This window comes from Pseudomonas petroselini, assembly GCF_045037875.1.
In the GTDB taxonomy this organism is placed as follows: domain Bacteria; phylum Pseudomonadota; class Gammaproteobacteria; order Pseudomonadales; family Pseudomonadaceae; genus Aquipseudomonas; species Aquipseudomonas petroselini.
Window position 1 is genome coordinate 685016 of the sequence record NZ_CP173614.1, and the last position, 54862, is coordinate 739877.

Below are 54862 nucleotides of genomic sequence, written 5' to 3' on the forward strand. Positions count from 1 at the left end.
CTTGGGAATCGTGTAGGGGTCGTGGGGGTGGGTCATCGACACGGTGAGGCAGAACGGCTGGTCGCCGTCCTCGCGGATATGGTCGAACAGGTATTGCTGGGCCTTGAACACCACCTCTTCGTCGAAATCCAGCTGGTTGGTGCGCACGCACGGCCCGGCTTGCAGCACCGACGACATGTTGTGGTACCAGGTGGGGCGCACGTCCGGCTCGTCCCAGTTGACGGCCCAGCCATAGTCGGCGGGATAGATGTCGCTGGTCAGGCGCTCTTCATAACCATGCAGTTGGTCTGGCCCGCAGAAATGCATCTTGCCCGATAACGCCGTGCGGTAACCGAGGCGGCGCAGGTAGTGGGCGTAGGTCGGCACATCGGCGGGGAAATCGGCGGCGTTGTCGTAGGCGCCGATCTTGCTCGGCAATTGCCCGCTCACCAGCGTAAAGCGCGAGGGTGCGCACAACGGGCTGTTGCAGTAGGCAGCCTCGAACACCACGCCCTGGGCGGCGAGGCGGCTCAGGTTCGGCAACTGGATCGGGGAAGGTCCGTAGAACGGCAGCATCGGCGCGGCCATTTGATCGGCCATGATGAAAAGAATGTTCTTGCGCTTCATGATCTATCGGCATTCCATAGGCGGTGTTTATGCGAATGAGCATGCAGCCCATGGAAAATGGGGTAAAGCCCACCCAAAGCAATGTCTAGGATAAGCACAGCTTATGTATGAAGCCCTCGGTGACCTGTCCCTCGATTTGCTGCGCGCGTTCGAAGCGGCAGCGCGTCACCGCAGTTTCACCGCCGCCGCGATGGAGCTGGGCACCACCCAGCCCGCGATCAGCCAGCAGATCAAGCGCCTGGAAGAACAGCTGGCGATCCGTCTGTTTGATCGCATCTACCGGGGCATCGAGCTGACCGATGCCGGCGCCCTGTTGTTTGAGCATGTGCAGGGCGGTTTGCAGGCCATCAACGCGGGCCTCAGCGCGATCACCCAGCAGGATCAGCACGAAGTGCTGCAAGTGGCCACCGACTTCGCGTTCGCCGCCTATTGGCTGATGCCGCGTTTGCATCGCTTTCACGCGGCCAACCCTCAGGTGGATGTGAGCCTGGTGACCAGCGAACGCAACCACGCCACGTTGCGCAGCGACATTGACGTGGCAGTGCTGTTTGGCGACGGGCGTTTCAAGCAGGGCGACAGCCTGTGGTTGTTCAACGAGGAAGTGTTCCCGGTGTGCAGCCCGCAGTGGCTGAAGGACCAAGCCACACCGCTGACTGTACAAAATTTGCACGATTTCCCCTTGCTGCACCTGCGCCAGGAAAATAACAGCCAGTGGTTCGACTGGAGCGGCGTGTTTCGCGAACTGGGCATCGCCACGGCGCCCACGCCCGGCCAACTGCGCTTCGACAACTACACTCTGCTGATCCAGGCCGCGATTGCCGGCCAGGGGGTGGCCATCGGCTGGCGCCATCTGGTGGATAACCTGTTGGAGCAGAACTGGCTGTGCCGACCGCTCAGCGACACCGTCATCTCGCGTTTCGGCTATTACGTGGTGCAGCCGCAGCGCAAACGCCGAGGGCAGCTGGTGGAGCGCTTTGTCGACTGGCTGGTGGCCGAGCAGGCCAGCAGCGCGCAGTCGCTGACCGGGCTGGCCCTGCCGTCGATTGCGGTCTAGCATCTGGCGCCTATTGGATTCGGAGTCCGTCATGCAACGTATCAAGGGTTACCACGCCCATATCTACTTCGACGCGAACACTATCGAACAGGCGCGCACCTTGTGCGAAGACGCCGCCAAGCTTTTCCCGCTGCGCATGGGGCGCGTGCACCAACGGCCGGTAGGCCCGCACCCGGACTGGAGCTGCCAGTTGGCGTTCGATGCCGAATACATCGGCGTGGTGCTGCCGTGGCTGGTCATCCATCGCAATGGGCTGGTGGTGTTCCTGCACCCGGATACCGGCGATGACCTGAAGGATCACACCGACTATGCCATCTGGATGGGCGCCATGCGGGAACTGAACTTGTCAGCCTTTTCCTAAACTGCATCCCTAAATATGGGATTGATATTTATATATTGAGACTTCCTCGCGCGTAGGTTTATATTCGCTGCATCCGCTCAGAACTCAGGTGAAGCGATGCAGGCGCAATTGATCGCGCTCGATTGGGGGACCAGCTCCCTTCGTGCTTATAAACTCGGCCCCGCAGGCGTGGTGCTGGAACAGCGCTCGCTGGCGTGGGGCATCATGCATTTGCCCAGCGAGCCGCGGGTTATCGCCGGCGTTCACTGCAGCGATGGCTTCGAGTTGGCGTTCGATGCAGCCTGCGGCGATTGGCTCGACGCCGCGCCCACCCTGCCGGTGATCGCCTGTGGCATGGTCGGCAGCGCCCAGGGCTGGAGCGAAGCGGCCTACCGCAACACCCCGGTCGACGTGGCGAGCCTGGGCCAGGCCCTGCACCGGGTACGCAGCTTGCGTGGGGTCGACGTGCATATCGTCCCAGGTGTGATCGAGCAGGTTGGCTTGCCCAACGTGATGCGCGGCGAAGAAACCCAGGTATTAGGCGTGCTGCAAGGGCTGGGCGTCGATGGGTTGATCGGCCTGCCCGGCAGCCATTCCAAATGGGTCGAAGTGGTCGAAGGCTGCATCACCCACTTCGACACCTTCATGACCGGCGAGCTGTTCGCGGTGCTGAGCAAGCACAGCATCCTCGGGCGCACCCAGCAACCTTGCGAGCATTTCCAGGCCGAAGCCTTTGACCGAGGCGTGCACGTGGCGCTGTCGACGGACGGCGAGCGCGGTGTGCTGTCGACCCTGTTCAGTGCGCGCACCCTCGGGCTCACTGGCGCACTCGCCCCCGACCAGCAGCCCGACTACCTCTCCGGGCTGCTGATTGGCCATGAACTCGCCGGCTTGCCCGGCAGCGCAAAACACACGCCGATCGTCCTGGTCGGCGCCGCTCCTCTCTGCGCCCGTTATCAACGCGCCCTTGCCCTTTGCGGCTTTGCCCACGTCAGCCTGGCGCAGGAAGCCACCGAGCGTGGCCTGTGGCAACTGGCCGTGGCGGCCGGGCTCACTCAACCTGTATCGGAGGCCTGACATGCTCAAGCAAGCACTCGCGCAAAACGGTTTGATCGCCATCCTGCGCGGCATCCGCCCGGACGAAGCCGAGGCCGTTGGCCAGGTGCTGTACCAGGCCGGGTTTCGCGTGATCGAAGTTCCGCTGAATTCGCCTGACCCTTACACCAGCATCCGCACCCTGCGCGACAGCCTGCCCGCCGATTGCCTGATCGGTGCCGGTACGGTGTTGCTGCCTGAGCAGGTCGAGCAGGTGAAGGCGGCCGGTGGCCAGGTGATCGTAATGCCTCACAGCGATGCCAAGGTGTTGCGTGCCGCGAAAGCGGCGGGGCTGTTCCTGTCGCCGGGCGTGGCGACGCCGACCGAAGCCTTCGCCGCATTGGCCGAAGGCGCCGACGTATTGAAGCTGTTCCCGGCTGAGCAAATGGGCCCGGCGGTGATCAAGGCGTGGCTGGCGGTATTGCCGGCCGGCACCTTGCTGCTGCCGGTGGGTGGCATCACCCCGGGCAACATGCAGGTGTTCATCGACGCCGGCGCCAAAGGCTTCGGGCTGGGTTCCGGGTTGTTCAAACCGGGTATGACAGTGGATCAGGTAGCGAGCCGCGCCCATGCTTATGTCGCCGCCTGGAAAGCCCTGAGCTGACTTCAAGTTCCGCGCCCACAGGCGCCGCATCTATAAGAGAGATAACAGATGAAAATCACCAAACTGACGACCTTCATCGTCCCGCCGCGCTGGTGCTTCCTCAAGGTCGAGACCGATCAGGGCGTGACCGGCTGGGGTGAGCCCGTGGTCGAGGGCCGCGCCCACACCGTGGCAGCTGCCGTCGAAGAGCTGTCCGACTACCTGATCGGCAAAGACCCCCGAAATATCGAAGACATCTGGACCGTACTCTATCGTGGCGGCTTCTACCGGGGCGGTGCCGTGCACATGAGCGCCCTCGCCGGTATCGACCAGGCGCTGTGGGACATCAAGGGCAAGGCCCTCGGCGTTTCCGTCAGCGACCTGCTCGGTGGCCAGGTGCGCGACAAGATTCGCGTGTACTCGTGGATCGGCGGCGACCGCCCGGCCGACACCGCCCGCGCCGCCCAAGAGGCCGTGGCCCGTGGCTTCACGGCGGTAAAAATGAACGGCACCGAAGAACTGCAGTTCGTCGACAGCTTCGAAAAAGTCGACCTGGCCCTGGCCAACGTGGCCGCCGTGCGTGATGCCGTCGGCCCCAACGTCGGTATCGGCGTCGACTTCCATGGCCGGGTGCACAAACCCATGGCCAAGGTGCTGATGAAGGAACTGGACCCGTACAAGCTGATGTTTATCGAAGAGCCGGTGCTCAGCGAAAACTACGAAGCGTTGAAAGAACTGGCACCGCTGACCAGCACGCCGATTGCCCTGGGCGAACGCCTGTTTTCGCGCTGGGACTTCAAGCGCGTGCTCAGCGAAGGTTACGTCGACATCATTCAGCCGGATGCGTCCCACGCCGGTGGCATCACCGAAACCCGCAAGATCGCCAACATGGCCGAAGCCTACGACGTGGCCCTGGCCCTCCACTGCCCGCTGGGCCCGATTGCCTTGGCAGCCTGCCTGCAACTGGACGCGGTCTGCTACAACGCGTTTATCCAGGAGCAAAGCCTGGGCATTCACTACAACGAGAGCAATGACCTGCTCGACTATGTGAAAGATCCGCGAGTCTTCGACTACGACAAAGGCTTCGTGAAGATCCCTAACGGGCCGGGCCTGGGCATTGAGAATCAACGAGGAATACGTGATCGAACGCGCGGCCATCGGCCACCGCTGGCGCAACCCGATCTGGCGCCACGCCGACGGCAGCTTCGCCGAGTGGTGATATTTCCCTGAAGAAACCCGGTCAAGATGTGGGAGCAGGCAAGCCAGCTCCCACAGTGACCGAGTTCCGTCAGCAAGATCTGTCCTCAATAAACATAAGAAGAGGCATCCCCCATGCACCCTGAGTCCTTCACCGGGCAGGCTTCTCTCGTCACGCCTACCAGAAAGCGTTTTTTCATCATGGTGCTGCTGTTTATCACCGTGGTGATCAACTACCTCGACCGCAGCAACCTGTCGATCGCAGCGCCCGCGCTGACCAGTGAACTCGGCATCGACCCGGTGCACGTCGGGCTGATTTTCTCCGCGTTCGGCTGGACCTACGCCGCCATGCAAATCCCCGGCGGCTGGCTGGTGGACCGCGTGCCGCCGCGCATTCTCTACACCGCTGCGCTGCTGTTGTGGTCCATTGCCACCGTGATGCTCGGCTTCGCTGCCAGCTTTATCGCGCTGTTCGTGCTGCGTATGGCGGTGGGGGCGTTGGAAGCCCCGGCTTACCCGATCAACAGCCGTGTGGTCACCACGTGGTTTCCCGAGCGCGAGCGCGCCACGGCGATTGGCGTGTACACCTCCGGGCAGTTTGTCGGGCTGGCGTTTCTCACGCCGGTATTGGCTTGGCTGCAGCACGCATTTGGCTGGCACATGGTGTTTGTCGCCACGGGCGGCGTGGGCATCTTGTGGGCGGTGATCTGGTACGCGGTGTATCGCGAGCCCAAGGATTTCAAAGGCGCCAACGCCGCGGAGATCGGGCTGATCCGTGAAGGGGGCGGGCTGGTGGATATGCAGGCGAAAACGGTCAAGGCGCCGTTCAGCTGGGTCGACCTGGGCATCGTGTTGAGCAAGCGCAAACTCTGGGGCATCTACCTGGGCCAGTTCTGCCTGAACTCCACGCTCTGGTTCTTCCTGACCTGGTTCCCGACCTACCTGGTGAAATATCGCGGCATGGACTTCATCAAGTCCGGCCTGCTGGCGTCGTTGCCGTTTCTCGCGGCGTTTGTCGGCGTGCTGTGTTCCGGGGTGTTTTCCGACTGGCTGATTCGTCGCGGCGCGTCGGTGGGGTTTGCGCGCAAGTTGCCGATCATTGGCGGGTTGCTGATTTCCACGGCGATCATCGGCGCCAACTACGTGGACTCGACGGCGTGGGTGATTGCGTTCCTGGCGGTGGCGTTCTTCGGCAATGGCCTGGCCTCGATTACCTGGTCGCTGGTGTCGACACTGGCCCCCGCGCGCTTGCTGGGATTGACCGGGGGCGTGTTCAACTTTATCGGCAACTTGGCGGCGATTACCACGCCGATTGTGATTGGCTTCCTGGCCAGTGGCGATTCGTTTGCGCCGGCGATCACTTATATCGCGGTGCTGGCGTTGCTGGGCGCGCTTTCCTATGTGTTGCTGGTCGGTAAGGTGGAGCGAATCGAGTTGTAGGAAAACGGGCGACCTTAGGGTCGCCCGTTGTGTGGGCTCAAGGCACTGACATCTCGTTACGGAACACATTCAGCGGGTCCCAGCGTTGCTTGGTGCGTCGCAGGCGGCTTTCGATAATGGTGTTGGGGAAGAAGATCCCATACCAGTTCGGGTTCTTGCCGTTGGCGGGGTTGCCACGGACGTAGGTCATGTCCAGGTCCGGATAGTTGATGTAACAGCCCTCGAACTCGGGGGCGTCCGGCGCTCCGGTGGCGAAGGCGTCGTAAAACAGCCCCCTTATCCAGTTGGCATTGGCCTGATCGGCTGCAGCGCTAGGGTGGCGCCAGTAGCACTGCGGTTGCCACTTGAGGTACGAGGAGCGCTGTCCCGCCGACGTTTGCGCCAGTGTCGGGCCATCCATCGCGTTGATGCGTCCACCGAAGGACTGTATCTGGATCAGGCTTTGAGTCAGGTGACGGTCGGGATCGTCCCGCGTCAGGGTTTTCCAGATCGCCTCCAACACCTGCGGTGTGAAGCCGCCCTTCTGATAGGCGGACTTATAACGTCCCCGCTGATTGTCGCCGGAGCCGTTCAGCGACTGGGTTGCGTACAGCCAGTCGAGGCGTCGGGCCGCTTCATGGGCGGAGTGCAGCGAGTCGACCGGGCGCCCCTGCTGCGTGTCTCGCGGCTGATGCACCACGTAGAACGGCAAGAGAGACTCCGTCGGCTCTACGCCCGCCGCTGCCAGCATACGGTTGACGAAGTCATCGAAGGGCGCAAGGTCATCGAGCCCTCCGTCTTCGTCGACATAATGGATGCCCAGCGTCACATTGCCGGTATTCAGATGGCGCATCTCCAGCTTCGTCGCCAGGCCCCAGGTCGATGGGTCGGCCTGATTGACCGCAAACCACGCCTGATAAGCGTGCAGCAGGCGTTCGAGCGCGGGTCGAGTGAGGGTCGACCAATCCCACTCCAGCGCCAGCCAGAGGACTTCCTTTGGCGCTTGGGGCAGTGTTTTGAAATAGTAGCTGGTGATGATGCCGAACTGCCCGCCACCGGCGCCGCAACACGCTGCGAACAGGTCAAGCTCGGCCGGGTCGGTGCTGTCCCGGGAGACATGCCTCGGTTCGAGGCCTGAACCCGTTGCGTTGGCGACCAATATATCCACGCCATCCAGCCAGTCACAGACCAGGCCGTACTTGCGTGACAGCAATCCGTAGCCGCCGCCGCATATGTGCCCGCCCAGGCCAACTGAATAACAGGAGCCGCTGGGCAGCGCCATCTCGGCCATTTTGTACAAGGCGACGGTGGTCTCCCAGTTCTGGCAGCCAGCCTCCAAGCGGAACCTATAGCCGTACGGCAACCCTGGCACCAGCACAGAACCGATTTTTCCGGCGGCGTCGTAGGCTATTTGGTTCATTTGCCCGATATCGAGAATCGACAACTGCTCATCGGGGCTGTCGGGCATCTTGTTGGAGACAAATCCTTCGTAGCAATGGCCTCCGCTGCGCACCGTTATCCGGGCATTGGGGGCAGCCAGGGCTTGGGCGGCGGCATCGATAATGTCCTGGGGGCTGTAACACAGGTAAATCAGGTTGGCGCCGTTGGGCGATGATTCACCCTGCACATTGTCCAGTGGCCAGCGTAGGTTGAAGCCTTTTTGCAAGGTTGAGTGACGGCGGTCCAGATTGTTGACGAGGTCAAATGCCATGATGTGCTCCTGGGAGACAAAAATGGCTTCTGATGCAGCTAACTTAACGACCGATAGGCAGGTAATGCGTGGCTTTCAGGTGGTTAGACGGCAATAGGCACGAAGCGCTGAGGGATGAACGTCATGTTCATCCCTCAGCCTAGCTGAGAAAACGGCGGCGTTAATTTAATACGCCGTCGAGAATCTCGTAGACGATGCCGGTGCCCACCGCGATCAACACCACGTCCGGCCCGGAACGGCGCCATTCATAACCTGGATACACCGGGAGGCGCGCCAGGGCACGGTTGTCCAGGCGCTCGCCGTAATAACCACGAGGCAACGGCTGGCCACGCACCAGGCGTACATTCGGCGGCGGCGGCGCGCCACGGGAGAACTGGCCGTGGTTGTCGTGGATGATCTGCCGAACCGGGCCAAAGTCCTGGGGTGGGCCGCCGCGACGGTTATCCGGCGGGCCGCGATGGTCGTCGCCACGTTGTTCGTGCTGGCCTTGCGGGCCGCCACGGTCTGGGCCGCCTTGGTCATAAGGCGCGGCCTGCACCAGGGCGCTGGCGCCAAGCACCAGCACGCCAAGGCCCGCAATCACGGATTTGGGCATTTTCATCGGGTATTCCTCAGGGCACACCTACAAAAAAGGGATCTCGAACACGGTTCGAAATCCCTTGGTCTTGCTGTTTAGGCCGTGCCCGAGCGGGTTGATTCCTCTGTATCAGGAACTTTACCTACTGGTTACGGAGCCTTTACTTACGAGCGTTACGAACGCCTTCCGACAGCGCCGCACACAGGCTCAACACGCCGTCGATGGCTTGCTGGTCGTTGCTGGCGTTGGCGATGTGATCGATCAGCGCCGAACCCACCACCACTCCGTCGGCCAGACGGGCGATGGCCGCCGCTTGTTCCGGCGTACGGATACCGAAGCCGATGCTGATCGGCAGGTCGGTATGACGACGCAGACGGGTTACGGCTTCCTCGACGTGTTCCAGGGTCGCGGCGCCGGCTCCGGTCACGCCGGCCACCGACACGTAGTACACAAAGCCGGAGCTGCCGTTCAGGACTGTCGGCAAGCGCACATCGTCAGTGGTCGGCGTGGTCAGGCGGATAAAGTCGATGCCGGCCGCCTGGGCCGGGTCGCACAGCTCGCCGTTATGCTCAGGTGGCATGTCGACCACGATCAGGCCGTCGACCCCGGCTTCCTTGGCGTCAGCGATGAACTTAGGCACACCGTATTTATGGATCGGGTTGAAGTAGCCCATCAACACCAGCGGCGTGTCGTTGTTGTCCTTGCGGAACTCGCGAACCATTTGCAGGGTTTTCACCAGGTTCTGCTTGGCTTCCAGCGCGCGGATGTTGGCCAGCTGGATCGCCGGGCCGTCGGCCATTGGGTCGGTGAACGGCATGCCCAGTTCGATCACATCGGCGCCGGCGGCCGGCAAACCTTTGAGGATCGCCAGGGAGGTGTCATAGCCAGGATCGCCAGCAGTGACGAAGGTCACCAGGGCGGCGCGATTCTGTTCTTTCAGCTGCGCAAAGCGGGTTTGCAGGCGGCTCATCAGTGTTTCTCCTGCTTAGCGGTTTCCATATGGTGCATCACCGTCTGCATGTCTTTGTCGCCACGGCCCGAGAGGTTGACCACCATCAGGTGATCCTTCGGCAAGGTCGGTGCACGCTTGAACACTTCGGCCAGGGCGTGGGCGCTTTCCAGTGCAGGAATGATCCCTTCCAGGCGGCAGCATTTGTGGAACGCGTCCAGGGCTTCGTCGTCGGTCACCGAGGTGTACTGGACGCGGCCGATGTCATGCAACCAGGCGTGTTCAGGGCCGATGCCGGGGTAGTCCAGGCCTGCGGAAATAGAGTGGGCGTCGATGATCTGGCCGTCGTCGTCCTGCAACAGGAAGGTGCGGTTGCCGTGCAGCACGCCCGGTACGCCGCCGTTGAGGCTGGCGGCGTGCTTGCCGGTCTCGATGCCGTAGCCGGCCGCTTCAACGCCGATGATCTCGACGCTGGTGTCATCCAGGAACGGGTGGAACAGGCCCATGGCATTGGAACCGCCGCCGATGCACGCCACCAGGCTGTCCGGCAGGCGGCCTTCCTGGGCTTGCAACTGGTCGCGGGTTTCCTTGCCGATTACGGCCTGGAAGTCACGCACCATGGCGGGGTACGGGTGCGGGCCGGCCACGGTGCCGATCAGGTAGAACGTGTCGTCGACGTTGGTCACCCAGTCACGCAGGGCTTCGTTCATCGCATCTTTGAGGGTGCCGGTGCCGGCCACCACCGGGATCACTTCGGCGCCCAACAGCTTCATGCGGAACACGTTGGCTTGCTGGCGCTCGATGTCGGTGGTGCCCATGTAGATCACGCATTGCAGGCCAAAGCGAGCAGCCACGGTGGCAGTGGCCACGCCGTGCATGCCGGCGCCGGTCTCGGCGATGATGCGTTTTTTGCCCATGCGCCGTGCCAAAAGGATTTGGCCGATGCAGTTGTTGATCTTGTGCGCGCCGGTGTGGTTCAGCTCTTCGCGCTTGAGGTAGATCTTGGCGCCGCCGCAGAACTCGGTCAGCCGCTCGGCGAAATACAGCGGGCTTGGACGGCCGACGTAGTCGCGCTGGAAGTAGGCCAATTCTTCTTTGAATGCCGGATCGTCCTTGGCCGCTTCGTATTCGCGGGCCAGGTCGAGGATCAACGGCATCAGGGTTTCAGCGACGTAACGGCCGCCGAACGCGCCAAACAGGCCGTTGGCGTCTGGGCCGTTGCGTAGATCGGTCTGGGACTGAGTCATGGGAGGCTCCAGGTAAGCATTCGTGTGAAAAGCAATGACGGCCACTCTACCTCTGACATTCCACGCTGAAAACCGATAAGATCGCCGCAACCTGTCAGGAAAACTCACAAATGAGCCGAGACCTTCCGCCCCTTAACGCCTTGCGTGCCTTTGAAGCGACAGCGCGGCTCAATAGCGTCAGCCAGGCCGCCGAGCAATTGCACGTGACCCATGGCGCCGTCAGCCGTCAGTTGAAGGTGTTGGAAGAGCACTTGGGTATCAGCCTGTTCGTCAAGGATGGGCGTGGCCTTAAACTCACAGATTCCGGCGTGCGTTTGCGTGATGCCAGCGCCGAGGCGTTCGACCGGCTGCGGGATGTGTGCGCCGAGCTCACCCAAAGCAGCGCCGATGCACCGTTCGTGCTGGGTTGCTCGGGTAGCTTGCTGGCACGCTGGTTGATCCCGCGCCTGGGGCGCTTGAACGCCGACCTGCCGGATTTGCGCCTGCACCTATCGGCGGGTGACGGTGATCTCGACCCCAGGCGGCCGGGTCTGGATGCCTTGCTGGTATTCGCCGAGCCACCTTGGCCGGCGGATATGCAGGTGTATGAACTGGCCAGCGAGCGCATCGGGCCTGTGATGAGCCCACGGTATGCCGGCTACGAGCACTTGCGCCAGGCTCCCGCCCAGGCCTTGTGTGATGAAGCGTTATTGCACACCACCTCCCGCCCGCAAGCCTGGCCCAGTTGGGCGCAGCAACACGGCATCGTGCCCGGCGCACTGAAGCATGGCCAGGGGTTCGAGCATTTGTATTATTTGCTGGAGGCGGCGGTGGCGGGATTGGGGGTGGCGATTGCACCCGAGCCATTGGTGGCAGAGGACCTGCGAGCAGGTCGCCTAGTGGCGCCGTGGGGGTTCAGTGAAACCCCGGCGCACTTGGCGTTGTGGCTACCCAAGCGCGCCGCAGACGGGCGCGCTGGGCAACTGGCGCAGTGGCTCAAGGCTGAGCTGTTGCGCGAGCCGGTTTAGCCGGTAAACAATCAGTCACCACGTTTGCACAGCAGATAAGCAGCCAGCAGACCCAGTGCACCGACAGCGACGCCGGCTGTGGTCCATGGGTGCTCTTGTGCGTAATCCCGGGTGGCAACACCGGTTTCGCGGATTTTGACTTTGCTTTCTTCGTAGGCATCGCTGATCAGGTGACGCGAGTGCTTGAGGGCATTCTCGGCGTTGCTTTTCAGGGCCTTCAACGTTTTGCGCGACTCATCGGACGCATCGTCCTTGAGGCTCTCCAGAGACTTGAGCAGGCTCGAAATCTCGGCTTCCATGCTTTCCAGCGATGCTTTGCGTAAAGAAGTGTTAGCCATTTGGACTCTCCTGAAGTGATTGAGTGGCGTGTGTAGATACCGACTGCGGCCGTTTCAGAAAGTGCAGTAAATCTGAACTTTCAGGTAGGAACCGTCGCCTGAAGCAGTACGAACATTGACTGCTACGCTCACTAGAGACCCCAGGAGAAACGCCATGTCTGATCATCACACGTACAAGAAAGTCGAACTGGTGGGTTCATCGACGACCAGCATCGAGGACGCCATCAACAACGCAATCGCCGAAGCCAACAAGAGCATCAAGCACTTGGAGTGGTTTGAGGTGGCTGAAACCCGTGGCCACATCAAAGACGGCAAGGTCGCGCACTATCAGGTCACCCTCAAGGTGGGATTCCGAATTGCCAGTAGTTGATCGCATCGGTTGAACTTGCCGACTGGCCGATTGCCATAACCTGCGCTACAACCAATGGGTGCCGATGCCACGAGCGTCGGCACGCTCTTTTTGATCAGCGCAAGGAAAGTAACGGATGAAGAAGTTCCTGTTAGCGGTAGGTTTGTTGAGCATTGCCGGCACAGCCCTGGCGGCGGGCAAGCCTTGTGAAGAGCTGAAAAGCGAGATTGCAGCGAAAATCGACGCCAAGGGCGCTTCGGGTTATTCGCTGGAAGTGGTGGACAAAGGCGCTGCAGCCGATGGCTACACCGTAGTCGGCAGCTGCGAAGCCGGCACCAAGGAAATCGCCTACAAGCGCGGTTAACCTCGTGCTCCAGATATAAAACCGACGTACTTGTGGCGAGGGAGCTTGCTCCCGCTGGAGTGCGCAGCACTCCCGTTTTTTGGGGCCGCTACGCAGCCCAGCGGGAGCAAGCTCCCTCGCCACAAGTGCGTCGGTTTTTTCGCCTGGGATTTAGCCTTTCATTACTTGCGCAAGCAGCTCGTAGGAATGAATCCGGTCAGCATGCTCGTACAGGTCGCTGGTAAAAATCAGCTCGTCGGCGCCGGTTTGCTCGATCAACACTTCCAGTTTGGCGCGGATCTTCGCTGGGCCACCGACCATCGCCAGGCCGAGGAAGCTGCCGACCGCCTCTTTTTCATGGGGTAACCACAGGCCATCCATGCTGTCGACCGGAGGGCGCTGCACCAGGCTCTGCCCGCGCATGAGCGCGAGAATGCGTTGGTACACGGAGGTCGCCAAGTAGTTCGCCTGTTCATCGGTGTCCGCCGCAACCAACGGAATGCCGAGCATCACGTAGGGCTTGTCCAGTACGGCCGAAGGCTTGAAGTGGTTGCGGTACACGCGGATCGCTTCATGCATCAGGCGCGGTGCGAAATGCGAGGCGAAGGCGTAAGGCAAACCGCGCTCACCGGCGAGCTGCGCACTGAATAGGCTGGAGCCCAGCAGCCACACCGGTACGTTGGTTCCGGTGCCCGGTACGGCGATCACCCGTTGGTCAGGCGTGCGTGGGCCGAGGTAGGCCATCAATTCGGCTACGTCGTCCGGGAAGTCATCGGCGCTGCCGGAGCGTTCACGGCGCAGGGCGCGGGCGGTCATCTGGTCGGAGCCGGGCGCGCGGCCCAGGCCCAGGTCGATACGGCCGGGGTAGAGACTTTCCAGGGTACCGAACTGTTCGGCAATCACCAGAGGCGCGTGGTTGGGCAGCATCACACCGCCGGAACCGACGCGAATGGTCGAAGTGCCACCGGCCAGGTAACCCAGCAACACCGAGGTGGCCGAGCTGGCGATGCCGTCCATGTTGTGGTGTTCAGCCACCCAGAAACGGTTGTAGCCGAACTTTTCCACGTGCTGGGCCAGGTCCAGTGAATTGCGCAGCGACTGCGCCGGACTGCCGTTGGCCCGCACGGGCACCAGGTCGAGGGTCGAGAACTTTACGTCGGACAGCGATTTCATAAGCCTGCTTCTCCAATGGGGGCGCAGGCTTCTTAGACGAACCAAAACCTGCCGCTTCATGTGCATGTTCTATGCAATGAGGGCATATACCCGAGATTCAATAGCGAGCGTAGAAATTTCCTACTAAATCGCTAGGTTTCTCCGACAAGATGAACTTTGCCGGGCCGTCTATCCTCAGAACCCTTACTGACGCAAAACCACCGTTCGAGGAGACCGCTATGAGTATCGTTAAAAAAGCATCCGCGCATTGGGAAGGTGACCTGAAGACTGGCCTGGGTTCCATTTCCACGGAAACCGGCGTGCTGCGTGAAGCGCCCTACGGCTTCAAGGCCCGTTTCGAGGGCGGTAAGGGCACCAACCCGGAAGAATTGATCGGCGCAGCCCATGCCGGCTGTTTCTCCATGGCGTTTTCCATGATTCTTGGCGATGCCGGGCTCAAGGCTGACAGCATCGACACCCAGGCTGAAGTGACCCTGGACCAGGTTGAAGGTGGTTTTGCGATCACCGCCGTGCATTTGATCCTTAAGGCCAAGATTCCCGGCGCGAGCCAGGCGCAGTTCGATGAACTGAGCAAGAAGGCCAAGGAAGGGTGCCCGGTGTCGAAAGTGCTGAACGCGAAAATCAGCCTGGATGCCACCTTGGTTGGCTAACGCAGCAGGTCCAATGTGGGAGGGGCGGTGCGACGATTCGACTTGCCCCCGATAGCGGTGAAGCAGTCAACATCTCTGTTGCTGATCGACCGCCATCGGGGGCAAGTCGAATCGTCGCACCGCCCCTCCCACATTTAGTTCTGCGTTGGATCAGAACTCGTGTTTTGTAAGTGTGGTCCTATTAACATGCAGCCTTAGCCGCACACTCGTGCGCAATGCATTCAGGGAGCTTCAAACATGAAACGTTTTGCCTTGGCAATCATCTGCGGTGTATTGGCCACCTCGGCTGTGGCCGCACCCAAAGACTGCGAAGAGCTCAGGAAAGAGATCGAGGTCAAGATCCAGGCTAACGCGGTTCCGTCCTACACCCTGGAGATCGTCAGCAAGGAAGAAGCCGACAAGCACGACAGCGCCATGGTTGTCGGCAGCTGTGAGAACGGCACCAAGGCCATCGTCTACCAGAAGAACAACGACTGATCAGAGGCAGTTGACGCTGCGTTCTTCCGCGAGCAACTGACGCGCCGAGTCATACAACCGGATATTGGGTGTGAAGGCCAGCGAGCGCCCTTCCAGCACATAGCGCTGGCCGGCCTGGAAGTGATCGTATTCCAGGGTCATGAAGCAGGTGCGGTACATCATCTGGCTCAGCCCACCCAAACCGCCGCCCGCGGGGACTTCAAAGTCGAAACGCACCATCAGTTCATGATGGCCGGGCGGGAACTGGAAGAAACGCCCGTCATCCAGGTTCTTGCCGTCCAGACGCTGCGCCATCACCAGCTTGGACCCCGGCGTCGGCGTGGTGAAATCGACCCAGGCTTGCTGCGGGTCCACCGGCGGTACGGGCGTGGTGGTGCAGGCACTGAGGAACAGGGCGGCGACGGGAAACAAGAGCTGACGCATGGCAGGCACTCGACGCAAAGAGAGAATTGAGCCCGGCGCCGACGGCAGCAGACTCCCTATGAGTATAAACACGTCATGCGATGGAAAAATTCCGTGCGGGCGCGATAGTCTGGCGAGCAAATTACCCAGGAGCGGTCGGGGCATGGTCAGGCGTTTTCTTCCAGGGTTGATGGTTGTGTTGCTCAGCGGCTGCTCCAGTGTCAGTTATTACGGCCAGTTGGCCAGTGGTCAGTGGCAATTGCTACGCGCCCGGGAGCCGGTGGCGCAGGTGATTGCCGACCCTTCCCGCCCAGCGTTATTGCGCGAGCATCTGGCGCAATCGCAAAAGGCGCGTACGTTCGCCAGTGAACACCTGCACCTGCCCGACAACCAGAGTTACAGGTTGTATGCCGACATCGGCCGGCCCTATGTGGTCTGGAACGTCTTCGCCACGCAGGAGTTTTCCCTGTCACCCGAAACCCATTGCTTCCCCATCGCCGGCTGTGTGGCCTATCGCGGTTACTACAACCAGGGCGCGGCGCGTGGCGAAGCCGCGTTGTTGAAGCAGCAGGGCATGGATGTGTCGATCGGTGGCGTCGAGGCCTATTCCACCTTGGGCTGGTTCAACGACCCGATCATGAATTCAATGATGAACTGGGGCGATGAGCGCCTGGCCACGCTGATCTTCCATGAGCTGGCGCACCAGCGTTTCTATGTGAAGGACGACACCGAGTTCAACGAGTCGTTTGCCAATTTTGTCGAGCAGGAGGGTACGCGCCAGTGGCGTGCTGCGCGCGGTTTGGCAGCGGATAGCCTATCGACGTCGAAGCAGCGTGATCAATTTATCCAGTTAGTCCTCGATACCCGTCAACGTTTGGAAAAACTCTACGCCCAACCGTTGGCAGCTGATGCGATGCGTCAGGCCAAGGCGGATCAGTTCGAGCGTTTGCGCGCCGAATATCGGCACATGCGCGATCACCAGTGGGGCGGGGATAAGCGTTATGACACTTGGATCAACCAGCCCATGAACAATGCGCGGCTGTTGCCGTTTGGGCTGTATGACCAGTGGGTGCCGGCGTTTGCGGCGTTGTTTGCGCGGGAAGGTGGGGATTGGGTGAGGTTTTATGCGGCGGTGGAGAAGCTGGGTGGGTTGCCGGTGGGGCAGCGCAAGGCGGCGTTGAGGCAGTTGGAAGGGGGTGGCCTCTAGGGCCTCATCGGGGGCAAGCCCCCTCCCACATTTGAACGGCGTATACAGATCAACTGTGGGAGGGGGCTTGCCCCCGATGGCAGTCTCAAGACCGCTGCAAAAACGCCTGATGCATCTGTGCCAGCGTCTCGAAATGCCAAGTCGGCGCCTCGGCATTCAACTCTTCAAAACTGCCAAACCCATACCCCACCGCCGCCGAATCCAGCCCATTGCTGCGCGCACCGATCAGGTCATGCTTGCGGTCACCAATCATCAGGGTGGTGCTCGGGTCCAGGCCTTCTTCGCTGATCAAATGCGCGATCAGCTCGACCTTATTGGTACGCGTGCCGTCCAATTCGCTGCCGTAGATCACCTTGAAGTGCTTGGCGAAATCGAAATGCCGGGCGATCTCGCGGGCAAATATCCACGGCTTGGACGTCGCCACATAGAGCTGGCGGCCCTGGCTGCCCAGGTCTTCCAACAGCGGCATCACGCCGTCGAATACCCGGTTTTCATACAGGCCGGTGACCTTGAAGCGCTCGCGATAGAAATTCACCGCTTCCCAGGCCTTGGCCTCGTCGAAGTCGTAGAACTGCATGAAGGCTTGCAGCAACGGCGGGCCGATGAAGTGTTCCAGTTTGCTCAGGTCCGGCTCGTCGATACCCAGCTTGCCGAGGGCGTACTGGATCGAGCGGGTGATGCCCTCGCGCGGGTCGGTGAGGGTGCCGTCCAGGTCGAACAGCACGGTTTGGTAAGGCAGGCTCATCGGTCGAATCCTTCAGCCAGGTGCAAGTCTTTGAGCTTCACGTAGTTCGCGGCGCTGTAGGTGAAAAAGGCGCGTTCCTTGTCAGTCAGTGGGCGGACCTGTTTAACCGGGCTGCCGACATACAAAAAACCGCTTTCGAGTTGCTTGCCCGGCGGCACCAGGCTGCCGGCGCCGATGATCACGTCGTCCTCAACCACGGCGCCGTCCATCACGATGCTGCCCATGCCGATCAGGATGCGGCTGCCCACGGTGCAGCCATGCAGCATGACTTTGTGGGCGATAGTCACGTCGTCGCCGATCAACAGCGGGAAACCGTCCGGGTTGAAGGGGCCTGCATGGGTGATGTGCAGCACGCAGCCGTCCTGCACGCTGGTACGCGCACCGATGCGGATGCGGTGCATGTCGCCACGGATCACGGTCAGTGGCCAGACCGAGCTGTCGGCGCCGATTTCGACATCGCCGATCACCACCGCCGAAATATCGACAAAAGCCCCGGCGCCCAGGGCCGGCGTGTGGTTCTGATAGGTGCGAAGGGTCACGATAGCCTCTCTCTCTTCTGCTGATAGCTGCGGTGGACGTTGATTGTAATTAAGATGGCCCCATCTTTGTTCTTACCTGTTTCTTCAGCCAAGGTGCCAACCGTGAGCGCGAACAACCCTCTTCTGCAGTCCTACGACCTGCCGCCGTTCTCGGCGATCCGTGCCGAGCACGTCCAGCCGGCCATCGAACAGATCCTCGCCGACAACCGCGTTGCCATCGAAGGCATCCTGCAAAGCCAGGGTAAAAACCCGACGTGGGCCGGCCTGGTCCTGGCCATGGATGAACTGAACGACCGCCTGGGCGCCGCCTGGAGCCCGGTCAGCCACCTTAATGCCGTGTGCAACAGTGCCGAACTGCGCGAAGCCTATGAAGGCTGCCTGCCGGCGTTGAGCGCCTACTCCACCGAGATGGGCCAGAACCGTGCGCTGTTCCAGGCCTTTGAAGCCCTGGCCAACAGCCCGGAAGCCGCCGGTTTCGACGTGGCGCAAAAAACCATCCTGGAACATTCTCTGCGCGACTTCCGCTTGTCGGGTATCGATTTGCCGCCCGAGCAGCAAAAACGCTACGCCGAAGTGCAAAGCAGACTGTCCGAGCTGGGCAGTAAGTTTTCCAACCAGTTGCTGGACGCCACCCAGGCCTGGACCAAACACGTGACCGATGAGGCCACCCTCGCCGGCCTGACCGACTCAGCCAAGGCGCAGATGGCTGCTGCTGCCCAGGCCAAAGGCCTCGACGGCTGGCTGATCACCCTGGAGTTCCCGAGCTACTACGCGGTGATGACCTACGCCCAGGACCGCGCCCTGCGTGAAGAAGTCTACGCGGCCTACTGCACCCGTGCGTCGGACCAGGGCCCGAATGCCGGTCAGCATGATAACGGCCCGGTGATGGAACAGATCCTCGACCTGCGTCAGGAGCTGGCTCAGTTGCTGGGTTACGCGTCGTTCTCGGAACTGAGCCTGGCCACCAAAATGGCTGAGTCCAGCGACCAGGTGCTGAGTTTCCTGCGTGACCTGGCCAAGCGCAGCAAGCCGTTTGCCGCCCAGGACTTGCAACAGCTCAAGGCTTACGCCGCCGAACAAGGCTGCGCCGACCTGCAAAGCTGGGACAGCGGTTTCTACGGCGAAAAACTCCGTGAACAACGCTACAGCGTGTCTCAGGAAGCCCTGCGCGCTTACTTCCCGATCGACAAAGTGCTCGGCGGCCTGTTTGCCATCGTGCAGCGTCTGTACGGCATTGAGATCGCCGAGCAGAAAGGCTTCGACACCTGGCACCCGGATGTCCGCCTGTTTGAAATCAAGGAAAACGGCCAGCACGTCGGCCGCTTCTTCTTCGACCTGTACGCCCGCGCCAACAAGCGCGGCGGTGCCTGGATGGACGGCGCCCGCGACCGTCGCCGCACGATTGACGGCGTGCTGCAAAGCCCGGTGGCCAACCTGGTGTGCAACTTCACCCCGGCCGACAGCGGCAAGCCAGCCCTGCTGACCCACGATGAAGTCACCACGCTGTTCCACGAGTTCGGCCACGGCCTGCATCACCTGTTGACCCGTGTTGAACACGCTGGCGTGTCCGGCATCAACGGTGTGGCCTGGGATGCGGTGGAGTTGCCGAGCCAGTTCATGGAGAACTGGTGTTGGGAGCCGGAGGGCCTGGCGCTGATCTCCGGTCACTATGAAACCGGTGAGCCACTGCCCCAGGACCTGCTGGAAAAAATGCTCGCAGCCAAGAACTTCCAGTCCGGCCTGATGATGGTGCGCCAGCTGGAATTCTCGCTGTTCGACTTCGAACTGCATGCCACCCACGGTGATGGCCGCAGCGTGGCGCAAGTGCTCGAAGGCGTGCGCGATGAGGTGTCGGTGATGCGTCCGCCGGCCTACAACCGCTTCCCTAACAGCTTTGCGCACATCTTTGCCGGGGGGTACGCCGCGGGTTACTACAGCTACAAGTGGGCCGAAGTGCTGTCGGCGGATGCCTTCTCCAAGTTCGAGGAAGACGGCGTGCTCAATGCCGAGACCGGCCGTGCGTTCCGCGAAGCCATCCTGGCACGTGGCGGTTCCCAGGCACCAATGGTGCTGTTCGTCGACTTCCGCGGACGGGCGCCATCGATTGACGCACTCTTGCGCCACAGCGGCCTGAGTGAGGACGCGGCAGCATGAGCGAAGGGCCTGTGATTACCAAAAAGCAATTTATCGCCGGGGCGGTCTGCCCGGCGTGCAGTGAGCCGGACAAGCTGAAGATGTGGACTGAGGACAACGTACCGCATCGCGAGTGTGTGGCCTGCGGGTATACAGACACCCTCAATGACCAGGGGCTGTCGGTGCCCAAGGAGTTGGGGACGCGGGTGAATACCTCGGCGCTGAAAGCGCCTGCGGACCCTAAGGTGCAGGCGGTGCAGTTTTTCCCCAACCCGAAGCTCAAGAAAGAGTAACGTCGGGTGCCCGCTCCCTGTGGGAGCGGGCTTGCCTGCACCGCGGGCACGTCCGGCGCTCACAGCACGTGCACTACGGTACTTTTTCGTCCTTGCCCGTTGTCGTGATCCAATCTTTCATCGAACACAGCGCAAACGCACTGGTGCTGCAATCGCCACTCGCCAACGCCGTGCGCAACTTGTCGACATCGGCGCGCATCATGTAGCGAACGCCGTACTTGAAGCCATTACTGGTGCCGAAACCGCCCAAGGTCATTTCGTTCAAGGCATCTTCCTTGCTCCATCCCTGGATCACCACCCGATACATCGCCGCCATCAGGCCGGTACGGTCAGAGCCGTGCTTGCAATGCATCAGCACAGGGCCGTTGGCCTCGGCTTCCCGGATAGCTCTCAGTGCCGCCAGCACGTCGGAGTCATCTACGTGGTTGGTGCGATAACTCAGCTGTACCTGTCGGATGTTGGGGGACTTGAGCCAGTCGGCATCGGATTCTGGTAGGAAATTGATCACGGTGCCAATCTTCAGTTTTTCCAGCAGAGGCGCCGCGTTGCCGTCCGGTAGCGCGCTGCGGTAGAGCGTGGGCGTCATCTGGTGAAGGTTGTATTGGTTGCCCACAGGCTGCGCCCATTCGGCTGAACGGATGGACGTGGGCTCGTCGGCGTGGGCGTAAGCGCTGGTGAAGAGTGCCATGAGCGCGAGGCCCACACCCGACAACCATTGATTCTTGAGCATCTGTGACATGACCGGGCAGAAGGGTGGAGAGAGTGCTCAGCTTCGTCTGCCGGGGGTCAATGAGGCGTGAGGGGCCCGTCAAAGAATCGTGAATCCCTCAGTCTTTAGTCGCTGAAACGATTCTCTACATCCTTAGCCTGCTATCATTTGTAACTATTGATTGCCGCTGCGTTCTATCTCTTTGGATCTTTTGGATCCAACTCGCTGCTCAAAAACACCAAGCCACTCTCAGAAGCGGCTGATAAACCCGTGACCACATGATGAGGTGCCACCATGTCTGATCAAGATCAAGACAACCCCCGGCGTGACTTTTTGCGCAAATCCTTGACCTTGATCCCGGTGGTCACGGTTGCCAGCACCGGCCTTGGCGGTTCGATGCTGATGGCGACGCCTGAACCCGTCCAGGCTGCGCCTGCCAAGCCTGTGGCTGACGAAAAAGCCTACGAGCCCACTTACTTTACGGCCGAGGAATGGGCGTTTATCAACGCCGCCGTCGAGCGTTTGATCCCCGCTGACGCCCAAGGCCCAGGTGCCCTGGAAGCCGGTGCGCCGGAATACATCGACCGCCAGATGAATACGCCGTATGCCAGCGGAGCCCTGTGGTTCATGCAAGGCCCTTTCAACGCCGATGCGCCGCCGGAAATGGGTTGGCAGAGCAAATTGGTCCCCAAGGAGATCTACCGCTTGGGTATTGCCGCGACGGATGCCTGGTCGAAGGCGTTCAACGGTAAGGTTTTTGCTGCGCAAGACAGCGCTACCCGAGACGATATGTTGCGCCGCCTGGAGGCTGGCGGTGGCGAAGTTGCTGCGCATTTCGAGGCGGTGCCGCCGAAGATATTCTTCAATCTGTTGCTGCAAAACACCAAGGAAGGGTTCTTCTGCGACCCGATTCACGGCGGCAACAAAGGCATGGTCGGCTGGACCATGATCGGCTTCCCCGGCGCCCGCGCCGATTTCATGGACTGGGTGGAACGCAACGAGCAGTACCCCTTCCCGGCCGTTTCAATCCGTGGCGAGAGGGCATAAGCGTGGCGACCATCATGAAGAAAGTGGATGCAGTGATCGTAGGCTTCGGCTGGACCGGCGCGATCATGGCCAAGGAACTGACGGAAGCAGGCCTCAACGTGGTCGCGCTGGAACGCGGCCCGATGCAGGACACTTACCCGGACGGCAACTATCCCCAGGTCATCGACGAATTGACCTACAGCGTGCGTAAGAAACTCTTCCAGGACATCTCCAAAGAGACGGTGACCATTCGCCACAGCGTGAATGACGTTGCCCTGCCTAACCGTCAGTTAGGTGCGTTTTTGCCGGGCAATGGCGTGGGGGGCGCGGGCCTGCACTGGTCGGGCGTGCATTTCCGGGTCGACCCGATCGAGCTGCGTATGCGCAGCCATTACGAAGAGCGCTACGGCAAACAGTTCATTCCCAAGGACATGACCATCCAGGACTTCGGCGTCAGCTATGAAGAGCTGGAGCCGTTTTTCGACTACGCGGAAAAAGTCTTCGGCACCTCCGGCCAAGCCTGGACCGTGAAAGGTCAGCGAGTAGGCGAAGGCCGTGGCGGCAACCCGTATGCACCGGATCGCTCCAACCCGTTCCCACTGGAAGCGCAGAAGAACACCGTCTCCGCACAGCTGTTTCAGAAAGCGGCCGCCAGCGTGGGTTACAAACCCTACAACCTGCCGTCAGCTAATACATCGGGGCCTTACACCAACCCCTACGGCGCGCAGATGGGCCCGTGCAACTTCTGTGGCTTCTGCAGTGGCTACGTGTGCTACATGTATTCCAAGGCCTCGCCGAACGTGAACATCCTGCCGGCGCTGCGCCAGGTGCCGAACTTTGAGCTGCGGCCCAATTCCCACGTGCTCAAGGTCAACCTCGACAGCACCAAGAGCAAGGCCACCGGCGTGACGTATATCGACGCCCAGGGCCGCGAATGCGAGCAGCCGGCCGATCTGGTGATTCTCGGTGCCTTCCAGTTTCACAACGTACGCTTGATGCTGTTGTCGGGCATCGGCAAGCCCTACGACCCGATTACCAATGAGGGCGTGGTGGGCAGGAACTTCGCCTACCAGAACATGGCGACCATCAAGGCGTTCTTCGACAAGGACACCCACACCAACAACTTCATCGGTGCGGGCGGTAATGGCGTGGCCATCGATGACTTCAACGCCGATAACTTCGACCACGGGCCTCACGGCTTCGTGGGCGGTTCGCCGATGTGGGTCAACCAGGCCGGCAGCCGACCGATTGCCGGCACCTCCAACCCGCCGGGTACCCCGGCCTGGGGCAGCGCGTGGAAGCGCGCCACCGCCGATTACTACACCCACCAAGTGTCGATGGATGCCCATGGCGCCCATCAATCCTACCGGGGCAACTACTTGGATCTGGACCCGGTTTACCGCGATGCCTACGGCCTGCCGCTGCTGCGGATGACGTTCGACTGGCAGGAAAACGACATCAAGATGAACCGCTTCATGGTCGAGAAAATGGGCAAGGTCGCCGAGGCGATGAACCCCAAGGCGATTGCCGTGCTTGGCAAAAAGGTTGGTGAACACTTCAACACCGCGTCCTACCAGACCACCCACCTCAATGGCGGTGCGATCATGGGCACCGACCCGAACACCAGTGCGTTGAATCGTTACCTGCAGTGCTGGGATGTACACAACGTGTTTGTCCCAGGCGCCTCCGCGTTCCCACAAGGCTTGGGCTACAACCCCACCGGCCTGGTGGCGGCGCTGACCTATTGGTCGGCCCGGGCGATCCGCGAGCAGTACCTGAAAAACCCCGGCCCACTGGTTCAGGCATAAGGAGCGATGACCATGAAAGCACTTGTTATCGCGACCTTCGCCCTGTTCAGCAGCTGCTCGGTGAGCGCCGCTGACACTGACTTGATCAAGCAAGGGGAATACCTGGCCCGCGCCGGTGACTGCGTGGCCTGCCACACCGCCAAGGGCGGCAAACCCTTTGCCGGCGGGCTGCCGATGGAAACCCCCATCGGTGTGATCTATTCCACCAATATCACCCCGCACAAGACCGGCCTGGGCGACTACAGCTTCGAAGACTTCGACAAGGCCGTGCGCCATGGCGTCGCCAAGAGCGGTAGTACGCTTTACCCGGCAATGCCCTACCCGTCTTACGCACGCGTCAGTGACAGCGATATGCAGGCGTTGTATGCCTATTTCATGAAGGGTGTTGAGCCCGTCGCCCAGGAGAACAAGGACAGCGATATTCCCTGGCCCTTGAGCATGCGTTGGCCGCTGGCGGCGTGGCGATGGATGTTTGCCCCGTCTGTCGAAGAGCATCCGGTGCAGGCCGCTGCCGATCCGGTGATCAGCCGTGGCGCTTACCTGGTGGAAGGCCTCGGCCACTGCGGCGCGTGCCATACGCCACGGGCGTTGACCATGCAGGAAAAAGCCCTGAGCGCCACTGACGGCAACGCCTTCCTGTCCGGCAGCGCGCCACTGGAAGGCTGGGTTGCCAAGAGTCTGCGCGGTGACCACAAGGACGGCCTCGGCAGTTGGAGCGAGGAGCAACTGGCGCAATTTCTCAAGACCGGTCGCAGTGATCGCAGTGCGGTGTTTGGTGGCATGAGCGATGTTGTCGTCCACAGCATGCAGTACATGTCGGAAAATGACCTGACCGCTATCGCCCGTTACCTCAAGAGCCTGCCGGCGGTGGACCCCAAGGATCAGCCGCACCCTTACGACAAGCAGGTAGCGGATGCCCTCTGGAAAGGCGATGACAGCCAGCGCGGCGCCTCGGTGTATATCGACAACTGCGCCGCCTGCCACCGTACCGATGGCCATGGTTATACACGCGTGTTCCCGGCGTTGGCGGGCAACCCGGTGTTGCAGACGGCGGATGCCACATCGTTGATCAACCTCGTGTTGAACGGCGGTACTCTGCCGGCTACCCATGCGGCGCCGTCGACGTTCACCATGCCGGCGTTCGCCTGGCGCCTGTCTGACCAGGAGGTGGCCGACGTGGTCAGTTTCATCCGGGGTAGCTGGGGCAATAAAGGCGCGCCGGTGACCGCCAGCGACGTGGAGAACCTGCGCCAGAACGACATGCGTACCACCTCCGGTGATGACCTGGGACAAGTGACGCAAAAGCACTGATCCCTCCCTGGCCGCCAAACGGCACTGGTCAGAAACCTCGCGCCTCGATACTGTATATAAAAACAGTATCGAGGCGCTTTCATGTCTACTCCGCTGCCACCCCGAGGCCGGGGCACGGCCACCAACCTGCACAACCGCTTTGCGCCGACTGTCAGCGTGGCCGAAGACGACGGCTGGTTCCAGGAAGTGCCGCCGACCCAGGGCACCGAAGTGCGCATCGAAACGGCCAAGACCATCATCACCCGCAACAACTCGCCGGACTTGCCGTTTGATCGGTCGATCAACCCCTACCGTGGCTGCGAGCACGGCTGCATCTACTGCTATGCACGGCCCAGCCATGCCTATTGGGACATGTCGCCGGGGTTGGATTTCGAAACCAAACTGATCGCCAAGACCAACGCTGCCGAGGTGCTGGAGCAGCAACTGTCAAAGCCGGGCTACGTGTGTGCGCCGATCAACCTCGGTTCCAATACCGACCCGTACCAGCCGATCGAGCGCGAGTACACAATCACCCGGCAAACCCTGGAAGTGCTGCTGCGTTATCGTCACCCGGTGACCATCATCACTAAGGGTTCACTGATTTTGCGCGACCTGGACCTGCTCACCGAGCTGGCCCGCCAGCGACTGGTGGCCGTGATGATCAGCCTCACCAGCCTGGATGATGAACTCAAGCGCATCCTCGAGCCACGCACGGCGGCGCCCAAGGCGCGGTTGCGGGCGATTCGGGTGATGCGTGACGCCGGGATCCCGGTGGGCGTGCTGTGCTCGCCGATGATCCCGATGATCAACGACAGTGAATTGGAAAGCCTGTTAACCGAAGCCCATGCCGCTGGCGCGCAAAGTGCCGCATACATGATGCTGCGGTTGCCGCTGGAGGTGGCGCCGTTGTTCGAGGAGTGGCTGGCGGCGCATTACCCGCAACGCGCAGCCCACGTGATGAGCCTGGTGCGTCAGGTGCGCGGCGGTGAGGTTTACGACAGCCGCTTCGGCGTGCGCATGCGTGGCGAAGGGCCGTTTGCCGATTTGCTGGCGCAGCGCTTCAGCAAGGCGATCAAGCGCCTGGGGCTCAACCGGCGGGAAGGCTTCAACCTCGATTGCAGCGCCTTTTGTCCACCGGGCAGGCAAATGGCTTTGTTGTAGACTGAAGAGGTAAAAGGCGACATCCCTGTGGGAATGGTCGCGTTTTGATATCACTGAAAGCCGCGAGATAGAGCGGTTCATTCAGTTTGAGTTAAGTTTCGACGGTTACCTTGTTCAGCGAGTGACTGATGAGTCGGCGGCCCGGTTTGTAGCGTTTACAACTATTGCCTTGGCCTGACGTCGAACTGAGCTGAAAACTCCCCCTGCATTAATCAAGAGGATGAATCATGAGTGACAAGGATAAACAGCCGTTGGCTGCGTCGGCTTCTGCCTCTCCGGTGGCTGAAACCGCCGATGCAGCGCTGCAGCATATCGTTGACGGCTTTTTGCATTTCCATCACGACGTCTTCCCACAGCAGGAAGAACTCTTCAAGAAACTCGCCACGGCGCAGAGCCCACGGGCGATGTTTATCACCTGCGCGGACTCGCGCATCGTGCCTGAGCTGATTACCCAAAGCTCACCGGGCGACCTGTTCGTAACGCGTAACGTCGGCAACGTTGTGCCGCCATACGGCCAGATGAACGGCGGTGTTTCCACGGCCATCGAGTACGCGGTTCTCGCCTTGGGCGTGCAGCACATCATCGTCTGCGGGCACTCCGATTGCGGCGCTATGCGGGCGGTCCTCAATCCCGCCAGCCTGGAGAAGATGCCGACGGTAAGGGCCTGGCTGCGACACGCCGAGGTCGCCAAGTCCATGGTCGAGGACAACTGCGACTGCGCCAATGAAGGCGAAAGCATGAAGGTGCTGACCGAAGAAAACGTCATCGCCCAACTGCAGCATTTGCGTACCCACCCTTCCGTGGCCTCGCGCATGGCCAATGGTCAACTGTTTATCCACGGTTGGATCTACAACATCGAGACCAGCGAAATCCGCGCCTACGATGCCGACCAGTCGGCGTTCCGACCGTTGGGCGGCGAAGGGCCAATTCCTTCCGCGACGCCTAAAGCGCGCTTCTAAAACACTTCCCTGCCGGGTAAAGCGGTGGCTGCCATGGACGCAGCCAGGCTTTACCGCGCCCGGTAAATGCCTCGGGAGAGTCATCATGCGTGCTGCTCAATTGAAAGCTGTAATACCTCGAGAGCTACTCGCCTCGGTGGTCGTGTTTCTGGTCGCCCTGCCCCTGTGCATGGGCATCGCAATCGCTTCCGGCATGCCGCCGGCCAAGGGCCTGATCACTGGGATCATCGGGGGCCTGGTGGTGGGTTGGCTGGCCGGCTCGCCGTTGCAGGTCAGCGGCCCGGCGGCGGGTCTGGCGGTGTTGGTGTTCGAGCTGGTGCGCCAGCATGGGATGATGATGCTTGGGCCGATCCTGCTGCTGGCAGGCTTCCTGCAGCTGGTGGCCGGGCGTCTGCGCCTGGGTTGCTGGTTCCGCGTCACGGCCCCGGCAGTGGTGTATGGCATGCTGGCGGGCATTGGCGTGCTGATCGTGTTATCGCAGATACACGTGATGCTCGATGGCGCGCCCAAGCCTTCGGGTCTGGATAACCTGGCGGGTTTCCCCGCGGCGTTGGCTGAGGCGATCCCGACCTTGGGTGGCGGATTGGGTTGGCAGGCAGGATTGCTCGGTTTGTCGACGATGCTGGTGATGTACGTCTGGGATAAATTCCGCCCGCAGAAGCTGCGCTTTGTGCCCGGCGCCTTGCTGGGTGTGGGCCTGACCACCGTCGTCAGCCTGGTGCTGGCGTTGCAGGTCAAGCGTGTGGAAGTCCCGGAGAACCTTGCCGATGCCATCGATTGGCTGCGCCCCAGTGATCTGCTGAACCTTGCCGATCCGCAGTTGCTGATTGCGGCCTTCGCCGTGGCGTTTATCGCGAGTGCCGAGACGTTGCTTTCCGCCGCCGCGGTAGACCGCATGCACAGCGGGCAGCGTTCCGATTTCGATAAGGAATTGTCTGCTCAAGGTGTAGGCAACATGCTGTGCGGCCTGGTAGGTGCGCTGCCGATGACCGGTGTGATCGTGCGCAGCTCGGCCAACGTACAGGCCGGTGCTACCACCCGCCTGTCGGCGATGTTCCACGGTGTGTGGCTGTTGGGCTTTGTATTGCTGCTGTCGAGTGTGTTGCAAAGCATTCCGGTGGCGAGCCTGGCCGGCGTGCTGGTGTACACCGGGATCAAGCTGGTCGACATCAAGGCGTTCAAAGCCCTCGGGCGCTATGGGCGCATGCCGATGTTTACGTACGCGGCGACGGCCTTGGCGATCATCTTTACCGACCTGCTGACCGGCGTTCTGGTGGGCTTCGGGTTGACGCTGGTCAAGCTGGCGCTCAAGGCTTCACGGCTTAAGGTCAGCTTGATCGACTTGCCCCAGGACGGTGAGATGGAGCTGCGTCTGATCGGTGCGGCAACCTTTCTGAAAGTGCCGGCGTTGACCCAGGTATTGTCGACGGTGCCTGCGGGAAGCACTGTGCATGTGCCGCTCAATAACTTGAGCTATATCGACCATTCCTGCCTGGAGTTGCTGGAGGAGTGGGGACGGGCGAATGCGGCGAAGGGTTCAAGGCTGGTGATCGAGGCGCGTGGGTTGAAGCGCCGGTTGGAAGGTCGGGTGAGGACGACGACAGGAATGGGTTCGGCGGCTTCTACTGGCTGACTAAAGCGGATCAAAATGTGGGAGGGGGCAAATCCCCTCCCACATTTGGTCGTGTCAGACTGAAAGTTTAAGCCGGCTGATCCAACGCCAACTCAACCCCCAACTGCCGCGACAGGCACGGCCAGCGCTTCCACGCCGCTTCCGTGTCCGGGCTCTTCAGTTGTTCGCGATAGGCCTCGACCGACTCCAGCGCAAAGCTGTCTTCGTTGAGCATTTCATCCACCGCGTGGTGCACCGCTTCATCCAGCTGGTTGGCAAACGCTTCGCCGATCAGTTGATGGGCGATGACATTGGCCACGGTGGTATCCGCCGGAATCAACGGCTGACCGAAATGCTTGATATACAGATCGTTTACTTCTTCCACCAGGCGATGAGCCAGGTAAGCCTCGTCCAGCAGGCCATCGAGCCCTACATGGCCAGCCAGGATAGCGGGTGGTTGCAGGAAAAAATGCTCGGCGATCTTCAGCACCGGCTTGATCTGGCTTTCGATACCGGCCTCGCGGGCCACATCGTTGGCGGCGTCCAGCAACTCCGGGACGAGGTCGATGTAGGCGGTCACAAAGCGGGACATGACAATGTTGCGATCACCGTCAGCCAGGGCGATGGCCGAATGCAGGTGCGGCAATTGTTTTTCCAGCTGCTGGGCCAACTGGCCCGTGCTGGCTTCGTGTTGATGGGCACGGGAAATCTGCTCGCGCAATGCGGCGGTGTTCATGAAGGCTCCAGTCATGCAGGCGTAGGAATAGGGAGAGGATAAGGTAGCTCGTTTATACGAGCGCCTCAGACGCATTTGTCATAATTATTTCATGGTTATGCGCGGGCGTTATATCGAATCGCGATAGATAACGGGATAAACGATTCCGCCGCCTATTTCATTAGCCTGAAACACCTCATTTTTGCTCATTTACCCCTACACATTGCGGGGTTGCAGAGCGTGTCTATACTCGGGTTTGTACGCGATTAGCTGATGACGCCAGACTGCATAAGCAGGCAAGGCTAAGCGGTTGTAAGCAGTATGGAAGCCGCTCCCTTCGACGCAGGTGCATACCGGCGGGATAACAAGAACGATAAGGGGAACCCGCAATGATGCGACATCCACACGTTTGGATGGGCCTCCTGTTGTGGTCGGTATTCGGCCAGGCGCACGCCGCCTGGACAACGAATATGGCGCCAGGGGCGACAGAAGTCAGTCACGCTGTGTTCGACCTGCACATGACCATTTTCTGGATCTGTGTGGTGATCGGCATCATCGTGTTTGGCGCGATGTTCTGGTCGATGATTGTTCATCGCCGGTCCACAGGGCAGGTTGCGGCCAAGTTCCACGAGAGCACCACCGTGGAGATCCTCTGGACCGTCGTGCCGTTGTTGATCCTGATCGCGATGGCCATTCCGGCGACCAAGACCCTGATCAATATCTACGACAGCAGTGAGTCGGATATCGATATCCAGGTCACCGGCTATCAGTGGAAGTGGCATTACAAATACCTGGGCCAGGATGTGGAGTTCTTCAGCAACCTGGCCACGCCCGCCGAGCAGATCCACAACCAGGCCACCAAGGGCGAACATTACCTGCTGGAAGTCGACCAGCCGCTGGTGTTGCCGGTGGGGGCCAAGGTGCGCTTTCTGGTGACCGCCGCCGACGTGATCCACTCCTGGTGGGTGCCGGCGTTTGCGGTCAAGCGCGACGCCATCCCAGGCTTCGTCAACGAGGCGTGGACCCGCGTAGAGAAGCCTGGCATCTACCGTGGCCAGTGCGCCGAATTGTGCGGCAAGGACCACGGTTTCATGCCCATCGTGGTCGAGGTCAAGTCCAAGGCCGACTACGAAACCTGGCTGGGCGAGCGCAAGGAAGAGGCCGCCAAGCTCAAGGAGCTGACCTCTAAAGAGTGGACGCTGGAAGAGCTGGTAGCCCGTGGCGACAAGGTCTACCACACCACGTGCGTGGCCTGTCACCAGGCCGAAGGCCAGGGCCTGCCACCGATGTTCCCGGCACTCAAGGGCTCGAAAATTGCCACCGGACCAAAGGAAGGCCACCTGAGCCTCGTGTACCACGGCAAGCCCGGCACCGCGATGGCGGCCTTCGGCAAGCAGCTTTCGGAAGTGGATATCGCCGCCGTAGTGACCTACGAGCGCAATGCCTGGGGCAACAACAAAGGCGACATGGTCACGCCTAAAGACGTGCTGGCCATCAAGCAGGCGGAAAGCAAATGACCTACTCCAAGGCGTTTACCTCGACCCGCCCCGCCCACTTGCTTGCAGGAGAACGGCCATGAGCGCTGTGATCGATGACCATGGTCACGCCGACCATGCCCACGGCCCCGCGAAGGGCTTGATGCGCTGGGTGCTGACCACCAACCACAAAGACATCGGCACCCTGTACCTCTGGTTTGCCTTCTCCATGTTCCTGCTCGGCGGCTCGTTCGCCATGGTGATCCGGGCCGAGCTGTTCCAGCCCGGCCTGCAGATTGTCGAGCCGGCGTTTTTCAACCAGATGACCACGATGCACGGCCTGATCATGGTGTTCGGCGCGGTGATGCCGGCGTTCGTCGGCCTGGCCAACTGGATGATCCCATTGATGATCGGCGCGCCCGACATGGCCCTGCCGCGCATGAACAACTTCAGCTTCTGGCTGCTGCCGGCGGCGTTCCTGCTGCTGGTCTCGACGCTTTTCACGCCGGGCGGCGGGCCTAACTTCGGCTGGACGTTCTACGCCCCGCTCTCCACTACCTACGCGCCGGAAAGCGTGACGTTCTTCATCTTTGCCATCCACCTGATGGGCATCAGTTCGATCATGGGCGCGATCAACGTGGTCGCGACCATCCTCAACCTGCGCGCACCCGGCATGACATTGATGAAAATGCCGCTGTTCGTCTGGACCTGGCTGATCACTGCGTTCCTGCTGATCGCGGTGATGCCGGTGCTGGCCGGTTGCGTAACCATGATGCTGATGGACATCCACTTCGGCACCAGCTTCTTCAGCGCGGCCGGCGGCGGTGACCCGGTGCTGTTCCAGCATGTGTTCTGGTTCTTCGGCCACCCCGAGGTGTACATCATGATCCTGCCGGCCTTCGGCGCCGTCAGCTCGATCATCCCGACCTTTTCGCGCAAGCCGCTGTTTGGCTACACCTCGATGGTCTACGCCACGGCGAGCATCGCGTTCCTCTCGTTTATCGTGTGGGCGCACCATATGTTCGTGGTCGGTATTCCGTTGGTGGGCGAGTTGTTCTTCATGTACGCCACCCTGCTGATCGCCGTCCCGACCGGGGTGAAGGTCTTCAACTGGGTCAGTACCATGTGGCAGGGCTCGCTGACCTTCGAGACGCCGATGCTGTTCGCCGTGGCCTTCGTGATTCTGTTCACCATCGGCGGGTTTTCCGGGCTGATGCTGGCGATTGCGCCAGCGGACTTCCAGTATCACGACACCTACTTCGTGGTGGCGCACTTCCATTACGTACTGGTGCCCGGCGCGATCTTCGGCATCTTCGCCTCGGCCTACTACTGGCTGCCGAAATGGACCGGCCACATGTACGACGAAACCCTGGGCAAGCTGCACTTCTGGCTGTCTTTCGTGGGCATGAACATGGCGTTTTTCCCGATGCACTTCGTCGGGCTGGCGGGCATGCCGCGGCGGGTGCCGGACTACAACCTGCAATTCGCCGACTTCAACATGGTTTCGTCGATTGGCGCCTTCATGTTTGGCGCTACGCAGATCTTCTTCCTGTTCATCGTGATCAAGTGCATCCGTGGCGGCGCGCCGGCGCCGGCCAAACCGTGGGATGGCGCCGAAGGCCTGGAGTGGAGCATCCCCTCGCCGGCTCCATACCACACCTTCACCACGCCGCCGGAGGTCAAATGAACACGCCTTGGCACTGCGTACACGGCCAATGTGGGAGGGGGCTTGCCCCCGATGGCGGTGTGTCAGCCGACATCATTATTGGCTGTAAAACAGCTATCGGGGGCAAGCCCCCTCCCACAATGGCCTCATTCACATTGGGTGGGCGTCATGGCTGAGTCCGTACCGATCAAGCGCCTGGTCACCCGCCTGCTGATCCTGGTGGTGGCAATGTTCGCCTTCGGCTTTGCGCTTGTGCCGATCTACGACGTGATGTGCAAGGCGTTCGGCATCAACGGCAAGACGGCCGGGCAATACGAGGGGTCGCAGGTGGTGGACCCAACGCGCCAGGTGCGTGTGCAATTTTTGTCCACCAACGCCATCGACATGGTCTGGGATTTCTACGCCAAGGCTGACGAAGTGGTGGTCAACCCAGGCGCGGTGACCGAGATGTTGTTCGTGGCCTACAACCCCACCGACAAACCCATGACCGCCCAAGCCGTACCGAGTATTTCCCCGGCCGAAGCGGCGATGTATTTCCACAAGACCGAGTGCTTTTGCTTCACCCAGCAAGTGCTGCAGCCAGGCCAGCGTATCGAGATGCCAGTGCGCTTCATTGTCGACCGTGACATGCCCAAGGATGTGAAGCATTTGACCCTGGCATACACGCTGTTTGATATCACTGCGCGCCAACCGCCGGTGGCTGTGCACACCGGGGGCTAGCTACTGTTTGCCCGCTCAATCAGGAGAGCGAATACATGTCGACTCATGATACGTACTACGTACCAGCGCAAAGCAAATGGCCGATAATTGCCACGATTGGCATGCTGGTCACCGTGTACGGCCTGGCCGTGTGGTTCAACGACCTGAAGGCGGCGCGCCCGGAATCCCACGGCCCGTGGATCTTTTTCATCGGTGGCCTGCTGGTGGCTTACATGATGTTTGGCTGGTTCGGCGCGGTGATCAAGGAAAGCCGCGCCGGTTTGTACAGTTCGCAGATGGACCGCTCGTTCCGCTGGGGCATGACGTGGTTCATCTTTTCCGAAGTGATGTTCTTTATCGCATTCTTTGGTGCGCTGTTTTATGTACGGCACCTGTCCGGCCCTTGGCTGGGCGGCGAAGGGCATAAGGGCATTGCGCACATGCTGTGGCCGAATTTCGAATTTGCGTGGCCGTTGCTGAACAACCCCGATCCGAAAATGTACCCCGCGCCGGAAGGCACCATCAGCCCTTGGGGCCTGCCGCTGGTCAATACCATCCTGCTGGTGAGTTCCAGCGTGACCATCACCATCGCCCACCATGCGCTGCGCAAAGGCCATCGCGGTGCGCTGAAGATCTGGCTGGCGATCACGGTGCTGCTGGGCCTGGCATTCCTGGGGTTCCAGGCTGAGGAATACATCCACGCTTATAAAGAGCTGGGCCTGACCTTGGGCTCGGGCGTATACGGCGCGACCTTCTTCATGCTCACCGGATTTCACGGCGCCCACGTCACCATCGGCACGATCATTCTGTTCGTGATGCTGATGCGCATCCTCAAGGGGCATTTCAATGCCGAGCACCAGTTCGGCTTCGAGGCGGCCAGTTGGTATTGGCACTTTGTGGACGTGGTGTGGATCGGGCTGTTTTTCTTCGTCTATGTGCTGTGAGGCGGTTTACCACGGCGCATGAGAAACCAGTTGGCCGCTGAAAAAGCCCCAGGTGATCAACGCCAGGGTAATCACGGCCAGTACGACACGCACGGTCAGGGCGGTGACGAGGCGATTGGAGTTGCCCTCGTCCTTGACCAGAAAGAACAAGCCACTGAACAGACTCACAACGGTCGCGATCAGCATCAGGGCAATGGTGGCTTTGAGCATGGTCGGGCTCCAATGGGATGGGCGGGCAATGAAAACAAGTATAGCCAGCGCCGCAAAACGCTTTCGTCCAGGGATCGCACCCACCTTAGTGGTGCTGGTGTTGCTGCCGTTGATGGTGGGGCTGGGGTTCTGGCAGCTGTCTCGCGGCCATGAAAAGCAGCTGCTGGTGGACAGTTACACCGAGCGCCGCGCGGCGGATCCGATCAGCAGTGCGCAACTCAACGATATGCCTGACCCGGCCTTTCGCCGTGTGCGGCTGCGCGGACAATTCGATGCCGAACACAGCGTTTTTCTCGATAACCGCATGCGCGACGGCAAGGCCGGCGTTGAGCTGCTGCAACCCTTCCACGACCAGGCCAGCGGCCTGTGGCTGTTGCTCAATCGTGGTTGGCTGCCCTGGCCGGATCGGCGCACGCCACCGGTCTTCAGCACCCCTGAGCAACCTGTGAACCTGGATGCCTGGGTCTACGTCGCACCCGGCGAAACCTTCCAGCTGCACGCCGACCCGGCGGGCGCGCAATGGCCGCGCCTGCTGACGGCGCTGCACCCGGCCGCGTTGTGGGCGGAGCTGGGACGCAGCGGTTTCGCCTACGAGCTGCGGGCCGAAGCCGGCCCCGGCACCTACGAAACCACTTGGCCGATCGTGGCCATGGGGCCGGAAAAACACCTGGCGTACGCCGTGCAGTGGTTCGCCATGTCGCTGGCCCTGCTGGCGCTTTACCTCTACCTCGGATGGCACAACAAAAAGGAGAAGCCCCATGGGAGCGGCCATGAATCCACTCAACATGTCTGAAGTGCCTGATCGGCGCAAAGGCCGTTGGCAGTTGATCCTGATCCTGATGATGGTGATCGGTCCGATGGCGCTGGCGACCTTCATGTACAAGCTGCAGTTCTGGGTGCCGGACAGTCGCAGTTACCATGGCGAAATGATCGGCAACGGCCAGACCCGCGCCGACATCGGCGTGCAGGCTGATGAACAGCGTTGGCAACTGCTGGTGACCGCGCCCGCCGCTTGCGCCGCGGATTGCCAGCAACTGGTGTACCTCGCGCGGCAATTGCAGATTGGCCTGGGGCGCGATGCTTCCCGCGCCAGCCATGCCTTGGCCAGTGCTCAGCCCCTGGGCAGCGACTATGACGCCAAGCTCAAGGCCGAGTACCCGCAACTGCAGCGTTACCCGCTGGACCTCACGACCTTCAGCAAAAATGCCGGTGCGCCGGGTGATGCGCAGCTATGGATCGTCGATCCCCACGGCAACCTGGTGTTGCGCTACGACGCCAAGGTCAAGGGCAAGGACTTGCTCAACGACCTGCGCCACCTGCTGAAACTGTCCAACATCGGATAAGGGCATCGTCATGGCCAAACCTGGATTTCGCCTCGCGCTGTTTGCCACCTTGCTGGCGCTGATTGTCGTGCTGCTCGGCGCCTATACCCGCCTGACTCACGCCGGACTTGGCTGCCCGGACTGGCCCGGCTGCTACGGCTTTATCAGCGTGCCCAAGACCGAAGCCCAATTGGCCCATGCCGAGCTGCACTTCCCTGATACGCCGGTGGAAGCGGACAAGGGCTGGGCCGAGATGACGCATCGCTACTTTGCCGGCACCTTGGGCTTGCTGATCGTATTGCTGGCCGCGCGCTCGTGGGGCCATCGGCGCGATCCGGGGCAGCCGGTGAAATTGCCGCTGTTCGTGCTGGCGGTGGTGTTCGCGCAGGCGGCGTTTGGCATGTGGACGGTGACGCTGAAGCTGTGGCCGCAGGTGGTGACGGGGCATTTACTCGGCGGCTTTGCGACCTTGAGCCTGCTGTTCCTGCTGACCCTGCGCCTGTCCGGGGTGTTGCCCGCCTTGATCGTGCCCAAGCGCCTGCAGTATTGGGCAACCGCCGGCCTGGTGCTGGTGATCGGCCAGATTGCGTTGGGCGGCTGGGTCAGTTCGAACTACGCGGCGGTGGCCTGTATCGATTTGCCGACCTGTCATGGCGAATGGTGGCCGGCAGCGGATTTTGCCAATGGCTTTCATCTCACCCAGCACATCGGCCCCAACTACCTGGGCGGGCAGCTGGACAGCGAGGCGCGCACCGCCATCCACCTCACCCACCGCATGGGCGCCGTCATCGTCAGCCTGGTGCTGTTCGGCCTGGCCTGGCAATTGCGCGCGGTCGGTATGACGCGATTGGCCGGCTTGCTGCTGATCGCCTTGGCGGCGCAAATCTGCCTGGGCCTGAGCAACGTGTACTTCCATCTGCCGCTGCCGGTTGCGGTGGGGCACAACGCCGGCGGTGCGGCTTTGCTGCTGACGCTGGTACTGGTCAACTACCACGCCCGCACCAGCCTGGTCCGGGTGCGCAACCAGCTGCCGTTCGGCTGGCGCTTTATCCCGCGCAAACACGTATCGGGCCTCATCACCCTTAAAGGAGAGATGCCATGGCGACCTTGATCGGCGCGCGCCACCGCCAGGCGATCTGGCGTGACTATTTGGAGCTAACCAAGCCGAAGGTGGTGGTGCTGATGCTCATCACTTCGCTGGTGGGGATGTTCCTGGCGACCCGCGCCGGCGTGCCGTGGACGGTGCTGGTGTTTGGCAACCTGGGGATCGCCCTGTGTGCGGGTGGTGCGGCGGCGGTCAACCATGTGGTGGATCGGCGCATCGACGCGGTGATGGCGCGCACCCACAAGCGGCCGTTGGCGGAGGGCCGGGTGTCGCCGCTGGCGGCATTGGCGTTTGCATTGTTTCTGGCGGTTGCAGGATTGGCGCTGCTGCTGGCGTTCACCAACCCGCTGGCGGCCTGGTTGACGCTGGCCTCATTGCTGGGTTATGCGGTGATCTACACCGGCTTTCTCAAGCGTGCCACGCCGCAAAACATCGTGATCGGTGGGCTGGCCGGAGCCGCGCCGCCGCTGTTGGGCTGGGTTGCCGTCACCGGCCACATCAGCGCCGAACCCTTGCTGCTGGTGCTGATCATCTTCGCCTGGACCCCGCCGCACTTCTGGGCCCTGGCCATTCACCGCAAGGAGGAATACGCCAAGGCCGATATCCCGATGCTGCCGGTCACCCATGGCGAGCATTACACCAAGGTGCATATCCTGCTTTATACCTTCGTCCTGCTGGCGGTGAGCCTGATGCCCTATGTCATTCATATGAGCGGCCTGCTGTACCTCGCGTGTGCGCTGGTATTGGGCGGGCGCTTTCTGCAATGGGCCTGGGTGCTGTACCGTGGCGCTCAGCCGCACGCGGCGATCAACACCTTCAAGTACTCTATCTGGTACTTGCTGCTGCTGTTCATCGCCCTGCTCGTAGACCACTACCTACTGTTGAACCTATGACTCGAACTCAAAAAACTGTCTTTATCCTGGTGGCCATTGTCGCGTTGATCATGGGCCTGACCGTCAACAAAGTGCTGAGTGGCAAAGGCCAGGGCGATCCCACCGCCTTGATCGACGCCGGCATCATCCTGCTGCCGCAAAGTCGCCAGCTGCCGCCGGTAACCATGACCAATCAGGAAGGGCAGCCGGTGGTGGTCAATGAGTTGAAAGGCAAGTGGAGCTTGTTGTTCTTCGGCTACACCTTCTGCCCGGACATCTGCCCGACCACCCTCGCCCAACTGCGCCAGATCAAGAGCGAACTGCCCAAGGACGTTGTGGATAAGTTGCAGGTGATCCTGGTCAGCGTCGACCCGAACCGCGATACGCCGACCCAGCTCAAGCAGTACCTGGGCTACTTCGACCCGCAGTTCCAGGGCCTGACTGGCGCGAATGTGGAGGATGTGCAGAAGGTCTCGAATGCCGTGAGCATTCCGTTCATACCTGCCGATACCAGCAAGCCGAACTACACCGTCGACCACAGCGGCAACCTGGCGCTGATCGGGCCGGATGGGACGCAGCGCGGGTTTATTCGTGCGCCGTTGAATAACCAGAAGCTGGTGGCGCAGTTGCCTGGGTTGTTGAAGCGCAACTAACAGGCGACACATAACAAATGTGGGAGGGGGCTTGCCCCCGATTGCTGAGTGTCAGGCATTGCTTTGGTGGCTGACCCACTGCTATCGGGGCAAGCCCCCTCCCACGTTTTTTGATCTCCAGTGCTTGGGAGATCGGGTTACATCAGAACGCCGGCAGGATCGCGCCTTTGTACTTCTCGAGGATGAAGGCTTTCACTTCAGGGGTGTGCAGGGCTGCTACCAGCTTCTTCACCGCGTCGGAATCCTTGTTGTCTTCGCGGGTCACCAGAATGTTCACGTAAGGCGAGTCGTTGCCTTCGATCACCAGGGCGTCCTTGGACGGATCCAACTTGGCTTCCAGGGCGTAGTTGGTGTTGATCAGCGCGAGGTCGACCTGGGTCAGCACGCGCGGCAGGGTGGCGGCTTCCAGTTCACGGAATTTCAGGTTTTTGCTGTTACCGGTGATGTCCTTGATGGTCGACAGGATATTGGTCGGGTCCTTCAGGGTGATCAGGCCGTTCTTGGCCAGCAGCAGCAGCGCGCGGCCGCCGTTGGTGGCGTCGTTCGGGATCACCACGTTGGCACCGTCAGGCAGGTCGGCCAGCTTCTTGTACTTGCTGGAGTAGGCGCCCAGGGGTTCCAGGTGCACAGCGCCGACGCTCACCAGGTGAGTGCCCTTGGCTTTGTTGAACTCATCCAGGTACGGCTGGTGCTGGAAGAAGTTGGCGTCCAGGCGTTTTTCCGCGACTTGTACGTTGGGCTGCACGTAGTCGGTGAAGACTTTGACCTGCAGATCTACGCCTTCTTTGGCGAGGGCAGGTTTCACGAACTCCAGGATTTCCGCGTGAGGAACCGGCGAAGCGGCGACCGTGATGGTCTCAGCGTGGGCGGAAAACGCGGCAACGGCGGCGAAAGCAACCAGTAGTTTTTTCATCCAACAAGCTCCTTGTTCGGGCATGGGCCGGCGGGGGCCGGCCATGGCCGTTATTTTCGAGAAAAGTGCACCACCAGCTTGTCGCCGACGGTTTGCAGAATTTGCACCAGGATCAACAGCATCACCACCGTGACCACCATTACATCGGTCTGGAAGCGCTGGTAACCGAAACGGATTGCCAAGTCGCCCAGGCCACCGGCACCGACCACACCGGCCATGGCCGTGTAGGACACCAGTGTAATCGCCGTCACCGTAATCGCTGCGAAAATGCCCGGACGGGCTTCGGGCAGCAAGGCATTGGTGATGATCTGGCGGGTGCTGGCGCCCATGGATTGGGTGGCTTCGATGATGCCGCGGTCCACTTCACGCAAGGCGGTTTCCACCAACCGCGCAAAGAACGGCGTCGCGCCCACGACCAGCGGCGGAATCGCACCCGCCACACCCAGCGAAGTGCCGGTGAGCAGTACGGTGAACGGGATCATCACGATCAACAGAATGATGAACGGCAGCGAGCGCAGAATGTTCACAATCAGCGACAGCAGCGCGTACAGGCCCTTCTGCTCGAACAGTTGGCGCGGGCTGGTCAGGAACAGCAGCACACCCAGCGGCAGGCCGAGCACCACGGTGAAGAACAGCGAGCCGAACAGCATGGTCATGGTGTCGCCCGTGGCCAGCCAGATTTCAGACCAGTCGATATTGGCGAAGAAACTCATCAGGACTTCCATTAGCGCAGGACCTCCATGTGGACGTCGGCGGCGGTGAAACGTGCAAACGCGGCTTCCATGTCACCACCGGTGACGGCAAGGGTCAGTTGCCCGTAAGGGATGTCTTTGATGCGGTCGATACGACCGGCCAGGATGCTGTAGTCCACCCCCGTTTCCCGGGCGACGGTACCCAGCAATGGTGCGTAGGTCGCTTCGCCCTGGAATGTCAGGCGCACGATGCGGCCCGGCACGTGGGCGAAGTCATCGTGTTGCTCGCCTTCGTCGACCTGCTCGGCTTCTTGCACGAAGCGTTTGGTTGTCGGGTGCTTGGGGTGCAGGAACACATCGGCCACCGAGCCTTGCTCGACGATCACGCCGGCGTCCATCACGGCCACTTGGTCGCAGACGCGGCGGATCACGTCCATTTCATGGGTGATCAGCACGATGGTCAGCTTCAACTCGCGGTTGATCTCGGCCAGCAGTTGCAGCACCGAAGCGGTGGTCTGCGGGTCAAGGGCACTGGTCGCTTCGTCGCACAGCAAAATCTTTGGCTTGGTCGCCAGGGCGCGGGCGATGCCGACGCGTTGCTTCTGGCCACCGGACAACTGCGCCGGGTATTTCTTGGCGTGGTCGGACAGGCCGACGCGGGCGAGCAATTCGGCCACTCGCAGGTCGATGTCCTTGCGCGACAATTCGCCGGCCAGGGTAAGCGGCAGCGCCACGTTGTCGGCGACGGTCTTGGAGGCCAGCAGGTTGAAGTGCTGGAAGATCATCCCGACCTGCTGGCGGAAACGGCGCAGGCCGTTGGCATCCAGGGCGGTGACTTCTTCGCCATCCACCGTGATCTTGCCGCCGCTCGGTTCTTCGAGGCGGTTGATCAGGCGCAGCAGGGTGCTTTTACCCGCACCAGAGTGGCCGATCAGGCCGAATACCTGGCCGTTTTCGACACTCAAGCTGGTGGAGTGCAGCGCGGGAATATCCTTACCGGCGACGCGGTAGGTTTTATGGACGTTTTGAAACTCGATCACGTAGCGAACCTTGTGGGGCGCATGGAAAAGGGATCAGCGGTTAGCCGGGCGCGCATTTTAGCCTGTCCGTATAGCGTTTCTTAGCATTTATTTCGCATTCAACCTTTGATTTGGCAATAACGCGATCAAAGGTCATAAAAAAGGAACGGCCCAAAACCCCATCAGTCACTACTTAAGCAACTCGATTTCCCAGGTGCCGTGCCTGGGGTTTTGCTCAAACGAGCCGGGGACCGCTCTGGCCACTTTGAATAAGGAGTTTTGTCTGATGAGTACCAAGAAGCCAGCCACCCCGCCGAAGAGTGAACTCGCGGGCACCGATACCCTGGACCGTGGCAACACCAACGCCAAGCTGCAGGCCCTGGAGGAATTCCGTTCCGATGCGACCGGCCAGGCCCTGCGTACCAACCAAGGCGTCAAGATTTCCGACAACCAGAACACGTTGAAAGTCGGCTCCCGTGGCCCATCGCTGCTGGAAGACTTCATCATGCGTGAAAAAATCACGCACTTTGACCATGAACGCATCCCGGAGCGCATCGTGCATGCCCGTGGTACGGGTGCCCATGGCTATTTCCAGACGTATGAGAACCATTCGGCGCTGACCAAGGCCGGGTTCCTGCGTGACCCTGGGCATAAAACGCCGGTATTCACACGCTTTTCCACCGTGCAGGGCCCGCGTGGCTCGGGTGATACGGTGCGCGACGTACGGGGCTTTGCCGTGAAGTTTTTCACCGAAGAAGGCAACTTCGACCTGGTGGGCAACAACATGCCGGTGTTTTTCATTCAGGACGCGATCAAGTTTCCTGACTTCGTGCACGCCGTTAAGCCTGAACCGCACAACGAAATTCCTACCGGCGGATCTGCACACGATACGTTCTGGGACTTCGTTTCGTTGCAGCCCGAATCTGCCCACATGGTGATCTGGGCAATGTCTGACCGCGCCATTCCAAAAAGCCTGCGCAGCATGCAGGGCTTTGGCGTGCACACCTTCCGCCTGGTGAATGCCGAGGGTCAATCCAACTTCGTCAAATTCCACTGGCGCCCTACGGCGGGTACTTGCTCGCTGGTGTGGGACGAGGCGCAGAAGCTGGCCGGTAAAGACACGGACTACCATCGCCGCGATCTGTGGGAAGCCATTGAGATGGGCGACTACCCTGAGTGGGAATTGGGCGTGCAGGTTATTCCTGAGGACAAGGAGCATGCCTTCGACTTCGACATTCTCGACCCGACCAAGCTGATTCCCGAAGAGCTGGTGCCCATCACCCCATTGGGCAAGATGGTGCTCAACCGCAACCCGGATAACTTCTTTGCTGAAGTCGAACAGGTGGCATTCTGCCCAGGGCATATCGTGCCGGGTATCGACTTCTCCAATGACCCACTGCTGCAAGGTCGACTGTTTTCCTACACCGATACGCAGATCAGCCGACTGGGTGGCCCGAACTTTCACCAGCTGCCGATTAACCAGCCTGTGACGCCGCTGCATAACAACCAGCGCGACGCCATGCACCGCAGCACCATCGACAAAGGACGTGCGGCTTACGAGCCAAACTCCATCGATGGCGGCTGGCCGAAAGAAACCCCGCCGGCGGCGCAGGATGGCGGTTTTGAGTCTTACCCTGAGCGTATCGATGCGCACAAGATCCGTGAGCGCAGCGAGTCGTTCGGCGATCACTTCTCCCAAGCGCGCCTGTTCTTCCGCAGCATGAGCAAGCACGAGCAAGAGCACATCATCGCGGCTTATAGCTTTGAGTTGGGCAAGGTGGAGCGTGAGTTCATTCGCGCGCGCCAGGTCAACGAGATCCTGGCCAATATCGACCTCGAACTGGCCAAGCGCGTGGCGCACAACCTGGGGCTGCCAGCACCGACCAAACGCACTGTACCGGAGCGCAAAACCCAGCCGGATCGCTCGCCAGCATTGAGCCAGGCGAACCTGCTGCCGGGCGATATCAAGACGCGAAAAGTGGCGATACTGGCGGCCAATGGTGTGGACGGCGTGGCGATTGCCGCGTTGAAGAAGGCGCTGGAAGCGGAAGGTGCTCACGCCAAACTGCTGGGGCCGACCTCGGCACCGGTGAAGACGGCCGATGGCAAGAGCCTGCCGGTGGATGCGTCGATGGAAGGCATGCCGTCCATTGCGTTTGATGCGGTGTTCGTGCCGGGCGGGAAAGAGTCGATCAAGGCGTTGAGCGGTGACGGTGTGGCGCTGCATTTCGTGCTGGAGGCGTACAAGCACCTGAAGGCGATTACCGTCGCCAATGATGCGAAGCCATTGCTGGAACTGTTGAAGCTTGAGGCGGATGCAGGGCTGATCGTCGGGTCGGATGCCAAGGCGTTCAAGGCGTTTTTTGCCGCGATTGGACAGCATCGGGTGTGGGATCGTGAGGCGAAGGCCAAGGCGATTCCGGCTTAAGTCTTTGGTGGTTTGTTAGATCGTCATCGGGGGCAAGCCCCCTCCCACATTTGAGCGGTGAATACGTTCAACGTGTGGGAGGGGGCTTGCCCCCGATGTTTTTACTCCGCCTTGCGCGGAATCAGCACAACCTGCGCCGGAATATTCTTCAGAATCTGCCGGTGAATCTTCAGGTCATACCCCGAATCGATATGCTTCACCCGTTTGGTCAGCAAGGTGGCCAGCCACGGGTAATCCTCTGTGCGCGGTGCCTGGATGCTCACATCGCACTGGTAATTCACCACATCGGTGGCAATTGCATCCAGCTGGTGGCGCAGTTCTTCGATATTGGTGAGGTTCAGCGCCACGGTCGTGCTGGGTGCCGCCGGGTCGATGACCTTGGCGGCGGGCTTGGCTTCGGCGGCTTTCAAGGCGGCCTCGGCTTTGTCCAGCTCGGCTTTGCGGGCGTGGGTGATGGCGCTGTTTACGCCGCCGGTGAGTGCGGGTGCCTTGGGCATCAGGGCGCGGGCACGGCTGAGGGCGGTGGCGGCGGCGTTTACGTCACCTTTTTGCAGCACGATCTGACTGCGCTGCAGATAGGCTTCGGCCAATTGACGCTGGTAGGTTTCCAGCGCCGGGTCGTTGGGCGACTGGGCCTGTAGCGCGGCTAACTGGTCTTCGGCGGTGGCCAACTCGCTGCTGGCCAGGTTTTGCTCCAGCTGTGCAATGGCCACAGCGCGTGCGTCCGGGGCCTCGGGGGCAGCGGGCGGTGTGCTTTGACAGGCGCCCAGCAGCAGGGAAAATGCGGCAAGGAGCAGATAACGGGAGGTGAACGGCTTCATTCCTGCGACTCTCTATTTGCGCAAAAAGCGAGCAAGTCTACACCCCTCGACGGGGCAGGACAAAACTCAGCAAAAACAGGGCGGCGGCCGTGACCACAATCGATGGCCCGGCGGGCGTATCCTTGAACCAGGACAGCGCCAAACCCCCGCACACTGCGAGCATCCCCAACAGGCTGGCGCCGATCGCCATTTGCTCCGGCGAACGGGCATGGCGCTGGGCAGCGGCTGCAGGAATGATCAACAGCGACGTGATCAACAATACGCCCACTATCTTCATCGCGACAGCAATCACCACGGCGATCAGCAACATCAGGGCCATGCGCAGGCTCGGCACCGGCAAGCCCTCGACCGTGGCCAGCTCTTCGTGCACGGTAATCGCCAGCAATGGGCGCCACAGGGCGACCAGCAATACCAGGACGGCCGCGCTGCCGCCGAGGATCCACGCAAGGTCGGTGGGGCTGATCGCCAACAAATCGCCGAACAGGTAGGCCATCAAGTCGATGCGCACTTCGTGCATGAAGCTCAGCACCACCAGGCCCAACGACAGGGTGCTCGGCGCCAGGATGCCGAGCAAGGTGTCGGAAGCCAGCGGCTGGCGCTGCTGCAGAGTCACCAGCAGCACCGCCAGGAGCAGGCAGCCCACGGTCACGGCGATGGTGGGGCTGACATCCAGCAAGAAGCCCATGGCCACACCCAGCAGCGCAGCGTGGGACAACGTGTCGCCGAAGTAAGCCATGCGCCGCCAGACCACGAACGAGCCCAGTGGGCCCGCCACCAGCGCCAAAGCCAAGCCTGCCAGCAGGGCGTAGAGCAGAAAATCAGCCATGCTTGCAGCTATCTCCATGAACGTGGGTGTGAGGGGCGACGGGATCGTCGACCACGGCGCCATGCAGATCGTGGGCGTGGTCGTGATGGTGGTGGTAGATCGCCAGGCTTTGGGCATTCTTGCCGAACAGCTCGACGAAGGCCGGGTCGCCGCTGACCTGTTCCGGATGACCGGAGCAGCACACGTGGCGGTTGAGGCACACCACTTGGTCGGTGGTGCTCATCACCAAGTGCAGATCGTGGGACACCATCAGCACGCCGCAGCCATGACGGTCGCGCAGCCGGGTGATCAGGCTGTATAGCTCGGCCTGGCCGGCGACGTCGACGCCTTGCACAGGCTCATCCAGCACCAACAGTTCCGGCTCGCGCAACAGGGCGCGGGCCAGTAGCACGCGCTGCATTTCGCCGCCGGAGATGCTTTGCACCGGGCTGTCGATCACCTGTTCAGCGCCGACTTCCTTGAGCGCAGCCTGGGCGCGGGCGCGATCCACGCCTGGCACCAGGCGCAGGAAGCGCAACACGGAGAGTGGCAGTGTGGGGTCGACGTGCAGCTTCTGCGGCATATAACCGACGCGCAGCTTGGGTTTGCGCCACACGCTGCCGGTGTCGGGCTTGAGCAGTCCGAGCACGGCGCGTACCAGGGTGGTCTTGCCGGCGCCGTTGGGGCCGATCAGGGTGACGATCTGCCCAGGCTCAACGCTGAGTGCGATGTTATCCAGCACGGTTTGCCCGGCGAACGTGACCCCGACCTGCTCCAGGCGGATTAACGCGTTGCTCATCAAGCCCCCTGGCAGCCCGAGCACAGGCCGACCACTTCGACCGTTTGCCCTTCGACCCGGAAGCCGACATCGGCGGAGCTTTTGATGATGGCGTCGCTGATGCTTTTTTGTTCAAGCTCGATGGCGGCGTGGCACTCGCGGCAGATCAGGAACTGGCCCTGGTGCGCGTGTTCCGGGTGGCTGCAGCCGACGAAGGCGTTGAGCGAGGCGATGCGGTGCACCAGGCCGTTTTCCAGCAGGAAGTCCAGCGCGCGGTACACGGTCGGCGGTGCGGCGCGGCGGCCATCCTGCTCGCTGAGCACGCCGAGAATGTCGTAGGCGCCCAGCGGCTTGTGGCTCTGCCACACCAGTTCCAGCACGCGGCGCCGCAAGGCGGTCAGGCGCAACCCCTTCTGTGTGCACAGGGTGTCGGCCTCCGACAGCGCAGTATGCACGCAGTGAGAGTGGTCGTGGGGACGGCTGGCAAGCGGTGTTTTAGGCATGAGCGGCGACAGATATTTGATAGAGACGTTATTATGTTACCCGTTCCTACGCCATTGAGTGGTCATCGTGTCCCGACTTTTTCCCGTTTTTGTCGTGTTTGTCACCAGTTTGTTCATTACTGGCGCCGCTCAGGCCGAGGTCAAGGTGCTGACCAGCATCAAGCCATTGCAGTTGATTGCCGCTGCTGTGCAGGACGGCGTAGCGGTTCCCGAGGTGTTGTTGCCGCCGGGTGCATCGCCTCATAACTACGCATTGCGACCATCCGACGTACGGCGCGTGCAGTCGGTGGACCTGTTGTACTGGATCGGTCCGGATATGGAGAGTTTCCTACCACGCGTGCTTAAAGGTCGTACGGCCGCAACGGTGGCGGTGCAGGACCTTCCGGGAATGAAGCTGCGTCGATTCGCCGAAGATAGCCACTCCCACGCCGACGATGCCGACGAGCACGACCACGATCACCGACCAGGCAGCCTGGATGCGCACTTGTGGCTATCGACCGTAAACGCTCGGGTGATTGCCGCGCGTATGGCGACTGACCTGGCGACAGCCGACCCGGCCAATGCCACGCGTTACCAGAGCAACGTGAAGGCCTTCGATGAGCGCCTGGATGCCCTGGACGCGCGCTTGAAAGCCCGCTTGGCGCCAATTGATGGCAAACCTTACTTCGTGTTCCACGAAGCCTTCGATTACTTCGAAGACGCTTATGGGCTCAAGCATGCCGGTGTGTTCAGCGTTGCCGCAGAGGTACAGCCTGGCGCCCAGCACGTGGCGGCGATGCGTACGCGTTTGCAGGAAGTGGGCAAGACGTGCGTGTTCAGCGAGCCGCCGTTGCGCCCGCGTCTGGCTGAAACGCTGGTGGCCGGGTTGCCGGTGAAGCTGGCGGAGTTGGATGCGCTCGGCGGGTATACCCCGGCGACGGCTCAAGGTTATGAGCAGGTGCTGGAGAAACTGGGGAATGACTTGGCGGGTTGCCTGGAATCGTTGTGAGACGCAGCGCAGATCTAAGGTGGGAGGGAGCAAGCCCCCTCCCACATTTTTTAGAGCGCGAACGGCAGTTGGATCGTGACCTGCTGGCGCTGCGCCAACCGGTGTTCGAACTCGGCAGGATCGTGAATCAACACATCCTGACCGGCAAACGACTCAGCGGCGATCAGGCGCGACAACCAGAACCGCACGCAGGCCACGCGCAACATCATCGGCCACCATTCAGCTTCCTTCGCGGTAAACGGCCGCAGCCCGGCGTAGGCGCCCAGCATTGCCCGAGCGCGTTGCGCGTCAATCACGCCATCCGCGTCCGAGCACCAGTCATTCAGGGCGATTGCCACGTCGTAGAGCATCGGGCCCGAGCAGGCGTTGTAGAAGTCGATCAGGCCGGTGAGGTGCGTGCCTTCGAACATCGCGTTATCGCGGAACAGGTCGGCGTGCACATTGGCGCGCGGCAGGGCGAGGATCTGGGCCTTGTGCGCTTCGATCTCAGTCAGCGCGTCTTGCAGCAGGCGCTGCTGTGCGTCGTTCAAGTGCGAAATCAACTGCGCGCCTTCGTTGAGCATCCAGTCCAGGCCGCGATCGGTCTTGCGTTCCAGCACCTTCTCGCCTTGTGTCGCCAAGTGCAGGTGGCCAAGCAGGTCGCCGACCTGGGCGCAGTGCTGGGCGTTGGCGTCCTTGATGTGCTTGCCGGCCAGGCGCGGTTGCAGCAGGGCCGGTTTGCCTTTCAGCTCGCGCAGGGCCACACCGTCGGTGGTGCGCAGGGCGTAGGGCACTGGCAGGTCGGCGTCGTGGAGCACGTCGAGCAGTTCGATGAAGAAAGGCATTTCCGCGACCGGGCCGCGTTCAACCAGGGTCAGGACGAATTCGCCCTGCTCCAGGCTGATAAAGAAATTGGTGTTTTCGCTACCGGCGGCAATCCCCTGGAAGTCGATCAGGCGGCCGAGCCCGTAAGGGGCGAGAAAGGTTTCCAGCTCGGGCCGAGCCAGGGGGGTGAACACAGACATGGTTAAAACTGCCAGTACGGGCGCCGCGGTGTGCGGCGCCAATTGAAGTTAAGAAATCATTTCCATTCGAAGATCTTCCATGACGGGATCAGCATATCCGGCTGGTCAGAGCGGATGAAGTTCGCGTCGGTTCCGTCCGCGCGTACCAGGAAATACGGAGGCGCACCCTTCGGGGTGACCTTGATTGCGTACAGGAAACCGTTCTGACGGTATTCCTGGATGGTCTTGTCGCCTTCCGTGCGGATCGTAACTTCCGGATCACCCCCAGGGGCATCGTCTGCCGCCATGGCAGCCATCGGAGCGAGTGCAATCAAGCCGGTCAACAGCAGGCGATTGAATGTACGCATGATAACCTTGTCCCTTTGTCGTCATTGGTCCGGCTATTCTAGCGCCTGACCCGCCGAAAAGGTTGATTCTGCTCATGAGCCAAGCACCCCTCGTCCTGGTGGACGGTTCTTCCTATCTGTACCGCGCGTTCCATGCGCTGCCACCGCTGACCACCTCCAAAGGCCTGCCCACCGGCGCGGTCAAGGGGGTGTTGAACATGCTCAAAAGCCTGCGCAAGCAGTACCCGGACAGCCCGTTCGCGGTGGTGTTCGACGCCAAGGGTGGGACCTTTCGCGATGACATGTACGCTGAATACAAGGCCAACCGCCCGAGCATGCCCGATGACATGCGCCTGCAGATCGAGCCGCTGCACCAGAGCGTGATCGCCCTGGGCTTCCCGTTGTTGTGCGTTGAAGGCGTTGAGGCCGATGACGTGATCGGCACCCTGGCCCGCAGCAGTGCGGCCGCTGACCGTCCGGTGGTGATTTCCACCGGGGACAAGGACATGGCACAGCTGGTCGACGGGCACATTACCTTGGTCAATACCATGACCGGTAGCGCGATGGACATCGAGGGCGTGAAGGAGAAATTCGGTGTCGCTCCCGAGCAGATCATCGACTATCTGGCCTTGATGGGCGATTCGTCCGACAACATCCCAGGCGTCCCGGGCATTGGTCCGAAGACGGCTTCCGGCTTGCTGGTCGGTGTGAATGGTGGCCTTAAAGAGCTGTATGAACAGCTGGATATCGTGCCGACCCTGCCTATTCGGGGCGCGAAGACGCTGCCGGCCAAGCTGGAAGAGCATAAGGAGATGGCGTTCCTTTCCTACCAGTTGGCGACGATCAAGATTGATGTGCCGCTGGATGTGGGCCTGGATGACCTGCACCTGATTGAGCCGGACCGTGAAAAACTGCTGGAGCTGTACACGCTGCTGGAGTTCAAGAGCTGGTTTGATGAGATCCAGCGCGACGCCAAGCGGGTGGAGCTCAAGGCTGCGCCGGTTGTTGAGGACGTCGTTGAGGTAGTGGCGCCGGCGGAGGCGACTTACACCACGATCCTTGATCAGGCCACCTTCGACATCTGGTTGAAGAAGCTCAACGACGCGAAGCTGTTCGCCTTCGACACCGAAACCACCGGGATCGATGCCCAGCAGGCGCAGTTGGTGGGTGTTTCCTTCGCGGTGCAGCCCCACGAAGCGGCCTATATCCCGCTGACCCACTCGTACATCGGCGCGCCGGAGCAGTTGGATCGCGATACCGTGCTGCTGGCCCTCAAACCGCTGCTGGAAGACCCGACCAAGCTCAAGGTCGGCCAGCACGCCAAGTTCGACATGAACATCCTGGCCAATTGCGCCATCGGCGGCGACCCGGCGCACGGCATTACCGTGCGGGGCATCGCCTTCGACACCATGCTCGAATCCTATGTGTTGAACGCTACCGCAACGCGGCATGACATGGACAGCCTGGCCAAGAAGTACCTGGATTACGACACCGTCGCCTTCCAGGACATTGCCGGCAAGGGTGCCAAGCAGCTGACTTTCGATCAGATCGCGCTGGAGCAGGCTGGCCCTTATGCGGCGGAAGACGCCGATGTGACCTTGCGCCTGCACCAGGCGCTGTTTGCGCAACTTTCAGCCATTCCGAGCCTGGCGAGTGTGCTCACGGATATCGAGATTCCGTTGGTGCCGGTGTTGGCGCGTATTGAGCGCCAGGGTGCGTTGGTCGACAAGGACCTGCTGGGTATCCAGAGCATCGAACTGGGCAACAAGATGGTCGAGCTGGAGCGCCAGGCGTTCGAGATCGCTGGTGAAGAATTCAACCTGGGTTCGCCCAAGCAACTCGGGGCGATTCTTTACGAAAAGCTCGGCCTGCCGGTACTGAAGAAAACCGGTAAGGGCCAGGCTTCAACCGCCGAAGAAGTGCTGGCAAAGCTGGCCGAAGATGACTACCCGCTGCCCAAGGTGCTGATGCAGTACCGCAGCATGAGCAAGCTGAAAAGCACCTACACCGACCGTCTGCCGGAACAGATCAACCCGCGCACCGGGCGTATCCACACGTCCTATCACCAGGCGGTGGCGGCGACCGGGCGTTTATCGTCCAGTGATCCGAACCTGCAGAATATCCCGGTGCGTACCGCTGAAGGGCGGCGGATTCGCCAGGCCTTCATCGCGCCCAAAGGCTACAAAATGCTGGCGGCGGACTATTCGCAGATTGAGCTGCGGATCATGGCTCACCTGTCGAAGGACGAAGGTTTGATGAACGCCTTCCGTCACAACCTCGACGTGCACACCGCCACGGCGGCCGAGGTGTTCAAGGTTGAACTGGGTGACGTCACGTCTGATCAGCGCCGCAGCGCCAAGGCGATCAACTTTGGTTTGATCTATGGCATGGGCGCACAGAAGCTGGGCAAGGATATTGGCGTCGATACCAAGACGGCCAAGGCGTACATCGATGTGTATTTCGCCCGTTATCCCGGGGTTCGTGAGTACATGGAACGCACCCGCGCCCAGGCGTCCGATCAGGGCTACGTAGAGACCTTCTTCGGTCGCCGCCTCTACTTGCCGGATATCCATTCCAACAAGCCCCAGGAGCGCGCGGCGGCTGAACGCACTGCAATCAACGCGCCGATGCAGGGCACAGCGGCAGACATCATCAAGAAAGCCATGGTGCTGGTGGATAACTGGCTGACGGATTCAGGCCTGGATGCCAAGGTGATCCTGCAGGTGCACGATGAATTGGTGCTGGAAGTACGTGAGGATCTGGTCGCGGAAGTCAGCGAGAAGATTCGCGAGCACATGAGTGCCGCTGCTCAGCTGGATGTGCCGCTGCTGGTGGAAGTGGGCGTCGGCGATAACTGGGACCAGGCGCACTGATCTCGGAGCTTTGCTGCCACCGAGGGGTGGTGGCAGAGTGCTTTAGTCCGGAAATCGCCGTCAGTTATTTCAAATAGTTTTTCGAACCTGCCGGAACTTAACCCGTGAATTGCCACTCAGAGTTACTGAATGGGTGGTGAAGCCCTTCAATGCTCCTATGTTGTGTTAAGTGTTGGCAGATATCTGGACCCCGCCCTAGCGGTCCGGAACTTGAACCCCGAACTTCCCCTCCCCATACGAAGTCCGGGGTTTTTTTTGCCTGCGCAAAAGTTACTCCGCGATTTCCGCGCCCTTGTCCGCCAATTCCATCCAGCCGGCCAGTACGGTGTAGGCGTCTTCGAGGCCCATGCGCTTGGGCGCCGAGAACAGTTGGATGGTGATCGCATCACCCCAGCCTTTACGGATTTCAGACTGCACTTTAAGCAGCGTGTTTTTGGCGGCGCCGTAGGTCAGCTTGTCGGCTTTGGTCAGCAGGATATGCATCGGCATGCCGCTGGCAACTGCCCAGTCGAGCATCAGCAGGTCGAAATCGGTCATCGGATGGCGGATGTCCATCATCAGAATCAAACCCTTCAAACTCTCCCGGCCACCCAGGTAGGCCTCCAGGTGACGCTGCCAGTGCAGCTTCAGCGGGATAGGTACTTTTGCATAACCATAGCCCGGCAGGTCGACCAGACGCCGATCATCGTCTAGCTTGAAGAAATTGAGAAGTTGCGTACGGCCTGGGGTTTTCGAGGTGCGTGCCAGGCTGGCGTGAGTCAGGGTGTTCAGCGCGCTGGACTTACCGGCGTTGGAGCGCCCGGCAAAGGCGACTTCAAAGCCCTCGTCATCGGGGCATTGGTCAACTTTGGCGGCGCTGAGCATAAACGTGGACTGTTGGCACAGGCCAAGGATGGGATTCTTGAGTTGCATGAGATTTCCGATGTGGGCGATGCCGAGAAAGGGTGCGGCAAGCGGTGTCGTTTCCGTTTCAGTAGCGCCAGTATATAATGCCGCAGATTTTGTGTGTGCTTTGTCCCAGCGAAGGATGAAGTTCACGGGAGCGAAAGACCTTTATTGCGCATTAGAACGCAAAACGCTCTCAAACCCTGAAATGGTCGACGTATGACCAAGTGGTTGCTCGCTATCAGTGTCCTGCTTCCGCTTTATGGCGCTCAGGCTACACAGGATCCGGAAGCGGTGTACAACCGAGTTTGCATGGCTTGCCATGCCGGCCAGTTGCCGAATGCTCCGAAGCGGGGTGATCGGGCAGCCTGGGCGCCAAGACTGGCGCAGGGCATGGACACGTTGGTGCAACACGTGACCCAGGGTTTCAAGGCAATGCCGCCGCGTGGTTTGTGCATGGACTGCAGTACTGAGGATTACCAGGCCGTCATTGAGTTGATGGTGAGTAAACCCGGTAGATAACTCTTAAACCCCTTAGCCGTAGTTGGATTAGCTGATGAACAAACTGATCGTGAGTCTGCTGTTGACCTTGGGCATCACAGGCGCTGCCGTCGCTGCAGAGGGCCCCCTTAAAGGTGATGCCACTGCCGGTCAAGCGAAGGCCGCTGTATGTGGTGCTTGCCATGGACCGGATGGTAACAGCCCGGCGCCGAACTTCCCCAAACTGGCCGGCCAGGGTGAACGTTACCTGACCAAGCAACTGCACGACATCAAGGACGGCAAGCGAACGGTGTTGGAAATGACCGGCTTGCTGACCAACCTCAGCGATCAGGAACTCGCGGACCTCGCAGCGTATTTTGCCAGCCAGAAAGGCAGTGTGGGAGCTGCTGATCCGAAACTGGTGGCCCGTGGTGAGAAACTGTTCCGCGGCGGCGACCTGGAAAAAGGCCTGCCAGCCTGCACCGGCTGCCATTCGCCCAATGGCGCGGGCATAGCCGCCGCCGGCTTCCCGCACCTGAGTGGCCAGCACGCGACCTACATCGCCAAACAGTTGACCGATTTCCGTAAGGAAGAGGCAGGGCGAGCTAACGATGGCGACGCAGCGATCATGCGTACCATTGCGCGCAAGCTGAGCGATGAAGACATTGCAGCGGTCTCCAGCTATATCCAGGGCCTGCACTAACATGCCTGCAACGTTAACACTCGATTAATCCAGCGATGCAAGCATAAAAAGGGTGGCTTAGGCCGCCCTTTTTTGTGGCCGGTGCCGTTACACTAACGAACTCATGCCCGCGCAGACCTGTCACAACAAAGGTCGCGTGAGGCGACTTTATTTGTCCAGGAGTAAAGCATGCGTAATCTGATCCTCAGCGCCGCTCTCGTCACTGCCAGCCTCTTCGGCATGACCGCACAAGCTGCCGACGTGCCGCTTGAAGCCGGTAAAACCTACGTTGAATTGGCTAACCCGGTTCCGGTCTCGGAGCCAGGCAAGATCGAAGTGGTGGAGCTGTTCTGGTACGGCTGCCCGCATTGCTACGCCTTTGAACCGACCATCAACCCATGGGTCGAGAAGCTGCCTAAAGACGTGAACTTCAGACGTATCCCTGCCATGTTCGGTGGCCCATGGGATGCCCACGGCCAGCTGTTCCTGACCCTGGAAGCCATGGGCGTGGAGCATAAGGTCCACAACGCGGTATTCGACGCGATCCAGAAACAAGGCAAACGCCTGACCAAACCAGACGAAATGGCTGACTTCGTGGCCACCCAAGGTGTCGACAAGGACAAGTTCCTGGCCACCTTCAACTCCTTCGCGATCCAGGGCCAGATCAAACAGGCCAAGGAACTGGCGCAGAAGTACGGCGTGCAGGGCGTTCCAACCATGATCGTCAACGGCAAATACCGTTTCGACCTGGGCACCTCCGGTGGTCCTGAGCAGACCCTCAATGTTGCCGACCAGCTGATCGCCAAAGAGCGCGCAGCCAAGTAAGGGGCTCGTCATGCGCCGCTGGGGTACCGAACGCGTGGTTGGCCTGCATGATCCGCAGGTCAACGAACATCACTTGGAGTCCACGGGGTTGCCGCCGGACAGCCGCTTGCGGCTGCTCAGCTTCAATATCCAAGTGGGGATCAGTACCGAGAAATACCGTCACTACCTCACCCGTGGCTG

General features: G+C 60.9%; 58 protein-coding genes and 1 pseudogene (2 of these 59 cut by a window edge). 36 read left to right on the top strand and 23 right to left on the bottom strand.

The window, feature by feature from the left end:
- Positions 1–606 carry the beginning of a choline-sulfatase gene (gene betC / locus ACI512_RS03240; RefSeq protein ID WP_236379034.1) on the bottom strand. The gene continues 909 nt to the left of window position 1, outside the view, so 606 of the gene's 1515 nt are visible here — the first part of the coding sequence; the start codon lies at positions 604–606; its stop codon lies off the left edge, out of view.
- A 103-nt stretch (positions 607–709) separates the two neighbouring features.
- Between betC and ACI512_RS03245 the strand changes: the two genes are divergently transcribed.
- The 6 genes and pseudogenes from ACI512_RS03245 (at position 710) to ACI512_RS03270 (ending at position 6315) form a co-directional block, all read left to right on the top strand.
- Positions 710–1660 carry a choline sulfate utilization transcriptional regulator gene (locus tag ACI512_RS03245; RefSeq protein WP_064053161.1) on the top strand — a complete coding sequence of 317 codons (951 nt, stop codon included), beginning with the start codon at positions 710–712 and terminating at the stop codon, positions 1658–1660.
- Between the two features lie 31 nt (positions 1661–1691).
- The gene (locus ACI512_RS03250; protein WP_043204594.1) at positions 1692–2021 is read left to right on the top strand and encodes a DOPA 4,5-dioxygenase family protein; all 330 of its coding nucleotides are present in this window, start codon (positions 1692–1694) and stop codon (positions 2019–2021) included.
- 96 nt (positions 2022–2117) lie between these two features.
- Positions 2118–3077 carry a 2-dehydro-3-deoxygalactonokinase gene (locus ACI512_RS03255; RefSeq protein WP_012721477.1) on the top strand — a complete coding sequence of 320 codons (960 nt, stop codon included), beginning with the start codon at positions 2118–2120 and terminating at the stop codon, positions 3075–3077.
- A gap of 1 nt (position 3078) precedes the next feature.
- Complete coding sequence (locus ACI512_RS03260) at positions 3079–3699, top strand: 2-dehydro-3-deoxy-6-phosphogalactonate aldolase (protein ID WP_236379032.1); 621 nt, start codon at positions 3079–3081, stop codon at positions 3697–3699.
- A gap of 48 nt (positions 3700–3747) precedes the next feature.
- Positions 3748–4897 (top strand): annotated as a pseudogene (gene dgoD, locus ACI512_RS03265) (galactonate dehydratase).
- Between the two features lie 113 nt (positions 4898–5010).
- Positions 5011–6315 carry an MFS transporter gene (locus ACI512_RS03270; RefSeq protein ID WP_236379030.1) on the top strand — a complete coding sequence of 435 codons (1305 nt, stop codon included), beginning with the start codon at positions 5011–5013 and terminating at the stop codon, positions 6313–6315.
- A 37-nt stretch (positions 6316–6352) separates the two neighbouring features.
- Here ACI512_RS03270 and ACI512_RS03275 read toward each other — a convergent pair whose 3' ends face one another.
- From ACI512_RS03275 to trpB, 4 genes are all read right to left on the bottom strand, one after another.
- Complete coding sequence (locus ACI512_RS03275; RefSeq protein ID WP_405121609.1) at positions 6353–8005, bottom strand: BBE domain-containing protein; 1653 nt, start codon at positions 8003–8005, stop codon at positions 6353–6355.
- Between the two features lie 160 nt (positions 8006–8165).
- A complete protein-coding gene (locus ACI512_RS03280; RefSeq protein ID WP_012721481.1) occupies positions 8166–8606 on the bottom strand; it encodes an anti-virulence regulator CigR family protein in 441 nt (146 codons plus the stop codon).
- 136 nt (positions 8607–8742) lie between these two features.
- Entirely contained in the window at positions 8743–9552 is an 810-nt protein-coding gene (gene trpA / locus ACI512_RS03285) for a tryptophan synthase subunit alpha (protein ID WP_012721482.1), read from the bottom strand.
- On the bottom strand, positions 9552–10778 hold the full coding sequence (gene trpB / locus ACI512_RS03290) for a tryptophan synthase subunit beta (RefSeq protein WP_012721483.1): 1227 nt from the start codon (positions 10776–10778) through the stop codon (positions 9552–9554). The genes trpA and trpB overlap by 1 nt, the downstream gene beginning before the upstream one ends.
- 110 nt (positions 10779–10888) lie before the next feature.
- Here trpB and ACI512_RS03295 point away from each other — a divergent pair, with 110 nt between their 5' ends.
- Positions 10889–11785 (top strand): LysR family transcriptional regulator, encoded by an 897-nt coding sequence (locus tag ACI512_RS03295; protein WP_405121610.1) that lies wholly within the window; start codon positions 10889–10891, stop codon positions 11783–11785.
- Between the two features lie 11 nt (positions 11786–11796).
- Here ACI512_RS03295 and ACI512_RS03300 read toward each other — a convergent pair whose 3' ends face one another.
- Positions 11797–12123 (bottom strand): YqjD family protein, encoded by a 327-nt coding sequence (locus ACI512_RS03300; RefSeq protein ID WP_003170746.1) that lies wholly within the window; start codon positions 12121–12123, stop codon positions 11797–11799.
- Between the two features lie 154 nt (positions 12124–12277).
- Between ACI512_RS03300 and ACI512_RS03305 the strand changes: the two genes are divergently transcribed.
- Both ACI512_RS03305 and ACI512_RS03310 read left to right on the top strand, forming a co-directional pair.
- Positions 12278–12493 (top strand): dodecin, encoded by a 216-nt coding sequence (locus ACI512_RS03305; RefSeq protein ID WP_012721485.1) that lies wholly within the window; start codon positions 12278–12280, stop codon positions 12491–12493.
- A gap of 115 nt (positions 12494–12608) precedes the next feature.
- The gene (locus tag ACI512_RS03310; RefSeq protein WP_012721486.1) at positions 12609–12836 is read left to right on the top strand and encodes a DUF1161 domain-containing protein; all 228 of its coding nucleotides are present in this window, start codon (positions 12609–12611) and stop codon (positions 12834–12836) included.
- Positions 12837–12986: 150 nt separating this feature from the next.
- Here the strand turns inward: ACI512_RS03310 and ACI512_RS03315 are convergent, their stop codons facing one another.
- Positions 12987–13988 (bottom strand): LLM class flavin-dependent oxidoreductase, encoded by a 1002-nt coding sequence (locus tag ACI512_RS03315; RefSeq protein ID WP_231808417.1) that lies wholly within the window; start codon positions 13986–13988, stop codon positions 12987–12989.
- Positions 13989–14206: 218 nt separating this feature from the next.
- Between ACI512_RS03315 and ACI512_RS03320 the strand changes: the two genes are divergently transcribed.
- Positions 14207–14638, top strand: coding sequence for an OsmC family protein (locus ACI512_RS03320; protein ID WP_012721488.1), 432 nt, complete (start codon positions 14207–14209; stop codon positions 14636–14638).
- A gap of 237 nt (positions 14639–14875) precedes the next feature.
- Positions 14876–15115 carry a DUF1161 domain-containing protein gene (locus ACI512_RS03325; protein ID WP_010207769.1) on the top strand — a complete coding sequence of 80 codons (240 nt, stop codon included), beginning with the start codon at positions 14876–14878 and terminating at the stop codon, positions 15113–15115.
- Here ACI512_RS03325 and ACI512_RS03330 read toward each other — a convergent pair whose 3' ends face one another.
- Positions 15116–15538: a lipoprotein gene (locus ACI512_RS03330; protein ID WP_046035872.1), complete on the bottom strand. Its 423-nt coding sequence runs from the start codon at positions 15536–15538 to the stop codon at positions 15116–15118.
- A gap of 142 nt (positions 15539–15680) precedes the next feature.
- Between ACI512_RS03330 and ACI512_RS03335 the strand changes: the two genes are divergently transcribed.
- Positions 15681–16724, top strand: coding sequence for an aminopeptidase (locus tag ACI512_RS03335; protein WP_236382879.1), 1044 nt, complete (start codon positions 15681–15683; stop codon positions 16722–16724).
- An 85-nt stretch (positions 16725–16809) separates the two neighbouring features.
- Here ACI512_RS03335 and ACI512_RS03340 read toward each other — a convergent pair whose 3' ends face one another.
- Positions 16810–17469 (bottom strand): HAD family hydrolase, encoded by a 660-nt coding sequence (locus tag ACI512_RS03340; protein WP_046035874.1) that lies wholly within the window; start codon positions 17467–17469, stop codon positions 16810–16812.
- Complete coding sequence (locus tag ACI512_RS03345) at positions 17466–18008, bottom strand: gamma carbonic anhydrase family protein (RefSeq protein ID WP_064053154.1); 543 nt, start codon at positions 18006–18008, stop codon at positions 17466–17468. Before ACI512_RS03345 ends, ACI512_RS03340 begins: the two co-directional genes overlap by 4 nt.
- A gap of 54 nt (positions 18009–18062) precedes the next feature.
- Between ACI512_RS03345 and prlC the strand changes: the two genes are divergently transcribed.
- The gene (prlC, locus tag ACI512_RS03350; RefSeq protein WP_236382889.1) at positions 18063–20162 is read left to right on the top strand and encodes an oligopeptidase A; all 2100 of its coding nucleotides are present in this window, start codon (positions 18063–18065) and stop codon (positions 20160–20162) included.
- On the top strand, positions 20159–20434 hold the full coding sequence (locus ACI512_RS03355) for a YheV family putative zinc ribbon protein (RefSeq protein WP_012721494.1): 276 nt from the start codon (positions 20159–20161) through the stop codon (positions 20432–20434). Before prlC ends, ACI512_RS03355 begins: the two co-directional genes overlap by 4 nt.
- A gap of 73 nt (positions 20435–20507) precedes the next feature.
- On the opposite strand, the gene ACI512_RS03360 is transcribed toward ACI512_RS03355, so the two are convergent.
- Positions 20508–21164, bottom strand: coding sequence for a tyrosine-protein phosphatase (locus ACI512_RS03360; protein WP_236382893.1), 657 nt, complete (start codon positions 21162–21164; stop codon positions 20508–20510).
- Between the two features lie 273 nt (positions 21165–21437).
- On the opposite strand from ACI512_RS03360, the gene ACI512_RS03365 reads away from it, so the two are divergent.
- From ACI512_RS03365 to ACI512_RS03390, 6 genes are all read left to right on the top strand, one after another.
- Positions 21438–22190, top strand: coding sequence for a gluconate 2-dehydrogenase subunit 3 family protein (locus ACI512_RS03365; protein ID WP_012721496.1), 753 nt, complete (start codon positions 21438–21440; stop codon positions 22188–22190).
- 2 nt (positions 22191–22192) lie between these two features.
- Positions 22193–23977 carry a GMC family oxidoreductase gene (locus tag ACI512_RS03370; RefSeq protein ID WP_236382895.1) on the top strand — a complete coding sequence of 595 codons (1785 nt, stop codon included), beginning with the start codon at positions 22193–22195 and terminating at the stop codon, positions 23975–23977.
- A 12-nt stretch (positions 23978–23989) separates the two neighbouring features.
- The gene (locus tag ACI512_RS03375; protein ID WP_236382897.1) at positions 23990–25288 is read left to right on the top strand and encodes a cytochrome c; all 1299 of its coding nucleotides are present in this window, start codon (positions 23990–23992) and stop codon (positions 25286–25288) included.
- A gap of 81 nt (positions 25289–25369) precedes the next feature.
- On the top strand, positions 25370–26428 hold the full coding sequence (locus ACI512_RS03380) for a PA0069 family radical SAM protein (RefSeq protein ID WP_093544855.1): 1059 nt from the start codon (positions 25370–25372) through the stop codon (positions 26426–26428).
- 227 nt (positions 26429–26655) lie between these two features.
- Positions 26656–27387: a carbonic anhydrase gene (locus ACI512_RS03385; protein WP_043204601.1), complete on the top strand. Its 732-nt coding sequence runs from the start codon at positions 26656–26658 to the stop codon at positions 27385–27387.
- A gap of 85 nt (positions 27388–27472) precedes the next feature.
- Positions 27473–29020 (top strand): SulP family inorganic anion transporter, encoded by a 1548-nt coding sequence (locus ACI512_RS03390; protein ID WP_236381395.1) that lies wholly within the window; start codon positions 27473–27475, stop codon positions 29018–29020.
- A 67-nt stretch (positions 29021–29087) separates the two neighbouring features.
- On the opposite strand, the gene ACI512_RS03395 is transcribed toward ACI512_RS03390, so the two are convergent.
- Positions 29088–29735, bottom strand: coding sequence for a hypothetical protein (locus ACI512_RS03395; RefSeq protein ID WP_064053149.1), 648 nt, complete (start codon positions 29733–29735; stop codon positions 29088–29090).
- 368 nt (positions 29736–30103) lie between these two features.
- Between ACI512_RS03395 and coxB the strand changes: the two genes are divergently transcribed.
- The 4 genes from coxB (at position 30104) to ACI512_RS03415 (ending at position 34498) form a co-directional block, all read left to right on the top strand.
- Positions 30104–31231: a cytochrome c oxidase subunit II gene (gene coxB / locus ACI512_RS03400; RefSeq protein WP_012721503.1), complete on the top strand. Its 1128-nt coding sequence runs from the start codon at positions 30104–30106 to the stop codon at positions 31229–31231.
- A gap of 58 nt (positions 31232–31289) precedes the next feature.
- Positions 31290–32876, top strand: a complete 1587-nt coding sequence (gene ctaD, locus ACI512_RS03405) for a cytochrome c oxidase subunit I (RefSeq protein ID WP_012721504.1) — start codon at positions 31290–31292, stop codon at positions 32874–32876.
- 147 nt (positions 32877–33023) lie between these two features.
- Complete coding sequence (locus ACI512_RS03410) at positions 33024–33575, top strand: cytochrome c oxidase assembly protein (protein ID WP_231809771.1); 552 nt, start codon at positions 33024–33026, stop codon at positions 33573–33575.
- A gap of 35 nt (positions 33576–33610) precedes the next feature.
- Positions 33611–34498, top strand: coding sequence for a cytochrome c oxidase subunit 3 (locus ACI512_RS03415; RefSeq protein WP_064053148.1), 888 nt, complete (start codon positions 33611–33613; stop codon positions 34496–34498).
- Between the two features lie 6 nt (positions 34499–34504).
- On the opposite strand, the gene ACI512_RS03420 is transcribed toward ACI512_RS03415, so the two are convergent.
- Positions 34505–34708, bottom strand: coding sequence for a twin transmembrane helix small protein (locus ACI512_RS03420; protein WP_064053147.1), 204 nt, complete (start codon positions 34706–34708; stop codon positions 34505–34507).
- Between the two features lie 28 nt (positions 34709–34736).
- Between ACI512_RS03420 and ACI512_RS03425 the strand changes: the two genes are divergently transcribed.
- From ACI512_RS03425 to ACI512_RS03445, 5 genes are read left to right on the top strand one after another with little or no spacing between them, the layout of a single operon-like run.
- Positions 34737–35501, top strand: a complete 765-nt coding sequence (locus tag ACI512_RS03425) for an SURF1 family protein (RefSeq protein ID WP_231809772.1) — start codon at positions 34737–34739, stop codon at positions 35499–35501.
- Positions 35467–36051 (top strand): hypothetical protein, encoded by a 585-nt coding sequence (locus ACI512_RS03430; protein WP_231809773.1) that lies wholly within the window; start codon positions 35467–35469, stop codon positions 36049–36051. The genes ACI512_RS03425 and ACI512_RS03430 overlap by 35 nt, the downstream gene beginning before the upstream one ends.
- Before the next feature lie 10 nt (positions 36052–36061).
- Positions 36062–37141 carry a heme A synthase gene (locus tag ACI512_RS03435; protein WP_012721510.1) on the top strand — a complete coding sequence of 360 codons (1080 nt, stop codon included), beginning with the start codon at positions 36062–36064 and terminating at the stop codon, positions 37139–37141.
- Positions 37129–38028, top strand: a complete 900-nt coding sequence (cyoE, locus tag ACI512_RS03440; protein ID WP_231809775.1) for a heme o synthase — start codon at positions 37129–37131, stop codon at positions 38026–38028. Before ACI512_RS03435 ends, cyoE begins: the two co-directional genes overlap by 13 nt.
- Positions 38025–38660, top strand: a complete 636-nt coding sequence (locus ACI512_RS03445) for an SCO family protein (RefSeq protein ID WP_012721512.1) — start codon at positions 38025–38027, stop codon at positions 38658–38660. The genes cyoE and ACI512_RS03445 overlap by 4 nt, the downstream gene beginning before the upstream one ends.
- 142 nt (positions 38661–38802) lie before the next feature.
- Here ACI512_RS03445 and ACI512_RS03450 read toward each other — a convergent pair whose 3' ends face one another.
- Genes ACI512_RS03450 through ACI512_RS03460 form a run of 3 tightly spaced genes read right to left on the bottom strand, consistent with a single transcriptional unit; the run spans position 38803 to position 41305 of the window.
- Positions 38803–39573 (bottom strand): MetQ/NlpA family ABC transporter substrate-binding protein, encoded by a 771-nt coding sequence (locus ACI512_RS03450; protein WP_236381393.1) that lies wholly within the window; start codon positions 39571–39573, stop codon positions 38803–38805.
- A gap of 50 nt (positions 39574–39623) precedes the next feature.
- Positions 39624–40298, bottom strand: a complete 675-nt coding sequence (locus ACI512_RS03455) for a methionine ABC transporter permease (RefSeq protein ID WP_012721514.1) — start codon at positions 40296–40298, stop codon at positions 39624–39626.
- Complete coding sequence (locus ACI512_RS03460) at positions 40298–41305, bottom strand: methionine ABC transporter ATP-binding protein (RefSeq protein WP_012721515.1); 1008 nt, start codon at positions 41303–41305, stop codon at positions 40298–40300. Before ACI512_RS03460 ends, ACI512_RS03455 begins: the two co-directional genes overlap by 1 nt.
- A gap of 244 nt (positions 41306–41549) precedes the next feature.
- Between ACI512_RS03460 and katE the strand changes: the two genes are divergently transcribed.
- The gene (gene katE / locus ACI512_RS03465) at positions 41550–43712 is read left to right on the top strand and encodes a catalase HPII (RefSeq protein WP_268947367.1); all 2163 of its coding nucleotides are present in this window, start codon (positions 41550–41552) and stop codon (positions 43710–43712) included.
- Between the two features lie 101 nt (positions 43713–43813).
- Here the strand turns inward: katE and ACI512_RS03470 are convergent, their stop codons facing one another.
- Genes ACI512_RS03470 through ACI512_RS03485 form a run of 4 tightly spaced genes read right to left on the bottom strand, consistent with a single transcriptional unit; the run spans position 43814 to position 46619 of the window.
- Complete coding sequence (locus ACI512_RS03470) at positions 43814–44533, bottom strand: PA5502 family lipoprotein (RefSeq protein ID WP_231809746.1); 720 nt, start codon at positions 44531–44533, stop codon at positions 43814–43816.
- A gap of 37 nt (positions 44534–44570) precedes the next feature.
- Entirely contained in the window at positions 44571–45359 is a 789-nt protein-coding gene (znuB, locus tag ACI512_RS03475) for a zinc ABC transporter permease subunit ZnuB (protein ID WP_012721518.1), read from the bottom strand.
- Entirely contained in the window at positions 45352–46137 is a 786-nt protein-coding gene (gene znuC / locus ACI512_RS03480; RefSeq protein ID WP_012721519.1) for a zinc ABC transporter ATP-binding protein ZnuC, read from the bottom strand. The genes znuB and znuC overlap by 8 nt, the downstream gene beginning before the upstream one ends.
- Positions 46137–46619 (bottom strand): Fur family transcriptional regulator, encoded by a 483-nt coding sequence (locus tag ACI512_RS03485; protein WP_012721520.1) that lies wholly within the window; start codon positions 46617–46619, stop codon positions 46137–46139. The genes znuC and ACI512_RS03485 overlap by 1 nt, the downstream gene beginning before the upstream one ends.
- A 58-nt stretch (positions 46620–46677) precedes the next feature.
- Here ACI512_RS03485 and ACI512_RS03490 point away from each other — a divergent pair, with 58 nt between their 5' ends.
- The gene (locus tag ACI512_RS03490) at positions 46678–47607 is read left to right on the top strand and encodes a zinc ABC transporter substrate-binding protein ZnuA (RefSeq protein ID WP_012721521.1); all 930 of its coding nucleotides are present in this window, start codon (positions 46678–46680) and stop codon (positions 47605–47607) included.
- Between the two features lie 50 nt (positions 47608–47657).
- Here the strand turns inward: ACI512_RS03490 and ACI512_RS03495 are convergent, their stop codons facing one another.
- Positions 47658–48611, bottom strand: coding sequence for a homoserine kinase (locus ACI512_RS03495; protein ID WP_064053138.1), 954 nt, complete (start codon positions 48609–48611; stop codon positions 47658–47660).
- A 56-nt stretch (positions 48612–48667) separates the two neighbouring features.
- Entirely contained in the window at positions 48668–48958 is a 291-nt protein-coding gene (locus tag ACI512_RS03500) for a DUF2782 domain-containing protein (protein ID WP_012721523.1), read from the bottom strand.
- A gap of 74 nt (positions 48959–49032) precedes the next feature.
- Between ACI512_RS03500 and polA the strand changes: the two genes are divergently transcribed.
- Positions 49033–51810 (top strand): DNA polymerase I, encoded by a 2778-nt coding sequence (gene polA, locus ACI512_RS03505; RefSeq protein ID WP_231809744.1) that lies wholly within the window; start codon positions 49033–49035, stop codon positions 51808–51810.
- A gap of 270 nt (positions 51811–52080) precedes the next feature.
- Here the strand turns inward: polA and yihA are convergent, their stop codons facing one another.
- Positions 52081–52722 carry a ribosome biogenesis GTP-binding protein YihA/YsxC gene (yihA, locus tag ACI512_RS03510; RefSeq protein ID WP_042943980.1) on the bottom strand — a complete coding sequence of 214 codons (642 nt, stop codon included), beginning with the start codon at positions 52720–52722 and terminating at the stop codon, positions 52081–52083.
- 192 nt (positions 52723–52914) lie between these two features.
- On the opposite strand from yihA, the gene ACI512_RS03515 reads away from it, so the two are divergent.
- From ACI512_RS03515 to ACI512_RS03530, 4 genes are all read left to right on the top strand, one after another.
- Positions 52915–53217, top strand: coding sequence for a cytochrome c5 family protein (locus ACI512_RS03515; protein WP_236380349.1), 303 nt, complete (start codon positions 52915–52917; stop codon positions 53215–53217).
- Positions 53218–53251: 34 nt separating this feature from the next.
- Complete coding sequence (locus ACI512_RS03520; protein WP_064053136.1) at positions 53252–53878, top strand: cytochrome c4; 627 nt, start codon at positions 53252–53254, stop codon at positions 53876–53878.
- A 168-nt stretch (positions 53879–54046) separates the two neighbouring features.
- Positions 54047–54682 carry a thiol:disulfide interchange protein DsbA gene (gene dsbA, locus ACI512_RS03525; protein WP_010207835.1) on the top strand — a complete coding sequence of 212 codons (636 nt, stop codon included), beginning with the start codon at positions 54047–54049 and terminating at the stop codon, positions 54680–54682.
- A 10-nt stretch (positions 54683–54692) separates the two neighbouring features.
- Positions 54693–54862: the beginning of an endonuclease/exonuclease/phosphatase family protein gene (locus ACI512_RS03530; RefSeq protein ID WP_012721528.1), read on the top strand. Its footprint extends 709 nt past the window's final position; only the first 170 of its 879 coding nucleotides appear in the window; the start codon lies at positions 54693–54695; its stop codon lies beyond the right edge, outside the window.

Coding starts and splice junctions, on each gene's coding strand:
- ACI512_RS03375 (WP_236382897.1), top strand. CDS start 23,990: ATGAAAGCACTTGTTATCGCGACCTTCGCCCTGTTCAGCAGCTGCTCG.
- ACI512_RS03275 (WP_405121609.1), bottom strand. CDS start 8,005: ATGGCATTTGACCTCGTCAACAATCTGGACCGCCGTCACTCAACCTTG.
- ACI512_RS03335 (WP_236382879.1), top strand. CDS start 15,681: ATGGTCAGGCGTTTTCTTCCAGGGTTGATGGTTGTGTTGCTCAGCGGC.
- ACI512_RS03310 (WP_012721486.1), top strand. CDS start 12,609: ATGAAGAAGTTCCTGTTAGCGGTAGGTTTGTTGAGCATTGCCGGCACA.
- ACI512_RS03270 (WP_236379030.1), top strand. CDS start 5,011: ATGCACCCTGAGTCCTTCACCGGGCAGGCTTCTCTCGTCACGCCTACC.
- ACI512_RS03360 (WP_236382893.1), bottom strand. CDS start 21,164: ATGCTCAAGAATCAATGGTTGTCGGGTGTGGGCCTCGCGCTCATGGCA.
- ACI512_RS03325 (WP_010207769.1), top strand. CDS start 14,876: ATGAAACGTTTTGCCTTGGCAATCATCTGCGGTGTATTGGCCACCTCG.
- ACI512_RS03410 (WP_231809771.1), top strand. CDS start 33,024: ATGGCTGAGTCCGTACCGATCAAGCGCCTGGTCACCCGCCTGCTGATC.
- ACI512_RS03260 (WP_236379032.1), top strand. CDS start 3,079: ATGCTCAAGCAAGCACTCGCGCAAAACGGTTTGATCGCCATCCTGCGC.
- ACI512_RS03340 (WP_046035874.1), bottom strand. CDS start 17,469: ATGAGCCTGCCTTACCAAACCGTGCTGTTCGACCTGGACGGCACCCTC.
- ACI512_RS03315 (WP_231808417.1), bottom strand. CDS start 13,988: ATGAAATCGCTGTCCGACGTAAAGTTCTCGACCCTCGACCTGGTGCCC.
- ACI512_RS03495 (WP_064053138.1), bottom strand. CDS start 48,611: ATGTCTGTGTTCACCCCCCTGGCTCGGCCCGAGCTGGAAACCTTTCTC.
- ACI512_RS03390 (WP_236381395.1), top strand. CDS start 27,473: ATGCGTGCTGCTCAATTGAAAGCTGTAATACCTCGAGAGCTACTCGCC.
- ACI512_RS03320 (WP_012721488.1), top strand. CDS start 14,207: ATGAGTATCGTTAAAAAAGCATCCGCGCATTGGGAAGGTGACCTGAAG.
- ACI512_RS03380 (WP_093544855.1), top strand. CDS start 25,370: ATGTCTACTCCGCTGCCACCCCGAGGCCGGGGCACGGCCACCAACCTG.
- ACI512_RS03415 (WP_064053148.1), top strand. CDS start 33,611: ATGTCGACTCATGATACGTACTACGTACCAGCGCAAAGCAAATGGCCG.
- ACI512_RS03300 (WP_003170746.1), bottom strand. CDS start 12,123: ATGGCTAACACTTCTTTACGCAAAGCATCGCTGGAAAGCATGGAAGCC.
- ACI512_RS03455 (WP_012721514.1), bottom strand. CDS start 40,298: ATGGAAGTCCTGATGAGTTTCTTCGCCAATATCGACTGGTCTGAAATC.
- trpA (WP_012721482.1), bottom strand. CDS start 9,552: ATGAGCCGCCTGCAAACCCGCTTTGCGCAGCTGAAAGAACAGAATCGC.
- ACI512_RS03365 (WP_012721496.1), top strand. CDS start 21,438: ATGTCTGATCAAGATCAAGACAACCCCCGGCGTGACTTTTTGCGCAAA.
- ACI512_RS03255 (WP_012721477.1), top strand. CDS start 2,118: ATGCAGGCGCAATTGATCGCGCTCGATTGGGGGACCAGCTCCCTTCGT.
- ACI512_RS03430 (WP_231809773.1), top strand. CDS start 35,467: ATGGGAGCGGCCATGAATCCACTCAACATGTCTGAAGTGCCTGATCGG.
- ACI512_RS03330 (WP_046035872.1), bottom strand. CDS start 15,538: ATGCGTCAGCTCTTGTTTCCCGTCGCCGCCCTGTTCCTCAGTGCCTGC.
- polA (WP_231809744.1), top strand. CDS start 49,033: ATGAGCCAAGCACCCCTCGTCCTGGTGGACGGTTCTTCCTATCTGTAC.
- yihA (WP_042943980.1), bottom strand. CDS start 52,722: ATGCAACTCAAGAATCCCATCCTTGGCCTGTGCCAACAGTCCACGTTT.
- ctaD (WP_012721504.1), top strand. CDS start 31,290: ATGAGCGCTGTGATCGATGACCATGGTCACGCCGACCATGCCCACGGC.
- ACI512_RS03470 (WP_231809746.1), bottom strand. CDS start 44,533: ATGAAGCCGTTCACCTCCCGTTATCTGCTCCTTGCCGCATTTTCCCTG.
- dsbA (WP_010207835.1), top strand. CDS start 54,047: ATGCGTAATCTGATCCTCAGCGCCGCTCTCGTCACTGCCAGCCTCTTC.
- ACI512_RS03245 (WP_064053161.1), top strand. CDS start 710: ATGTATGAAGCCCTCGGTGACCTGTCCCTCGATTTGCTGCGCGCGTTC.
- ACI512_RS03485 (WP_012721520.1), bottom strand. CDS start 46,619: ATGCCTAAAACACCGCTTGCCAGCCGTCCCCACGACCACTCTCACTGC.
- ACI512_RS03520 (WP_064053136.1), top strand. CDS start 53,252: ATGAACAAACTGATCGTGAGTCTGCTGTTGACCTTGGGCATCACAGGC.
- ACI512_RS03385 (WP_043204601.1), top strand. CDS start 26,656: ATGAGTGACAAGGATAAACAGCCGTTGGCTGCGTCGGCTTCTGCCTCT.
- ACI512_RS03395 (WP_064053149.1), bottom strand. CDS start 29,735: ATGAACACCGCCGCATTGCGCGAGCAGATTTCCCGTGCCCATCAACAC.
- ACI512_RS03425 (WP_231809772.1), top strand. CDS start 34,737: ATGAAAACAAGTATAGCCAGCGCCGCAAAACGCTTTCGTCCAGGGATC.
- cyoE (WP_231809775.1), top strand. CDS start 37,129: ATGGCGACCTTGATCGGCGCGCGCCACCGCCAGGCGATCTGGCGTGAC.
- ACI512_RS03445 (WP_012721512.1), top strand. CDS start 38,025: ATGACTCGAACTCAAAAAACTGTCTTTATCCTGGTGGCCATTGTCGCG.
- ACI512_RS03450 (WP_236381393.1), bottom strand. CDS start 39,573: ATGAAAAAACTACTGGTTGCTTTCGCCGCCGTTGCCGCGTTTTCCGCC.
- ACI512_RS03500 (WP_012721523.1), bottom strand. CDS start 48,958: ATGCGTACATTCAATCGCCTGCTGTTGACCGGCTTGATTGCACTCGCT.
- znuB (WP_012721518.1), bottom strand. CDS start 45,359: ATGGCTGATTTTCTGCTCTACGCCCTGCTGGCAGGCTTGGCTTTGGCG.
- ACI512_RS03295 (WP_405121610.1), top strand. CDS start 10,889: ATGAGCCGAGACCTTCCGCCCCTTAACGCCTTGCGTGCCTTTGAAGCG.
- trpB (WP_012721483.1), bottom strand. CDS start 10,778: ATGACTCAGTCCCAGACCGATCTACGCAACGGCCCAGACGCCAACGGC.
- znuC (WP_012721519.1), bottom strand. CDS start 46,137: ATGAGCAACGCGTTAATCCGCCTGGAGCAGGTCGGGGTCACGTTCGCC.
- ACI512_RS03250 (WP_043204594.1), top strand. CDS start 1,692: ATGCAACGTATCAAGGGTTACCACGCCCATATCTACTTCGACGCGAAC.
- prlC (WP_236382889.1), top strand. CDS start 18,063: ATGGCCCCATCTTTGTTCTTACCTGTTTCTTCAGCCAAGGTGCCAACC.
- ACI512_RS03515 (WP_236380349.1), top strand. CDS start 52,915: ATGACCAAGTGGTTGCTCGCTATCAGTGTCCTGCTTCCGCTTTATGGC.
- ACI512_RS03420 (WP_064053147.1), bottom strand. CDS start 34,708: ATGCTCAAAGCCACCATTGCCCTGATGCTGATCGCGACCGTTGTGAGT.
- ACI512_RS03435 (WP_012721510.1), top strand. CDS start 36,062: ATGGCCAAACCTGGATTTCGCCTCGCGCTGTTTGCCACCTTGCTGGCG.
- coxB (WP_012721503.1), top strand. CDS start 30,104: ATGATGCGACATCCACACGTTTGGATGGGCCTCCTGTTGTGGTCGGTA.
- ACI512_RS03355 (WP_012721494.1), top strand. CDS start 20,159: ATGAGCGAAGGGCCTGTGATTACCAAAAAGCAATTTATCGCCGGGGCG.
- ACI512_RS03305 (WP_012721485.1), top strand. CDS start 12,278: ATGTCTGATCATCACACGTACAAGAAAGTCGAACTGGTGGGTTCATCG.
- ACI512_RS03280 (WP_012721481.1), bottom strand. CDS start 8,606: ATGAAAATGCCCAAATCCGTGATTGCGGGCCTTGGCGTGCTGGTGCTT.